Consider the following 57,671-nt stretch of genomic DNA (forward strand, 5'->3'; position numbering starts at 1 on the left):
GCCCGGCCCGCAACGATCCGTCGCGGGCCGGGCTTTTGCATGCGTCCTTGCTTCAGGCCGCCAGCGCCTGCTCCAGATACCGCATCCCTGTCGGGCTGTACGGCAGCGTCAGCGCCCACTGGTGACCCGCCGCGTCCATTTTCTGCAACGACTTCCTCAAGATCTCCACGATCTTCTCCCCATGCGCGGGATGGAACGCTTCGTACTGGTATTGCAAAAACACCAGGCACAAGGCATTTTCCATGGTCTGCACGTCGGCGTCCTGCTTGATGCCCTGCTTCATCACGATGGTTCTCACGCGGTCGATCACGTCGTCGGCGTAGCCCGCGTCGCGCAGTATGCCTTCCGCGATGGCGGCATGATGCCGCGCCAGCGCCTTGCGCCACGTCAGATAACCCACGCGCCCGTCGGGATAGCTCTTGCGCGTGATTTCCCAGCGCCCGATGTGCTGGCAGCGCGAGGCCAGCACCAGCGGTTCCGACGCATCCGGCGCCAGCTTCATCACCCATTCATGCAGCTTTTGCGCCAGGAATAGCTCCTGCGGACAGGTCTCGCCCTGCCAGGCGAACAGATTGGGGTCGGTGCCGTTGTACTGGTCAAACCGAAGCAGCGTCTGGTGTAGACGATCATTCATGCGGTGAGTTTCCTGCGTGCGTTGCATTGCCGAGAGAGCGCCGGAGCCGGCCAAAGACGCAACGATCATAGCGCCAAGCTGGCCGCCAGACGCATCCGGGTCGCGCAAACCGCATATCGAAACTCGAAAATCATCGTTCATGTGCGCGCGGTGACTGCTTAGGATCTGGGGTTCTTCCAACGCCGATGGCGCACCGTGCGCCCTGCTATCACCCCATGCCAGATATTTCCCTTCGGGAGCCCCAGGCCCCACCCGTGCGCGTCGCCGTCGACGTGGGCGGCACGTTTACCGACATCGTTCTGGAACGCGACGACCGCCGCTGGTCCGCCAAGCTGCTGACCACGCCCGCCACCCCGGAGACGGCCGTGCTGCAAGGCATTGAAGAACTGCTGGGCGTAGCGGGCCTGCGCTGGCCCGACGTCAGCTTGCTGATCCTGGGCACCACGCTGGCCACCAATGCGCTGATTGAACGCAAGGGCGCGCGCACCGCCCTGCTGACCACGGCCGGCTTTCGGGATCTGGTCGAGATCGGCCTGGAAGACCGCTTCGCGCAATACGACATTTTCCTGGACAAGCCCCAGCCGCTGGTGCCCCGCCCCTGGCGCCATGGCGTCACCGAACGGGTCGACGCGCGCGGGCAGGTGCTGACGCCGCTGGACGAGTCGCAGGTCATCGCGCTGGCGCATGAACTGATCGCCGCGCGTATTGAAAGCGTGGCGGTCTGCCTGCTGCACAGCTACGCCTACCCCGCCCACGAACGCCGCATCCGCGAGCTGTTGCAGGCCCACGCGCCGGGCCTGTGGGTGTCGCTGTCATCGGACATCTGCGCCGAGATCCGCGAATATCCGCGCCTGTCAACCGTCAGCGCCAACGCCTATGTGCAGCCGCAGGTATCGGGCTATCTACGTCGGCTGAACGACGCGGCCCGCGAACGCGGCTTGCGCGACGAACCGTTTCTGATGACCTCGGGCGGCGCCATCGCCACGCTGCAAACCGGGGTGGAAGAACCGGTGCGCCTGGTCGAATCCGGCCCGGCGGGTGGCGCCATCCTGGCGCAGCACATCGCCGAGCAGACCGGCTCCGCGCGCGCGCTATCGTTCGACATGGGCGGCACCACCGCGAAGATCTGCTACATCGACGACTTCGAACCCCAGGTCAGCCGCAGCTTTGAATTCGGCCGCGTGCACCGGCACCTGAAAGGCTCCGGCCTGCCTATCCGCATACCCGTCATCGAGATGGTGGAAATCGGCGCCGGTGGCGGGTCCATCGCTCGCGTCAACCACCTGGGCGTGGTGCAGGTGGGCCCCGACAGCGCGGGTTCCGCGCCCGGCCCCGCCGCCTACGGCAACGGCGGTGAACTGCCCACGGTGACCGATGCGCACGCCGTGATCGGCAACGTAACTCCCGAGCGTTTCGCGGTGGGCAAGGTCAAACTGCAACCCGAGTTGGCGCAGCGTGCCGTTCAGGCACACCTGGCCGCGCCCGCCGAGCTGGATGCGCCGCAGGCCGCGCAGGCCATCATCGATGTCGTCACCGAGAACATGGCCAACGCCGCGCGCGTCCATGCCTCGGAGCTGGGCAAGACGGCCGAAGAACACACCCTTATCGCCTTTGGCGGCGCGGCGCCGCTGCATGCGGCGGCGCTGGCGCGCAAGCTGGGCATCGCGCGCGTCATCATTCCGGAATCCGCTGGCGTGGGATCGGCGGTGGGCTTCCTGTGGGCGCCCATCGCCTATCAGGCCGTTCGCAGCTTTCACCAGCGCGTCGATGGCATCGACCACGCCGCCGTGCAGCGCCTGCTTGACGAACTGACCGCCGGCGTTGACGCCGTGGTGCGCCGGGCCGCCCCGGACACCCCCTTGACGCACAAACGGGTGGTATTCATGCGCTACAGCGGCCAGGGGCACGAAATTGCGGTCGACCTGCCGGACGGACCGTTCGACGAGGCGGCCAGCGCCCGGCTAGCCGCTGCCTTCGCCCAGCGGTACGCCGAACTGTATGGACGCAGCCTGCCGCACGTGGCGCCCGAAGCCGTGAGCTGGTCCGTGGCCGCGCAAGCCGGCCAGCGCCGCGCACGGCCGCACGACCCCATTGCTGCCGGCCAGGGCACGGCGGCGCGCGTGGCAGGCACGCGCCCGGTGTACGACGCCGCGCAGGGCCGCCGCATCGACCTCCCCGTCTACGAACGCCAATCGCTGGACCCCGAACAGACGCTGACCGGCCCCGCGCTGGTCGTGGAAGACGAGACCACCACCTTCGTGCCGCCCGGCTTCATCGCGCGCCGCAGCCGCCTGGGCTCGCTGGTGCTGGACGATACCCGTGCGGCCCAGCGTCGCCAGGCCGACGCCGCCGACAAGGACTACACATCATGAGCACCCAAGCCGACCGCTTGCACCCGGCCACCGCCGCCGCGCCCGTGGCACAAGAGCGCATCCGTTTTCAACTGGCATGGAACCGCCTGCTGTCCGTCGTGGAAGAGCAGGCGCAGGTATTGATCCGATCCGCCTTCGGCACCGCCACGCGGGAAGCCGGCGACCTGTCCGCCGGCGTGTTCCTGCCCGATGGCCGCATGATCGCGCAAGCCGTCACCGGCACGCCCGGGCACGTCAACGCCATGGCCGAATCCGTCAAACACTTTCTGCGCGTCTTTCCGCCCGAATCGCTAAAGGATGGCGACGTGCTGCTGACCAACGACCCCTGGAAAGGCACCGGCCACCTGTTCGACATGACCATGGTGACGCCGGTGTTTCACGATGGCGCGCTGGTGGCGCTGTTTGCCTCCACCTTGCACGTGATCGATATCGGCGGCATCGGCAGCAGTGCCGATGGTCTGGAGATCTATCACGAAGGCCTGTTCCTGCCCATCCTGCGCTTCTTCCATCAACACGAAGTGGACCCGGGCGTGCTGGCCATTATTCGCGCCAACGTGCGCGAGCCCGAACAGGTGGAAGGCGACCTGTACGCGCTGGTGGCCTGCAACGCGATCGGCGGGCGCCGCCTGAAATCGTTGTTGACGGAGTTTGAGCTGGGCGGGCTGGACGCCCTGGGCGGCTACATCATCGAGCAGTCCGAAAACGCCATGCGCCAGGCCATCGCCCAATGGCCGCAAGGCACCTGGCATAACACGCTTGTGATCGACGGCTACGACGCGCCGATCACCTTGCAAGCCAGCGTGAGCATCGCGCACGACAAGATCCGAATCGACTTCGCCGGCACCTCGCCCAGCGTGGCGCGCGGCATCAACGTGGTGAAGGCCTACACCGACGCCTATACCTCGTTTGGCGTGCGCTGCCTGATCGGCGCCGACGTGCCCAACAACGCGGGGTCGCTGTCGTGCGTCGAGGTTGCCGCGCCCGAGGGCTCGATCCTGAATGCGCGTTTTCCCGCCGCCGTCACGGCGCGCCACATCATTGGGCAGATGTTGCCCGACGTGGTCTTTGGCGCGCTGCGCCAGGCCCGCGCGGATCAGGTTCCCGCCGAGGGCGCGTCGTCGCTGTGGAACCTGCATCTGGTCGGCGGCGAGCCCCTGGCGGGCGCCACGCCCGAACAGCAGGAAGCGCTGCTGGCCGGCCCGCGCTTTAACGCCGTCAGCTTTTCCACCGGCGGCACGGGTGCGCGGCCCGGCAAGGACGGATTGTCCGTCACGTCCTACCCCAGCGGCGTGCGCAATGTCTCGCTGGAGATCCTGGAAAGCGCCAACCCGCTGGTCTTCGAACAAAAGGAATACCGGCCGGACTCGGGCGGCCCCGGCACGCAGCGCGGGGGGCTGGGCCAAACCATCGTGGTGCGCCACGCCGACCCACAAGCCGCCATGATCATTGCCGCCGCGTTCGACCGCGTCGTGCATCCGGCGCGCGGCGCGCTGGGCGGCCACGCCGGCGCGGGCGGCCAACTGGGCCTGGCCGGCGGCGCCACACTGCGCGCCAAGGGGCGACAGCTGGTTCCCCCCGGCGAAAGGCTGGTCGTGCAAACACCCGGCGGCGGCGGACTGGGCGACCCCGCCGGCCGCGACGCCGAGCGCATTGATCGCGATGTGCGCGACGGCCTGGTCAGCGCCGACCAGGCGCGCACGGCCTACCGGGAGCCGCAAGCGTGACACCGACGCCGCAACCGATCCGGAAACCGATCCCGATCCCGACCCCGACCCAGCACCTGACCTTGAACCAGCCCCCGAGCCCGATCTTGACCCCAACGTTGACCCCAAACTTCCCCCGGATCGCGACCCGGATCGCGACCCACATCACCCGCCGCATCGCCACCATGACTCGACGCGCCCGTCTCGGCCTGCTGCTGGCCGGCGCCTTGCTTGCCTTTGCGCCCGCCCTGCACGCCGAGCCCACCCGGGGCGGTACGCTGACCCTGCTATTGCCTTCCGAACCGACCGCGCTGGTGACGGTGGGCAACGTCGCCACGCCCATCCTCAGCGTCAGCGCCAAGGTCACCGAAGGCCTGCTCAAGTACGACTACGACTTGAATCCCCAGCCGCAACTAGCCACCGCCTGGCAGGTCAGCCCCGACGGCACGGTCTACACCTTCACGCTACGCCAAGGCGTGAAATGGCATGACGGCAAGCCGTTCACCGCCGCCGACGTCGCGTTTTCGATCGGGCTGCTCAAGAAGATCCACCCGCGCGGGCGCAACACGTTCGCCAACGTCACCGCCATCGAAACGCCGGACGACCACACCGTGGTGCTGCGCCTGGCCAAGCCAGCGCCCTACCTGATCCGCGCCTTCGTCGCCACCGAGACGCCCATCATCCCCAAGCACATCTTTGATGGCCCCGACCCGTTGACCAACCCGGCGATCTCCGCACCCATCGGCACCGGCCCGTACAAGTTCAAGGAATGGGTGCGCGGCAGCCACATCGTGTATGAACGCAACCCGGACTACTGGGACAAGCCCAAGCCCTATATCGACCGCCTGATCGTGCGCGTGGTGGCCGACCCCGCCGCCGCCGCCATCGCGTTTGAAACCGGCACCGTGGACCTGGGCTACCGCACGCCCGTGCCACTGGCCGACCTGGCGCGCCTGAAGGCCGTGCCGTCACTGCGGTTCGAAACGCGCGGCAATAGCTATTCGTACAACGTGACGCGGCTGGAATTCAACCTGGACGAGCCGCATTTCAAGAACGAGAAAGTGCGGCAGGCGGTGGCCCACGCCATCGACCGCAATGTCATCCTGAAAGTCGTGAACTATGGCGTGGGCCAGGTGGCGTATTCGCCGATTGCGCCCGGCCTGAAAGCCTATAACGACCCCACGCCGTCGCCTTACGCCTTCGACCTGAAGCGCGCCAACGCGCTGCTGGACGAAGCCGGTTACCCCAAGGGGCCGGACGGCGTGCGCTTTCGGGTGCCGCTGGACTACAACCCGATCGGCTCTGACGGCGCACGGCTGGCCGATTATCTGCGCACGACGCTGGCGCGCACCGGCATCGCCGTGACGGTGCGCTCGCAAGACGCCTCGGCCTTCATCAAGCGCGTCTATACCGATCGCGACTTCGCCTTCACCACCAATGGCGCCAGCAATCTTTTCGACCCCACGGTCGGCGTGCAGCGGCTGTACTGGTCCAGGAACTTCATCCGGGGCGTGCCTTTTTCCAACGGCACGCATTACCAGAACCCGCGGGTCGATGCCTTGCTGGAAGCCGCCGCCGTTGAAAATGACCCCGCCCGGCGCGTCCAGCTGTTCAAGGACTTTCAGCAGATCGTCGCGCGCGAGGTGCCCGACCTGAACCTGTATCAGCCCGAATTCATCACCATCGCCAACCAGCGTGTGCACGACCATTCGCTGACGGCCGACGGCGTGGAATCCAACCTGGCGGACGTCTACCTGCAATGAACCCGCGACGCGCCGCCCGCACGCTGGGCTTGTCCCTGGTCCAGGCGATCCCGACCGTCATCGGGGTCATCCTGCTAAGTTTTTTCCTGCTGCAAGCCGTGCCGGGCGATGCTGCCGACGTGATCGCGGCCGAGTCCGGGTCGGCCACCGAAGCCGGCATGGCGGCCATGCGCAGCCAGTTCGGGCTGGACCGCCCGGTGTTGCAGCAACTTGGCGCCTACCTGGGTAATCTGGCCAGCCTGAACCTGGGGATATCGCCGCGCTACAACGTGCCGGTGTCCGATCTGATCTTCAGCCGCTTGGGCAACACGGTGCTGCTGATGTTCAGCGCGTTGGGATGCGCGCTGGTCGCCGGTATCACGCTGGGCGCGGTCATGGCCACCTTTGTGGGCCGCTGGCCGGACCGCGTGCTGTCGCTGGCGGCGTTGCTGCTGTATTCCACACCGGGCTTCTGGCTGGGGCTGATGGCCATCATCCTGCTTTCCGTGCAGCTGGGTTGGCTGCCGCCGGGCGGGGTGTCGACGATCGGCTCGCCCGCCACCGGCCTGGCGCACCTGCTGGACGTGGCGCGCCACCTGGTACTGCCGACCTTGGCCTTGGCGGGCTTCTACGTGGCCATCTTCGCGCGGCTGACCCGCGCGGCCATGCTGGAGGTCAGCCGGCAGGACTTCGTGCGCACCGCGCACGCCAAGGGCGTCGCGCCCACGGCCGTGGCGTTGCGGCACGTGCTGCGCAATGCGCTGATTCCGGTCACCACCGTTGCCGGCTTGAACTTCGGCACGCTGCTGGGCGGCGCGGTGGTAGTCGAGACGGTCTTTAGCTGGCCAGGGCTGGGCCGCCTGGCCTACGAGTCGGTCATGGCGCGCGACTATGTCGTGCTGTTGGGCATCCTGGTGCTGTCTTCGCTGCTGGTGATCGTGGCCAATATTCTGGTCGATCTATTGCAGACGCTGCTGGATCCGCGCATTCGCGTCGGCTGATGACGTTCTCGCGTTCTGGCCGTCTGGCGGCTATGCATTGCTTGGCCTTGGGTCCTTGGCCGTGGGTCCTTGGCCGTGGGTCCTTGGTCCTTGGTCCTTGGTCCTTGGCCCTTGGTCCTTCGCCCACATTCCTTGTTCCCTCTTTCCTTCACTTCATTTCATGCCGCCTGATTTCTCGTCCCCGTCTTTGCCGCCGCCCGCGCCCCAGGTCGTGGCCATGAGCGCCCCACGCCGTGCGCGCACGCTGCGCCGGCTGCTGGCCAACCCTGGCGTGGTGGTCGGCGGCGTGCTGTTGCTGTTGATCCTGTGCGCCGCCATTACCGCGCCCTGGGTGTTTCCGCACGACCCGCTCGACATGGTCGGTCCGCCGATCCAGTGGCCCGGCCAGGACCCGGAGTTCTGGCTGGGCACCGACACGATGGGCCGCGACATCGCAGCCGGCTTGGCGCACGGCGCCCGCGTGTCGTTGACGGTCGGGGTGACGGCCGCGCTGCTCAGTTTGGCGATCGGCATTGCCGTAGGCGCGTCGGCCGGCTACTTCGGCGGCTGGGTGGACGTGGTGCTGATGCGCGTCACCGAACTGCTGCAAACAATTCCTTCGTTCTTGCTGGTGGTGGTGATCGTGGCCATCGGGCGCCCGTCGGTCGGCGTCATCGCGCTATCGATCGGCGCAGCCTCGTGGCCCGTGGTGGCGCGGCTGGTTCGCGCTGAATTTCGGACCCTGCGCGAAACCGAATTCGTGCTGGCCGCGCGCAGCAACGGCTTTGGCCACGCACGCATCGCCCTGCTGGAAATTTTGCCCAACGCGCTGCCGCCCGTCATCGTGACGACCTCGGTGCTGGTGGCCAACGCCATCCTCATGGAATCCGCCCTGTCGTTCATGCACATGGGCGATCCAAACGCCGTGTCCTGGGGCAGCATGATCGGCGACGCGCGCGAGATGCTGCGCACCGCGTGGTACCTGGCCGCCCTGCCCGGCCTGTCCATCGTGCTGACCGTGTTGTCGCTGAACCTGCTGGGCGACGCCTTGAACGATGCCTTTAACCCGAGGCTGTCCGCATGACGCGCACGTCCCACCCCCCCGACACCCGTGCGCTCTTAAGCGTGCAAGACCTGACCGTGTCGTTTCGCGCCGACAACGGGCGGCGCCGCGCCGTCGACGGTTTGAGCTTTGACGTAGCGGCGGGCGAAACGCTGGCGCTGGTCGGTGAATCCGGCTGCGGCAAGTCGACCACCGCACTGGCCGTGCTGCGCCTGCTTGCGCCCGGCAGCCGGGTGCAGGGCCGCATGCTGTTCAACGACGTGGATCTGGCCGCCCTGCCGGACCGGCAGCTGCGCCAGGTGCGCGGCCGAGACATCGCCATGATCTTCCAGGAGCCCATGACGTCACTGAACCCGGTGCTGACCATCGGCCGGCAAATCGCCGAAGCCATCCGTTGCCACGAGGACATCGAGCGTACCGCGTTGCGCCACCGCACGCTGGAGCTGCTGGCGCGCGTTCGCATCCCCGACCCCGAACGCCGCATCGACGACTACCCGATGCAGCTGTCGGGCGGCCAACGCCAGCGTGTAATGATCGCCATGGCTATCGCGTGCCGGCCGAAACTGCTGATTGCCGACGAGCCCACCACCGCGCTCGACGTCACCATCCAGGCGCAGATCCTGCAATTGCTGGACGAGCTGCGGCGCGACCTGGGCATGAGCGTGCTGCTGATCACGCACGATCTCGGCGTGGTGCGGCAATGGGCCGACCGTGTCCTCGTCATGCACGGCGGCAAAAAACTGGAAGAAGCGCCGGCCGTCCAACTGTTCTCCGCGCCGTCGCACCCCTATACGCAGGGGCTGCTGGGCGCATCGCTACACGCGCGCGGCGGGCTGCACTACCGTCAGGCACGTCTGCCGGAGATCGTGGTCAGTCATGGACATGGCGATGGCGATGGCGCACCGCATTTCACATTGCGCACGTCCACGGGCGCTGGCCAAGCGCACGGTGCGACCGGGCCGCACAGCGCCGCGCCGCTGCTCAGCGTGCGGGGCCTGACCACGCGCTATGCGGGACGCCGAGGCGTCGACGTGCTGGCGGTCGATGACGTGTCCTTCGATATCGCTCACGGCGAAACGTTGGGTTTGGTGGGCGAATCAGGTAGCGGCAAATCCAGCCTGTCGCGCACGCTGCTGCGCCTGACGCCCGCGCATGCCGGCCAGGCGCTGCTGCGTGGCACCGATCTGCTGGCCCTGTCCCAACGCGCGCTAAAAGCATCGCGGCGGCATATACAGATGGTGTTCCAGGACCCCTACGCCTCATTGAACCCGCGCCATACCGTGCACGACATCCTGGCCGCCGTGCTGAAGGTGCACGGCGTGCGCGACCGCGCCGAACGAGGCCGGCACGTGGCTCGGATGCTTGATAACGTCGGCTTGCCCGCCGACGCGGCCAGACGCTATCCCAACGAGTTCTCGGGCGGGCAGCGCCAACGCATCGGCATCGCCCGCGCGCTGATCACGCGCCCGTCCCTGGTAGTGCTGGACGAACCCGTGTCGGCGCTGGACGTGTCGGTGCAGGCGCAGATACTGAATCTGTTGGTCGACTTGAAGAAGGAGCTGGGCCTGTCCTACCTGTTCATCTCCCACGATCTGGCCGTGGTGCGTTATCTGTGCGACCGGGTCATGGTCATGAACCAGGGCCGCATCGTGGAACACGGAACGCCCGAGACGATCTGGCGCCAGCCGGCACACCCCTACACGCGCACGCTATTGGCCGCCGTGCCCGCCGCGCCTGCCCTGCCCGCCGCGACGGCCGCCCACGTCGCGCCGCCCGCCCCAGCTTCGGCCCCCGTTGGCCGCCAAACCGCGTCATACTCGCGGGTTCCGGGCATTGGTATCCTTCACGGGTAAGCGACACCGCCCCACCCCCGACTGGTAACTGCATGAGCTCATCCCCCATCCCCACCCTGGCGCCCGACGTGCTGGCGGCGCAAGCCCTGGCCAAGCAACACGGCGTCGGCACGCCGAACGTGCTGACAACGCCCATCGCCGAATGCCGCGAAAAAAGCCGCGCCTATCAACACTGGTTAAGCCAGCCCGCGCCGCCGGTCGGGCGCGTGGTGGAACATCGGCTGGATCATCTGCCGGTGCCGGCCACGCTGCGCCTGTACTACCCCGAAGGCGCCAGCGACAAGCCCCTGCCCTTGTACCTGCACCTGCACGGTGGCGGCTTCGCGCAAGGCGACCTGGACACGCTGGACCGCTGGAAGCGCGAAATCGCGGCCGACGCGGGCATCGTCACGGCCGGCCTGTCCTACGCCTTGTCCCCCGAAGCCCGCTACCCCGTGGCACTGGAACAGGTGCTGGGCGCCTTGCGCTGGTTGCGCGACGAAGCCCCGGCACTGGGCCTGGACGCGCAGCGCCTGGCCGTGGGCGGTGAATCGGCGGGCGGCAACCTGACGCTGGCCGCGCTGCAACGCCTGCGCGATGAGGGCGATGCGTTCATCAAGACCGGCGTGGTCATCTACGGCATGCTGTCGGCCCGCCGCGATACGCCGTCGCAGGAATCGTTTGGCGACGGACGCTTTGGGCTGTCCACGGAAAAGCTGGATTGGTTCTGGGACCAATACGTTGCCGACGCCGCCCAATTGACGGACCCCGGCGTGGCCCCGCTGCATGCCGACGTTGCCGGACTGCCGCCGTTGATCCTGCAAGCCGCCGCGCTGGACCCCCTGCTGGACGACACGCTCGACCTGGCCAACAAGCTGTTCGCCAGCGGCGCCGCGCCCATGCTGGTGGTCTATTCCGGCGTGCCCCACAGCTTTATCGGCATGACTCGCCTGCTTGCCCAGGCGCAAGAAGCGCGCGCGGACCTGGTCCACGCGCTCAAACGCAACTTGGCCGCCTAGCAGAGCGTTAGCTTAAGTTTCGTAGTCGTCTCATGGACAGCGCCTTTCGTGGCTGGGCAAGATGCTGGATTCGATCTTGCCTGACAGAAAAGGAGCACCGCCGTGCCACGGCTGTCCGACCCGCGCCCAACCCTCACATCCACGTCCACATCCACATTCAGATTCACGTTCACGACCGCCAGCGGCGCGGCGTTCGACGTTATTGAATTCACGCTGGACGAGGCCCTGTCCGAGCCCTATCGGCTATGCGTGGACTTGTCCAGTTTTGATCCTGCCGTCGATTTCGGCGCCTTGCTGGATCAGCCCGCGCTGTTCACGATATGGCGCGGTGCGCTGCCGGTGCGCTATGTGCACGGCATCATCACTGAATTGGTCCAGGGCGACACGGGCTTTCGGCGCACGCGCTATCGCGTGGTGCTCGAACCGTCACTGGCGCGCGCCGCGCTGTGTTCCGATTGGCGCATCTACCAGCATCTGTCCGCGCCCGAGATCCTGGCCGACGTCATCAAACGGCAGGGGATTACCGATTACGAACAGGTGACGACGCAGGAACACCTGCCGCGCGAATACTGTGTGCAGGCCGGCGACACCGACTTGGCGTTTCTGGACAGGCTGGCGGCAGAAGAAGGCTATTTCTATCGCTATGCGCATTCGGAGCATGGGCACCGTTTGATTCACGGTGACCGGGTTTATATCCACGGCGAGATCGCGGGCGGGCCGGTGGTTTACAACCCGATGCCGGGCGGCGATCAGGCTGAACCCGCGTTGCATCGGTTTTCTTATGCCGAGCGCGTGCGCACCGCCGTGCAGACGCAGCGCGACTACACGTACACGCATCCGCGCTACAGCCAGGAACATTCGCCGGTTGCATCGGATCTTTCTGATCAGGACGCCCGCTACGAACGCTACGACTATCCCGGCCGGTACAAACGCGACGAGGCGGGTCAGCCGTTTACCCAGACGCGCTTGCTGGGCCGCCGCCGCGATGCGCGCGTGGCACTTGTCGAAGGGGATGACGCGCGCCTGGTTCCTGGCGTGGCGTTCGATCTCGTGGGCCATCCTCGTGAAGACTGGAACCATGGTTGGCGACCCGTGCGGATGCAACATCGGGGCGTGCAGCCGTCGAGCCAGGAAGAAGACGGGTTCGGAGCCGAATACGGTCAGCAAGGCGGGCTGGATCATGGCCCGATGCACCGCTCGGAATATCGCCCGGAGCACGGCACACAATACCGCTACACCGCTGAACTGGTGCCCGACAAGGTCGATTGGAAGCCCGAGCCTTTACCCAAGCCGCGCATCGACGGCCACCAGATGGCGACGGTGGTCGGACCGCCCAATGAAGAAATCTATTGCGACGAGTGGGGCCGCGTCAAAGTCCAATTCCCGTGGGATCGCGTAGGCGAGCACAACGAACATAGCTCGTGCTGGATTCGCGTATCGCAGAACTGGGCCGGTGCGCAGTGGGGCCACATGGCGATACCTCGCATCGGACAAGAGGTCATCGTGCAATTCGCAAACGGCGACCCGGACCAGCCGCTGATAATCGGCAGAACTTTCCGAGCGACCAATCTGCCGCCCTATGAATTGCCACGGCACAACGTCCTGAACACCATCAAGAGCAAGGAATTCCGGGGCAATCGCGCCAACGAATTGCGCTTGGATGACACGTCCGCGCAGATCAGCGCGGCGTTGATGAGCGAACACGGCGACACGCAGCTGCATCTGGGGTATCTGACGCATCCTCGTCCGAGCGGTGGGCAAGCCCGCGGTGAAGGGTTCGAACTGCGCACGGATGAACACGGTGCCTTGCGCGCGGCCAAGGGATTGTTGCTAACGGCCAACGCCCAACTGCGGGCCAAGGGCGGGCAGCTGGACCGGTCCGATATCGTCGCGGCATTGCAAGCCGCGCTGGATCTAGCCCGAAACCTGGGCGACTACGCAGCGCAACACGAAGGCGTCGCCCACGACGCCCAGCCGCAGCAATCCCTATCGAACGCTGTGCGCGACCTGGGCCACGGCGCTAACGACCAGCCGGACGGCCCGGGCCAAGGCGACGCCGGGGCCATCGGCCTAAGCGCCCCAGCCGGCATCGCCGCCGCCACGCCGGCAAGCATCGTATTGTCGGCCGGTGGCAATGTGGACAGCGTCGCGCAGCAGCATCAGCAGGTCAGCGCGGGCGACAAGATCGTGCTGAACGCGGGCGGCGACCTGGGCTTGTTCTCGCAAGGCGGCGCCATGCGCCTCATCGCCCACCAAGGCCCGATGCTGCTACAGGCGCAGCACAACGCCATCCGCATCCAGGCCGATCAAAGCGCGGAAATCACTTCCAGCCAACAACACGTGCTGCTGGCCGCCGACAAGCACATCACGTTGCTGTGTGGCGGCGCGGCCATCAAGATCGCCGACGGGAATATCGAGTTCTCCATGCCCGGCAAGCTGACGGTAAAGGCCGCGGGGCACAACTTCGCCGGGCCAAGCAGCGCCTCGATGACGTTCAACACCTGGGACGCAACCCCCTTTAACGACCGCTTTCAAGCCACGCTGCAAGACGGTTCCCGCGCTTGCAACCTTGCCTACACCCTGATCCGCAACGACGGCTCGCGCATCACCGGCCGCACGGACAGCGAAGGCTACCTGACGCTGCAACGCGACATGCGCCGCGACGGCGTGCGTATCGAATGGACAAAGGCCGAAGAATGACCGAGACCAGACCCACCACCGACCCGCCAGAGGAACGCGTGGCGCCGTTTCATTACAACGCCAGGGGGCAGCAGTGCTTCACCTGGACTTTGACCGACTGCGACATTACCGACCCCGTGCAACTGCGTATCGGCCCGGATCTGATCCTGCCGGTGATTTTTATTCCGGGGGTGATGGGCAGTAATTTGAAGTCGGTGCCGAGTCGGGACAGCGACAAAACCAGATCTGTATGGCGGCTGGATTATGGTTTTGCCGGCATTCCCACTCCGTTGCTGGGCCAATGGGCCAGCCAGAAGGCGGGGATACGGCAGAGCCTTCTGCATCCCGACCGAGTGCAAGTGGATGACGCGGGCGGTGTACCCAACGTGCCACGCGGGATGGTGCAGGATGACCAACAGCTGCTACCCGCTCAGCGCAAGGCCGCCCTGATGAGGCGATATCGCGAGCGGGGCTGGGGCGAAGTCGGACAGACCAGCTACGAACGCTTTCTGATGTGGTTGGAACATGTGCTGAATTCCCCCACGGTTCCCCGCCACCTGAACTATGCGCTTGAACTCGAGGACAGGCACTGGGAAGACCCGACAGCCGCATATCGACGGCTTAAAGCTGGCATGGATGTGTTTATGCCGCGATTGAACGGGGCGGATCGCAACGGCGACGAAGACGACGGCACCAAGCCCTTGACGACGGACGATTTGCTGGCCGGAGTTCGATTCAATATGCCGGTGCACGCGTTTGGGTATAACTGGTTGGAGACAAACGCGGAGTCAGCCCAGAAACTAAAGCTCAGGATAGAAACGATCCGCGAGCAGTATGGAAAGCGCTGCCAACAAGTGGTTCTTGTGACCCATTCGATGGGCGGTCTGATAGCCCGCATGTGCGCGAAACTGCCTGGAATGGAGTCCGCCATTTGCGGCATCGTCCACGGCGTCATGCCGACAAACGGAGCCCCGGTGGCGTACCGCCGATGCAAGGTCGGTATGCGGGACGAGAGCTTCGGTACCTCGCTGGTTATTGGCAGCAACGGTCAGGAAGTAACAGCGGTTTTTGCCCAGTCGCCCGGAGCGTTGCAGTTACTGCCGACCACGCGATACGCACCGGGATGGTTGAAACTGCTGCGCGAGAACCAATCTCGCACCCTGTCCGCGATGCCCGCGCTCGATCAATGCCCGTATGACGCGATTTATCTTGAGAGGTATCGGTGGTGGGGCTTGGTAAAGGAAGAATGGCTGGCGCCCGAAGGTGGGACGGCGATTGAGTGGAAGGACTACCAGCATGCTATTGGAAACGCCCGTGATTTCCATAGCGCATTAAACACATATTTCCACCCCAAGACCTACGTTTTCTACGGTTCGGATACCAAGTTCGCAAGCTTCGAATCCATCCGATGGAGGATACGTCCGGGTTTGCGGCCAGCGGGTTCCACGATCCCGCCGGTACCCATCGAGTCTCTTTTCCAAGCGCGGAATTCGGACGTGCACCAAGGTGGCAGGACGCCCCTCTATGTACGCGGCCACAGGGACATGAGTCATCCCTCCGTGAAGTACACCGACGGTAGCTCGGCGTCGGATAAATCGCCGTACAGCGATTGGGAGCTGCACTGCGAAATGCAGGACGGCGTGGGAGACGGCACAGTACCTACAAGCTCTGGTCGCGCACCCATCGACCAAGCCGAACGCGGCCAGGTTCAAGAACAACTCAAAATGCGCGGGTTCGACCATGAAGGGCCATTTCGGAACGAGCAAGTTCAATTAATCACGCTTCAATGGATTCTAAAAATAGCCGCACACGCGAGAAAGCCGTCATGAAAAGGACCATTACCATCGCCGCGATTGCGATCGCCAGCCTTATAGGTGGCAGCCTCTTGCTGTTTCAGGACAAGGACTCGACAGTGACCACATTCTCTTCCAGCAAACGCACTTGGATGTTCGGGCGCCATCTCATCGACTTGCCCTCGGACTGGCTTTACGGCACCGGCAGCTTTGTCAAGCTGTACTACGGGTTGGGTACGGATTTCAATACCGTCGAAGTTCGTGTGCTGGGTATTGACGTTTCGCCCGGTCGCTACATCGAAGCGATAAACGACAGATCTTTGCAGATTCAGCAAGTCGCACATGACTCAGGCAGTTCAATGCTGCTCGCCAAACTCGACATAGACCCGACAGCAACTTTGCTGCGCTTTTTTCGAAACCGACAGCAGAAAAACTACCACACCCATGAACTGCATCTCTTGGTCGGCGACGTCTACGTCCTGATCAAAGCCCACTCCTACCAAAACGTCATGGCCCCCGTAGAGGCCCGCATCCAGGCGCTAGCCAAAACAATCACCAAAATCTCCGACCCACAAACCGCCGGCCCCGGCTTCGGGCTGGGGCCCGTCATCATCCGCGACCACCACGATCAGGAAATCGGGATGTTGAATTTTTACGCGCCCGGGACAAACCTCGAACTGGACGCCGCGACAAGCGCGATCCAGGAGCAAGAAAGAATCAACATGAAGGAACAGGAAAAGCAAACGCTTGCTGGCATCCGCTACAACTCCTTGCGTTCCGGCGCGCCGACCTTTGCCGGCATGGAGTCCGAGCAAAGCGGCTTCAGCTACCGGAACGGGGATCACCATGCCTTTCTGTTCGTCGTGCAAAGCTATCGCGACAATCCCGGGTTTGCCTGGCCGTCCATCAACATGCGATTCCAGGGTGGCGGTGCCATCGCGAAGGTCCAAAGCCCTGACTATCAACCCGACCTCGTCCGTTGGTCCCTGCCCCGCTTCGTACCGGACAAGCACGAGATTCCCCTTTGGAAGCGGCCGCCTTCCCCGCCCCGCGTGGATGCCACCTTAAGCGACAAAGAAGCCGGCAAGTTGTGGGACGCGATCGTGGCGTCGGTGCGGCTGCGCTACCTGGCCGTCGCGCCCAAGCCGCCTTCCGCTTTTGACCAGGGCAATCCGGAAAAAGCCGCTGCCGATCAAAAGGCGCTGGATGAATTTCTTAGCACTGACGAAGACGGCCGGCCCTGGACACCGCCTACCGATGACGACGTGCCCGCTCGGTGATCCTCTCGCGTGGTCAGCGTCTTGAAGCGACTGGGTAAAGCGACGCGGGCAAAGATGAAGGGCCATTTCGGAACGAGCAAGTTCAATTGATCACGCTTCAATGGATTCTAAAAATAGCCGCACAAGCGAGAAAGCCGTCATGAAAAGGATCATTACCATCGCCGCGATTGCGATCGCCAGCCTTATAGGTAGCAGCCTCTTGCTGTTTCAGGACAAGGACTCGACAGTGACCACATTCTCTTCCAGCAAACGCACTTGGATGTTCGGGCGCCATCTGATCGACTTGCCCTCGGACTGGTTTTACAGCACTGGCAGCTTTGTCACGCTGTACTACGGGTTGGGTACGGATTTCAATACCGTCGAAGTTCGTGTGCTGGGTATCGACGTTTCGCCGGGTCGCTACATCGAAGCGATAAACGACAGATCTTTGCAGATTCAGCAAGTTGCGCATGATTCGGGCGGATCAATGCTGCTTGCCCATCTTGCCCTGGATCCGACAAGAACGCTGCTGCGTTTTTTTCGCAACCCAGAGCAGAAAAACTACCACACCCATGAACTGCATCTCTTGGTCGGCGACGTCTACGTCCTGATCAAAGCCCACTCTTACCAAAACGTCATGGCCCCCGTAGAGGCCCGCATCCAGGCGCTGGCCAAAACGATCGCCAAAATCTCCGACCCACTCAGCGCCGGTCCTGGCTTTGGCCTTGGGCCCATCATCATCCGCGAGCACCACGATCAAGAGGTCGGAGTGATCGAATTTTTCATCGACGGTTCCAATGTCAGCTTGGAAACGCGCATTACGGCCTTGCAGCCCAGTCCATCTACCGGCCTTCAGGCACGCGCAAAACAACAGATGGCTGGTATGGCCTACAACACCTTGCGGGCGGGAAAGCTGACTCTTGCCTCTATGCAAGCAGAACAATTTGCCTTCGGCTTCACCGAAACCAATCACCACGCGTTTCTGTTCCTGGCCGAAACCTATCGCGACAAGCGCGCATTCACTCAACCGTCTATTCACATGCGGATGAGCGGCGGCGGCACCCTTACCCCGCCGGCCGCTCCGGATGACCAACCGGACCTTGTCCGTTGGTCCCTGCCCCGCTTCGTACCGAACAAGCACGAGATTCCCCTTTGGAAGCGGCCGCCTCCCCCGCCCCGCGTGGATGCCACCTTAAGCGACAAAGAAGCCGGCAAGTTGTGGGACGCGATCGTCGCGTCGGTTCGATTGCGCTACCTGGCCGTCGCGCCCAAGCCGCCTTCCGCTTTTGACCAGGGCAACCCGGAGAAAGCCGCTGCCGATCAAAAGGCGCTGGATGAATTTCTTAGCACCGACGAAGACGGCCGGCCCTGGACACCGCCGGACGACGATCCGCCGCCCGACGATCCGCCGTCGCCGTAAAACACCGGATGCGCAGGCGCAGGCCCGCGCCGCATCCTTGCCTCAGCTGCGTGCCGGCTTGTTGCCGTGCGAGACGCTGGGGGTGTCGCGGAACAAGGACATATGCGTGTGGGTGGCAACCCACGGGTCGCCGATGGCTACGCGCGCAAACGACACGGTTGCGCGGCCGACGCGGTCGAAGGGTTTGCCGTCGGGGTGGTAACCGGTGGAATCCCATACGGCCATGCCGACGGCGAACAGGCGGTCGGGCGACACGAACGTTTGCACGTCGTCCAGGCGCCAGAGGAAGTCGTCGATCGTGAACCAGACGTTGCGCCACTGCGTATTTTCGGCGTGGTCGCGGCCGGTGACGAAGTTGGTGTAGGTGCCGAAGGCGACGAAGTCTTCGGCGAACAGGTGGCGGGCGGCAGCGTAGTCCACCGCCTGCACGTGGTCGGACAGTTCCTTGAACCAGGCGCGCACGGCGGCGGCATCAGCAGCGTCAACGGGGGCCAGGGCTTGCACGGACATGAATATCGCTCCAACAAAGTAATGAATCAGGGTGTAGCAGGAATCTGGTCGGCGAACCAGCACGCCACGGCATGGGGGCGCGATCAGCACAAAGGACAAACGCAGTTCCTGTTGCAGTTCCTGCATGGGTATAGCCTTAACGGCCACACACCCCGCCCCTATGCCGCCTGAGAAATGGTGGGCAATTGCCAGGCGCCGTGCACCGTGGTTGCGTCGAGCGCCGAGCCCGGGTCCAGGTTCGGCCCCAGGTTCGGGTCCAGGTTCGGAGCAGCCTCAACCTGCACCAGCGCCGTCTGCGCACTGGACCCCTGCGTCAGTCGCGACGTGCCGATGTCGGCCGTCAGCGTATTCGGATTGCCGTGCCGGTCCAGATCGCCGTCCGGGTCGGACCACGCGCCGGTGGACATCTGCACCACGCCCGGCAGCATGCCGGCATCCAGCCGCACGCCCGCCAGGCAGGCGCCCCGCGCATTGAAGACACGCACGCGGTCGCCGTCGGCGATGCCCCGCGCGGCGGCGTCCTCCGGGTGCATCGAGATGGGCTCGCAGCCCTGAATCTTGCTTGACCGCGACAACGCGGCCGGGTCCAGCTGGCTGTGCAGGCGATGGCGCGGCTGGTTCGTCAGCAGATGCAGCGGCCACGTGTCGGCAACGGGCGCGCCCAGCCATTCCGATGGCGCCCGCCACACCGGATGCCCCGGGCAATCGGCGTAGCCAAAGCCCGCCACCACGTCGGAGGCCAATTCGATCTTGCCGCTGGGTGTGCGCAGCGGATGCGCTTGCGCATCGCGGCGAAAGTCCTCGAACAGCACGTACGGCGAGTCGGGCGCGGGCACCTCGGCGTAGCCGCGCGCCCAGAATTCATCGAAGGGCGGCAGCGACACGCCGCGCTCGGCGCAGCCCCCGCGCATGCCGTCGTACACGTGGCGGCACCAGCCCATTTCGTCGCGCCCGGCCGTGTAGGCCTCGTGAAAGCCCGCGCGCCGCGCCAGCGCCGCGAAGATGTCGAAGTCGTTACGCGCCTGCCCTTGCGGCGCCACCGCGCGGTGCATGGCGAACACGTAGGGGTCGCGCGACGAGCCGCCCACGTCGCAGCGTTCCAGTGATGTCGTGGCGGGCAGCACGATGTCGGCGCGGCGCGCCAAGGGTGTCCACCACGATTCATGCACGATTACGGTATCGGGCTTGGTCCACGCACGGCGCAAGCGGTTCTGGTCCTGATGGTGATGGAACGGGTTGCCGCCCGCCCAATAGATCAGCTTGATGTCCGGATACGTGTGCCGCGCCCCATTGAAGTCATACGGCTGGCCGGGCGACAGCAGCATGTCGGCGATGCGCGCGGCGGGGATGGCCAACTGTGCCGGGTTCTTCGGCACCGGCACTTCGGGGCCGGGCACCCGCCGGCGCGGCTGGCCTATGCCGTTCAAGGACGCGTGGCCGAACGCAAAGCCCCCGCCCGGCAAACCGATCTGACCGGCCAACGCGGCCAGCCCGATCAAGGCCCAGTACGGCTGTTCGCCATGTTGCGCGCGTTGCAACGACCACGCCGCCGTCAACAGGCTGCGTTGCGCCACGATGGCGCGCGCCAGTGCGGTGATGGTGGGCGCCGGCACACCGCAGATGCCCGCCGCCCATTGCGCGTCCTTGGGCTGGCCGTCGGCCGCGCCCGTCAGGTAGTCGGCCCAGGTATCGGCGCCCACGCAGTGGCTGGCCAGAAACGACGCGTCGTGCCGCCCTTCGGCCAGCAAGGTGTGCGCCATGGCCAGCATCAGCGCAGTGTCGGTGTTGGGCCGAATCGGGATCCACTCGGCGGCGATGCCGTCCGGCACATCGGCGCGCGTGGGGCTGAGCACCACCAGGCGGATGCCGGCCGCCTGCGCGCGGGCCAACCAGGCCGGCAAGTTGTGCAGCCCCGCGCCGCCCGATGTCACCTGGCTGTTCTTGGTGGGGATGCCGCCAAAGGCCACGATGACGCGCGTGTTGGCCAGCACGCTGTCCCAGTCGGTAACGTCGCCGCTGACCGGGCTGAAGGTGCCGATGACGTGCGGCAACAGGAATTGCGCCGCGCCCCAGCTGTAGTTGCCGACCTGATCGACGCAACCACCGCCTAGAAACAGGAACCGGCGGATCAAGCTGCGCGCGTGGTGGACGCGACCGGCCGACGACCAGCCATACGAGCCGCCAAAGATACCGCCGGGTCCGTGCTCCGCGCGGACGCGAGCCAGTTCCCCCGCCACCAGGTCCAGCGCGTGGTCCCATTCCACTTCCACGTAGTCGTCGCCTTCGCGCTCGCGGTTGCCCGCCAGCCAGCCCCGGCGCACCGCGGGCCGCTGCACGCGCAACGGCGAATGCTGCATTTCGGCGATGGAGTCCAGCATGGGCGACGGCGCGGCATCGGCATGAAAAGGCTCGCAGCCGACGACTCGCCCGTCTTTCACTACGGCGGTGAACGCGCCCCAGTGCGCAAGCGAGGGATAGCGGGAGTCAGTCATGGAAGGCGTGAGGGTCTGCGGTTCAAGGAGATTTTCGCGAAGCATAAACGATGAGCCCCGCTAGTGGTTTTCCCTGAAAACGGGCAAATACGCGGTCACCCGCATTCCCAAGCGCGTCTGGCTCCGGTACATTTCGTCCAGTGGCCTGACCACCGGACCATCAGGTAGCCGAACAAAGGCCAGCGCATTCCACGCGGCCCCTGAAGCTGAAACTGAAGCCGAAGCCAAACCCGAAGCCGCAGCCCGTCAAAACGTTATCCAAGACACATTCGCCCCAGACCTATTACGCTCTACCCCCCGGAACCCACTTTCACGCCACGATGAATTCCCTTCAGGCCGTTGCCCCCACCCGCCTTTACCGCATGATTGCCGACCAGATCGCCGCGCGCATCAAGGCGGGCCACTTTCCCGTTGGCGGCCGCCTGCCGGCCGAGCGGGAATTGGCCGAGCAGCTGCAAGTGAGCCGGGCGTCGGTGCGCGAGGCGCTGATCGCCCTGGAAATCGAGGGCTATGTGGATGTGCGCGTGGGCACGGGCGTGTTCGTCTGCGCCCCGCGCGAAGACGGCCAATATCACGACGCGCGTGACGCGGCCACGCCACCGGCGGCGGCCGCCGATAGCGCGGCGGGCAGCGCTGAAGCCACCGACATCGGTCCCTTCGACCTGTTGGAAACCCGCCTGCTGATCGAGCCGGAATGCGCGGCGCTGGCTGCACAGAAAGCGTCGCCCGCACAGATTGCCGCCATCCGCGCCGCGCACGACGGCATGTCGCTGACCGAATCGCCCAGCGTGCACGACCGCGCCTTCCATAGCGCCATCGGCGCGGCGTGCGGCAACGCCGCGCTGGCCGCCGCCATTTCGCACATCTGGCACCTGAGCACTCTTAGCCCGGTGTTCCACCGTCTGGAAGAGCACTTCGTGACCACCAAGGTGTGGATCGAAGCGCAGAAAGAACACGAACGCATCCTCGCGGCCATCGTCGACCGCGATCCCATCCGCGCGCGCCACGCCATGCATGACCACCTGGTCGGCATCCTGGCGCGCCTGCGGGAAGATTTCGGCAACGTTGGGATTCGATGAGCCCATGACCTCATAACCCGCTAACCCGCCATGGCCTGACGCCCGGGCTTCTCCCCTTACCGACCGTGCAAGCACCGCCGGCGCAGATAGCGCCGCCCGCGGCAAGGGGATCGGCTTGTCCGTTGAAACGTGAATTCGCAGTCCCCGCAGCACCCGTCGTCCACACACATAAAAACAGTTCAAGGTGAAAAACATGCAGCTGACCCGTACCGTGAAGGTAATAAGCGCGGCGCTATTGGCGCTAGGCGCTCATGCCGCCCAGGCCAACAAGGCCGACAATTCCCTCAACATCGCGTTCGACGCGGCGCCCGCCACGCTGGACGCCTACAAGGAATCAGACCGCCCCGGCCTGGCGCTCGCGCGCATGGTGTTCTCGGGTCTGCTGCAAAAAAACCAGGACACGGGTGAATTCGGCCCCTCCATCGCCACCGGCTACAAGTTCGTGGACGACACCACGATCGACCTGCCGATTCGCCGCGACGTGAAATTTCACGACGGTTCGCTGCTGACCATCGACGACGTGCTGTACACGCTGAACCTGGTGTCGTCCGACACCTACAAGGCGCGCTTTCAGAACCAGGTGGCCTGGATTGCCCGCGCCGAAAAAGTCGGCGACGACACCGTGCGCATCAAGATGAAGACGCCCTACCCGCTGGCGCTGGAAATGCTGTCGGAAAACCTGCCGATCTATCCGCGCAAGTACTACGAGGCCAACCAGTCCGACATGGGCGCCAAGCCCATCGGCACCGGCCCCTACCGCCTGACCGACAGCCAGCCCGGCAGCCGCTACGTGTACGAACGCTTTGACGATTACTTCGGCGCCAAGCCCGCCGTGCAGAAACTGGTGGTGCGCGTGCTGCCGGACGCCAACACGCAGTACGCCGAGCTGCTGTCCGGCGGCCTGGACTGGATCTGGCGCGTGCCGCCCGATGTGGCCAAGCGCATGGAGAAAACGCCGTCGGTTGCCGTGAAAAGCAGCAGCATCATGCGCATCAGCTATATCTCGCTGAACCCGCGCTTTGACGACGGCAAGTCGCCGCTGGCCAAGCAGGAAGTGCGCCAGGCCATCAACCACGCCATCGACCGCGAAGCCATCCGCAAGGCACTGGTCGGCGGCGCGTCCAAGGTCATCAACGCCGCCTGCAACCCGGCGCAGTTCGGCTGCTCGGCCGATGTGCAGACCTACAAGTTCGACCCCGCCCGTGCCAAGCAGCTGCTGGCCCAGGCCGGCTACCCCAACGGCATCACGCTGGACCTGGTGATCTCGGCCCCGCCGCGCAGCATCCTGGATGCGGCCGCCGCGCAAATGGCGCAGGCCGGCATCAAGGTGAACCTGGTGGAACAGCAATACGGCGCCGCCATGACCAACTGGCGCGACGGCAAGATCGCCATGCTGGCGTCCAACTGGGGTTCGTACGGCATTGCCGACGCGGCGCTGTCGACCAGCAACTTTTTCCGTGGCGGCCCGGACGACCAGGCGCGCAACGCCGACGTCATCAAGTACCTGGAAGCCGCCGACACGTCGGTCGACCGCGACCTGCGCGCGAAGAACTACGCCGCCGCGCAGAAGATCGTGGCCGACCAGGCGTACTGGGTGCCGCTGTGGAACCACTCGCTGAACGCCGTGCAGGCCAAGGACCTTAACTTCTCGGTGGATGGCGACGAGTTTCCGCGTTTCTACAAGGCCACCTGGAACTGATCCGGCGGCCATCGCGCCCAGGCGTTGTTCCAACCGTTGTGCCCGTCCGATCCAGGCGCTTGATGCGCCTGGGCGGAACGGCGCGCGCCGACGCAAGCCGCGGCATGTCGATGCTTGCCGATGCGCCGCCGCCAGCCGACGCTAGCTCTATAGGTTGACCCATGATTGCATTCCTGTTTCGCCGCTTGCTGGTCGCCGCCCTGCTGGTGGTGTTCGTATCGCTGATCAGCTTTTCGCTGGTGTTTGCGTCCGGCAACCCGGCCGCGCGCCTGGCCGGTGAAGGCAGCGCGGCCGACGCCGCCCGCCTGTCGCAACAGCACGGCTTTGGCGATCCCATCCTGGTGCAATACGGCCGCTGGCTGGCGGGCGTGGTGCGCGGTGATTTTGGCGACAGCCTGTACTTCAGCCGTCCCGTGGCCGAATTGCTGGGCCAGCATTTCCCCGCCACCGCCAAACTGGGCATGGCCGCGATGGCCTTTGCATTACTGCTGGCGATACCGCTGGGCGTGCTGGCCGGCTTGCGCAAAGGCTCGCTGGTGGACCGCGCCACCATGCTGCTGTCCGCCTGCGCACAGGCCATGCCGCCGTTCTGCCTGGCGTTTTTACTCATCATCGTGTTCAGCGTGCGCAACCAATGGCTGCCCGCCTCGGGCTTTGACACCTGGAAGCACTACGTGATGCCGGTGGTGGCGCTGGGCCTGTTCGCGATGCCGGCGATGTTGCGGCTGATGAAATCCGAAATGGAAACCGTGCTGGCCACCGACTACATCCGCACCGCGCGTGCGATGGGCCTGGGCGGCGCCAGCGTGGTGTTGAAGTACGCGCTGCGCAACGCGCTGCGGCCGCTGGTGTCCCTGGCGGCGGCGCAGATGGGCACCTTGCTGGCCGGCTCCGTCGTCATCGAAACCGTGTTCGCCATCAATGGCGCCGGGCTGCTGGCCTGGACGTCCATCCTGCGTGGCGACTTCCCCACGATGCAGGCACTGATCCTGATCTTTGCGCTGATCTACATCGTGCTGACCCTGCTTGCCGACCTGGTCAACGGTTGGCTGGACCCCCGCGTGCGAGCCGCCTGATGACTACCGCTATGACCGCTACCGCGACTTCCCTGCCCGCCGCAACGCGCGGCGACCGTCTGGCCCGCGCCGGCCGACTGCTTGGCCTGGCCGTGCTGGCCCTGCTGGTGCTGGCCGGACTGATCGGCCCGTACCTGATCCCGCACGACCCCTATTCGCAAGACCTGCTGGCGCGTCTGCAAGAGCCCGTGTGGGCTGAGGGCGGTGACTGGAACCACATCCTGGGCACCGACCAGCTGGGCCGCGACGTGTTGGCGCGCGCGCTGTACGGCGTGCGGGTGTCGGCGCTGATCGGCTTGTCGGTCGCGCTGATGGGCGGGCTGATCGGCACCACCCTGGGTGTGGTCGCCGGCTACTTCGGCGGCGCCGTGGACCGCGCCGTGTCCTTTCTGATTACCGCCCGCCTGGCGCTGCCCATCATCCTGGTGGCGCTGGCCGTGGTGTCGGTGGTGGGCGCATCGCTGACCGTGGTGGTGCTGGTGCTGGGCCTGCTGCTGTGGGAACGCTACGCACTGGTGGCGCGCACCATGGCCGCCGGCCTGCGCAACGCCGAATTCGTCACCGCGTCGCGGCTGCAAGGTTGCACGCCTCTGCAAATCATCTGGCGCGACATTCTGCCGAACCTGGTGGGCAACCTGCTCATCATCGGCACGGTGGACGCGGCCATGGCCATCACGCTGGAAGCGTCGTTGTCGTTCCTGGGGCTGGGCGTGCCCGCGCCGATGCCGTCGCTGGGCCTGATGATTGCCGAGGGCAAGGAAAACATGTTGTTCCAGCCATCGCTGGTGGTCATCCCCAGCATCGTGCTGTTCGTGCTGGTGCTGTGCGTGAACCGCGCGGGCGAAACGCTGCGCGCCATCCAGATGAAAAAGGGCTGAGGCCATGACCGCGACGTCCCACCCCCTGCTGCGGGTTGAAAACCTGCATATCGACATCCACACCGCCACGCACACCAAGCACGTCGTACGCGCGGTGGACTTCACGCTGGAACGCGGCAAGACGCTGTGCATCGTCGGCGAATCGGGCTGCGGCAAATCGTTGACGGCGTTGGCGCTGCTGGACCTGCTGCCCGCCGCCGCGCGCCGCCGCATGACGCGCTTGGAGTTCGCCGGGCAAGACCTGTCCGCGCTGACGCCGCGCCAGCTGGCCGAACTGCGCGGCGCGCGCATCGCCATGATCTTCCAGGATCCGATGACGTCGCTGAACCCGGTGTTTCAGATTGGCACGCAACTGATCGACGTGATGCGCCGGCACAAGCGCGTCAGCCGCCGCCAGGCCGCCGAGCGCGCGCAATACCTGCTGCGCCGGGTCGGCATCACCAACCCGGAAGAACGCATGCGCCAGTATCCGTTTGAGCTGTCGGGCGGGCTGCGCCAGCGCGTGATGATCGCCATGGCGCTGATGTGCGGCCCGGAATTGCTGATTGCCGACGAGCCCACGACCGCGCTGGACGTTACCGTGCAGGCCGAATTGCTGGACCTGCTGGGCGACATCCAGGCCGAGTTCGGCCTGGGCATGGTGTTCATCTCGCATGACATGGGCTTGGTGGCGCGCATCGCCGACCACGTCATCGTCATGTACGCGGGCGACATCGTCGAAGGCGGCAGCGTGGCCGAGGTGCTGGCGGACCCGCGCCATCCTTACACCACCATGCTGTTGAATTGCATCCCCCAACCCGGACGCACCGCGCCGCATACCGACCTGCCCACCATCGCCGGGGCCGTGCCGTCGCTGGACACCGCCATCCGGGGCTGCGCGTTTCGGGATCGTTGCCCGGTGGCCGAACCGCGTTGCGCGCAGCCGATCGCCCCGCGCGTGCAGGGCGAACACCGCTGCCTGTGCGTCAAACCCGGCGCGCTGCGCGCAGGAGCCCTGGCATGAATACTCCCATGAACAAGGCCACCGCCATGCCGTCGGCCACCCCGCCCGCCACCGCGCCAAGCACCGCGCCCGGCAGCATCCGCCTGGACGCGCTGTCGTTCCACTACGGCCGCGCCAGCCTGTTCTCGCGCCGCCCCGCGCCGCGCATCCTGCATGACATCGACCTGCATGTGCCCGCCGGCCAGACCATCGGCCTGGTCGGTGAATCCGGCAGCGGCAAGTCGACCATCGCCAAACTGATGCTGGGCCTGTTGGCGCCCACCCAAGGGCAGGCGTTGCTGGACGGAAAACCGCTGACCGCCATGCCCGCCCGCGCCCGCGCACGCCGCATCCAGATGGTGTTCCAGGACCCCTATTCGTCGCTGAACCCGCGCCGCACCATCAACGAAATCCTGACCGCGCCGTTGCGCGTGCATGGCATCGGCAACGCCGCCTCGCAGGCGGCGGCCGTGCGCCGCATGATGGACGCCGTGGGGCTGGTGCCCGCGTTTGCCGGCCGCTACCCGCGTGAACTGTCGGGCGGCCAGCGCCAGCGCGTGGCGATTGCCCGCGCGCTGATGCTGGAACCGCAGCTGCTGATTTGCGATGAGCCCACTTCCGCGCTGGACGTTTCCGTGCAGGCGCAGATCCTGAACCTGCTGATGGAACTGCAACGCGAACGCGGCCTGGGCTATCTGTTCATCAGCCACAACCTGGCGGTGGTGCAGCACATTGCGGATGAGATCGTCGTGCTGCAAGGCGGCCGCGTGGTCGAGCGCGGCGCGGCGGACCAGGTTTACTTTGCACCCAAGCACCCGTACACCCGGCAACTGATCGGCGCGACGCTGGCCGTGCCCGAAGCGCGGGAGCTGGCGGCATGAACGCACACCCGACCGCAGTGACGACCAGCCCGGTGACGACCATCCCCCCGACAACGCCCCTGGCCGCCACACCCGGCAGCGCACCGATGCCAGCGGCGCAACCGCCTGCCCCCGCCCCGCATTACCTGCTGGTCGGCAACGACGAGAAAGTCACCTGGGACGACGGCCGGATCCGCTTCCTGGCGCCCGGCCGCGACTCGCTCAGCATCTTCGACGCCGCCGCCAACCCCGCCGCGCCCGCCTTGGTGGCCACCCTGCCGCTACCCAATTCGCTGTTCGGTCCGCCCGTCAATCTGGCCGTCACGCCGGACCAGCGCCTGGCCTTGATCGCCGATTCCATGGCGTGGCCCGAACGCGCCGACAGCAAGGGCTGGCAGCCCACCCCGGGCCGTGACCTGTATGTGGTGGACCTGACCGCCACGCCGCCGGCCATCGTGCAGACGCTGCAAGCGGGCTTGCAACCGTCCGGCCTGTCGATCAACCGCGCGGGCACGATGGCCCTCGTCGCCAACAAGGCCGGCCGCTCGGTGTCCGTGCTGACCATCCGCGATGGCCACGTGGCCGTCTGCGGGGAAATCGACCTGGGCACGCCCGTGGTCGCCGTGTCGTTCTCGGCCGATGGCCGCCGCGCCTACGTCGTCAAAACCGATACGCACCGGCTGGCCGTGCTACACGTCGACGACACCGGCCCCACGCCCCGCGTCACGCACGATCCGTCCGAAGACCTGACCACCGGGCTGGTGCCGTTCAACCTGGTCGTGTCGCCCGATGGCGCGCTGGCCTTGGTGGTGGACATGGGCAGCCCCACGGCGTCCGACGGCCACGCCGATTCCATCAGCGTGGTGGATTTGCAAAGCGATCCGCCACGCGTCGTCGACCGCATCATGGTGGAAGACGGCCCCGAAGGCATCGCCATCAGCCCCGATGGCCGCCACGCCGCCGTGGCCATTGTGCAGGGCTCCAACAACCCGTCGTCCGACTGGTTCCACCATCCACACGGCCAGATCGTGCTGTTGCACATCGACGGCCTGCGCGTCACCCGCGCGGGCGCGATCGATGTGGGCGCCTTGCCCGAAGGCATCGCCTTCAGCCCCGACAGCCGCTACCTGTATGTCGGCAATTTTCTGGACGCAACCTTGCAGGTGCTGGCCGTGGGAGACAACGGCCTGACCGATACCGGTACGCGTATCCCCCTGCCCGGCCACCCCGCATCCATGCGGGCGCAATCCTACTGAGCGGGGCCGCACCCCGCCGCCTGTTGAACCCACCACCCCTACTTCTCTCTTGCATCTGGAGTTACTTCATGACCCACGCTCCCCAAACGTTTCGCGCCCTGATCGGCGGCGCTCTGCTTGCCGTGGCCGGCTTTGCGCCGCTGTCCGCCCACGCCCTGGACATCAAGCTGGGCCACGTGCTGGCTCCCAGCCACAGCTGGAACAAGGCGGCCGAGGGTTTTGCCGCCGAGGTCAAGGAAAAGACCGCCGGCCGCGTCAACTTCGTGTTGTTCCCCAGCGGCCAGCTGGGCAACGAAAAGACCATGCTGGAAGGCTTGCAGATCGGTAGCCAGGGCGCCGCCATCATCGGCTCGGGTTCGTTGCAGCCGATTGAACCGAAGTTCGGCGTGGTGGAACTGCCCTACACGTGGTCGTCGTCGCAGCAAGCCTACAAGGCCTATGACGGCGAGCTGGGCGAGGCGCTGGCCAAGCTGGCCGACAAGAAAAACCTGACCATCATCTCGTGGTGGGAAAACGGCTTTCGCCACGTGACCAACAATCGCGGCCCCGTGAACAAGCCCGCCGACCTGACTGGCCTGAAAACCCGCGTCACGCCCGACAAGATGCGCCTGGACACCTTTACCGCGCTGGGCGCCAACCCGGCCCCGCTGGCCTTTGGCGAGCTGTACTCGGCGTTGCAGCAAAAGGTGTTCGACGCGCAAGAGAACCCCTTGTCCATCATCTACACGTCGTCGTTCTTTGAAGTGCAGAAGTACCTGTCGCTGACGGGTCACGTGTGGGGCCCGGCCAACCTGATCATTTCCAAGCCGGTCTGGAACCGCATTTCCGCCGATGACAAGAAGGTGGTGCAGGCCGCCGCCGACAAGTGGCGCGACGCCCAGCGCAAGATGATCACCGACGGCGACCAGCAGTTCGTGGCCCAGCTCAAAGAAAAAGGCATGCAGGTCAACGAGGTCGACAAGGCCGCCTTTGCCGCCGCCGTGCTGCCCGTGTGGAAGACCTACTCGGTCACCTACGGCCCCGAACTGATGGCGATTGTGCAGAAGTACCGCGAGGCCCAGTAATGCTTAACCGACTGTCCGCCATCCTGTCGGGCATCAGCAAGGCCTTTGCCGCCCTGGCGGTGGCCTTGCTGGCGATCCTGATCTCTTACGTGGTGTTCTCGCGCTTTGTCACGCACACCACGCCGCACTGGGCCGAGGAATTGCCGCGCCTGGTGCTGGTGTGGTCGGCCTTCATCGGCGGCGTGGCGTGCAGCTACGAACGCTCTCACCTGATGGCCGGCCTGCTGCCTTTCGTGGTGCGCAGCCCGCGCGTGCTCAATGCCTTCGAGCGGCTGAACCAGCTGCTGGTCATCGTGGGCCTGGCGGCGCTGGGCTACGCGGGCTGGCAACTGGCCGAGCTCACGGGCGACCAGACGCTGCCCGCGCTGGACGTGTCCGCCGGCACGGTCTACCTGGCGTTGCCGTTTGCGTGCGCGGTCACCATCGTCGTCCATCTGGCGCAGCTGTTCGCGCCCACCCCCGCCACGGCAAAGGAATAACAAGATGTCTTCGGGTGCTCTCTTCCTGATGGGCGTGTTTACGATCACCGTGTTGATCGACATGCCCATTGCATTCGGCCTGGTGCTGTCGTGCCTGGCCTATCTGGCCGTGTATGACTCGGCGCCCATGATGGTGGCGGCGCAGCAGTACGTGGTGGGGCTGGACAGCTTCACCCTGCTGGCGATTCCGCTGTTCATCCTGGCCGCGCAGCTGATGAACGGCGCCGGCCTGACGCAGCGCATCGTGCGCCTGTGCGCCGCCATCGTCGGCGACATCAAGGGCGGCCTGGCGGTCGTGGCCGTGCTGGCCTGCCTGATGTTCGGCGCGCTGTCCGGCTCGGGCGTGGCCGACGTGGTCGCCATCGGCAGCCTGTTGTTGCCCGCCATGGCGCGTAGCGGTTACGACAAGGGCTTTTCCTGCGCGCTGGTGGGCAGCGCGGGCGCCACGTCCACCATCATCCCGCCCAGCATCGTGCTGATCGTCTACGGCACCATCACCGATACGTCGGTGGGCAAGCTGTTCGTGGCCGGCATCATCCCGGGCATCCTGCTGGGCCTGTCCTTGATCGGCGTGGCCATCTGGCAGTCGCGCAAGCACAACTGGGCGGGCGGCCAGCCTTTTTCCTGGGGCGAACTGCGCGCCGCGGCCATCGATGCGCTGCCCGCGCTGATGGTGCCGGTGCTGATCATCGGCGGCATCCGCTTCGGCATCTTCACCGCCACCGAAGCCGCCTCCAGCGCGATTGTCTACGCCCTGTTGATCGGCTTTTTCTGGTACCGCACGCTAAGCGTGAAATCGTTGTGGGACAACCTGAAATCCACCGGCGAAAGCAGCGCGTCCATCCTGCTTATCATCGGCGCGTCCGGCTTGTTTGCCTGGGTGCTGGTGGCCGAACAGGTGCCGCAAGCCTTATCCACCCTGCTGGTGGAATGGACCGACAGCAAGACGGCCGTGCTGCTGGTGCTGACGGTGGTATTGCTGCTGCTGGGCACCTTCATGGAGGCCATCCCCGTCATCATCATCGTGGCCCCCGTGGTGATGCCGGTGCTGGCACACTACAACATCGACCCGGTGCATTTCGGCATTCTGCTGTCCATCAACATGGCCATCGGCGCCAACACGCCCCCGGTCGGGGTAGACCTGATGGCCGCCTGCAAGATCGGCGGCATCAACATGATGCAAACGCTGCGCCCGCTGTCCTGGATGATGCTGGCCATGACCAGCGTGATGTTGCTGCTGACGTTTGTTCCTGAACTGGTGCTGTTCCTGCCGAGGCACGTGCAATGACCACCCACACCTATCTACGCCGCCCCGCCGCGCTGCGCCGCAGCTGGATGTTCGTACCCGGCATGGACGCCGCCGCGCAGGCCGCGGGCCTGGCCAGCGGCACGGACGCGCTGGTGGCCGACCTGGAAGAATTCACCGCGGCGGTGGAACGGCCCGCCGCCCGGCCACGCATTGCGGCCTTGTTCGCCACGTGCCGCGCGCAGGGCGTCGTGGCGGCCGTGCGCATCAACAAGCTGGAAGACGACGGGCTGGCCGACCTGCGCGGCGTGATGCCGGGCGCACCCGATGCGGTGTTCCTGCCGCACGCCGAAAGCGCCGCGCAGATCGTTGCGCTGGATCAGGCCATCACGGCGCTGGAAGCCGAACTGGGCTTGCCCGCCGGCAGTACCGAGATCGCGCCCACGCTGGAATCGGCGCTGGGGCTGGTGCGGGCCTACGACATCCTGACCGCCAGCCCGCGCGTGTCCGCCTGCCTGCTGGCCGCCGAAGACCTGACGGCCAGCCTGGGCGCCGAGCGCGGCAAGGACGGCATCGAACTGCACGCCGTGCGCGCCCGCTTTCTGGTGGACTGCACCGCCGCCGGCTGCGTGCCGATCGACTGCCCGTTCAATTACCGCGACCTGCCCGCGCTGGAAGCGGACCTGCGCTGGGCGCGCCGCCTGGGCCTGAAATCCAAATGTGCCACGGTGGCCGAACAGGTGCCCCTGATCCACCAGGTGTTCACTCCGGCCCCGCCAGACGTGGACGCCGCGCGCGACTGCGTGGCGCGCTTCGAGGCGCAACGCGCCGGCCGCCACGACGCCGAACGCATCGACCCGCCCACCTACAACACCGCGCGCCGCCTGTTGGCGCGCCATGACCAATTCGAACGATGGGCCGCCGAGCGCCGCGCGCAGGCCGTGCCACAACAAGGAGACCTTGCATGACGTCATCCGCACTTCCCGAACGCAACGGCGGCCAGATCCTGATGCAGCAGCTGCGCATCCATGGCGCGCGCCGCGTGTTCATGATTCCCGGCGAAAGCTACCTGCCGTGCATCGACGCGCTGAACGAACACACCGACGCCATCGAACCCGTGGTCTGCCGCCAGGAAAGCGGCGCGGCCTACATGGCCGAGGCCTATGGCAAGCTGACGGGCGAACCCGGCATCTGCTTCGTCACGCGCGGCCCGGGCGCCACCAACGCCAGCATCGGCGTGCACACCGCCTACCAGGACTCCACGCCGATGATCCTGTTCGTGGGCCAGGTCGGCAACGACTTCATGGAACGCGAAGCCTTTCAGGAAATCGATTACCGCCGCATGTTCGGGCAAATGGCCAAGTGGGTGGCGCAGATCGATCGCACCGACCGGATCCCCGAGTTCATTTCGCGCGCCTTCGCCGTTGCCACCAGCGGCCGGCCCGGCCCCGTGGTGCTGGCGCTGCCCGAAGACACGTTGTGGGGCACGGCCCGCGTGGCGGACCTGCCGCGCTACCCGCGCGTGCACAGCCACCCGGGCGCCGCCGATCTGGCGCGCATGACCGAATTGCTGAACGCCGCCGAACGCCCCTTCCTGCTGCTGGGCGGCAATGGCTGGCACCAGACCGCCATCGACCAGGTTGCCGGTTTTGCCGAACGCTTCGAGCTGCCCGTGGGCACCGCGTGGCGCCGCCTGGAGTGTTTTGACCAGCGCCATCCCAACGCCGCCGGCCACGTCGGCTGGGCGATGACGCCGGAACTGCGCCAGCGCGTCAAGGACGCCGACCTGGTGCTGGCCGTGGGCACGCGCCTGGGCGAAGCCACGACCGAAGGCTATACCGTCATCGAAAGCCCGCTGCCGCGCCAGAAGCTGATCCACGTCTACCCGGACGCCGCCGAGCTGGGTCGGGTGTTTTCGCCCACGCAGGCCATCGTGGCGGATGTGGCCAGCTTTGCCGCCAGCCTGGCGGACCTGGCGCCCGGTCATGCCAAGCCGCGTGGCGAGGCCGTGCGCATCGCGCATCAGCAACTGGTGGACAGCCTGACCCCGCTGCCCGCGCCCGGCCCGATGAGCCTGGACGCGGCGGCCGCCTACGTGGACGCGCACGTGCCGGCCAACGCCTGCATCACCGTGGGCGCGGGCAACTACGCGCTGTATCCGCACCGCTATCGCCGCTACACCGGCCCGGGCACCAGCCTGACGCCTACCGTGGGGTCGATGGGCTACGGCCTGCCCGCCGCCATTTCGGCCAAGCTGCAAGACCGTGCCCGCACCGTGGTGTGCTATGCGGGCGACGGCTGCTTTCAGATGAACATGCAGGAACTGGGCGTGGCCTTGCAGTACAAGCTGGGCGTGGTCGTGCTGGTGTTCAACAACAGTATCTGGGGCACCATCCGCGCCCACCAGGAACGCGAATTCCCCGCCCGCACGATTGCGCTGGGCTTTGAAAACCCCGACTTTACGCAGATCATCCGGGGCTACGGCGGTTATGGTGAAGCCGTGGAAACCACGGAAGATTTCGGACCCGCGTTTGAACGCGCGCTGGCCTTTGCCGATAAGGAAAGCCTGCCCGCGCTGCTGGAAATCCGCTACGACGCCAACGGCATCGCCCCGGGCGAAACGCTGATGGGCATCCGCCAAGCCGCGCAAGCCCGCATCGCGCGCGGCAACGGCAACCCGAACTCCGCCAACAATGGCCATTGACAGGACGTGAACCCATGACAAGCACGATTTCGATCAACGGACAGCGGCTGTGGCAGTCGCTGATGGACCTGGCGCGGATCGGCGCCACCCCCAAGGGCGGCAACTGCCGGCTGGCGCTGACCGCGCTGGACGGCCAGGGCCGCGACCTGGTCACCGGCTGGATGCGCGAGGCCGGCATGACGCTGCGCGTGGACCAGGTGGGCAACATCTTTGCGCGCCGCGCCGGCCGCAACAACGACCTGCCGCCCGTCATGACCGGCAGCCACATCGACACGCAGCCCACCGGTGGCAAGTTCGACGGCTGCTACGGCGTGCTGGCCGGGCTGGAAGTCATGCGCAGCCTGAACGACCACGGCGTCGTCACCGAGGCGCCGCTGGAAGTGGCCATCTGGACCAACGAAGAAGGCTCGCGCTTTTTGCCCGTGATGATGGGCTCCGGCGTATTCGCCGGCAAATTCCCGCTGGAAGTGGCGCTGGCCGCGCGCGACCACGACGGCAAGTCGGTGGCCGACGAACTGGCCGCCATCGGCTACGCGGGCGCGGACCCCGTGGGTGGGCGGCCGGTGGGCGCGTACTTCGAGGCGCACATCGAACAAGGCCCCATCCTGGAACATGAAGACAAAGTGGTCGGCGTGGTGACCGGGTCGCTGGGCGTGCGCTGGTACGACGTGGTGATCACCGGCATGGAAATGCATGCCGGCCCGACCCCCATGCCCATCCGCCGCGACGCGCTGTACGCCGCCACGTTCCTGTTGCAGGCGGTGATCGGCATCGCCAACGACAACCAACCGCATGGGCGCGGCACGGTGGGCGAAATCCATGCGCATCCGGGCTCGCGCAATGTCATCCCCGGTCAGGTCCGCTTCACCGTGGACCTGCGCCATGAAGACGAAGCCACGCTGACGCAGATGGACGCGCGCTGGCTGGCCGCGTGCACCGACGTAGCCGAACGCCACGGCGTCGCCGTTGACGTCAAGCAGGTGCAGTACTTCCCGCCCACCCCGTTCGACCCGGACCTGGTGGCAAAGGTGCGCGACGGCGCCACGCGCCGGGGCCTGGCCGCCATGGACATCGTGACGGGCGCCGGCCACGACGCCGTCTACATGGCCAGCGTCACGCCCACCGCCATGATCTTCGTGCCCTGCAAGGATGGCGTGAGCCACAACGAGATCGAAGACGCCAAGCCCGCCGACCTGGAAGCGGGCTGCAACGTGCTGCTGGACGCGATGGTTGCGCGCGCCAACGCGCACAGCGATACGCCCCCCGGCTCCACCCCCCCATCCCGCCTTCATTCCGGAGAACCCGCATGAGCCAACACGACCGCGCCTATTGGCATGACCGCGCCGCCACGCTGCGCATCGACGGCCGCGCCTACATCGACGGCGCCTACTGCGACGCCGCCGACGGCGCTACGTTCGCCGCCTCCAGCCCCATCGACGGCCGGCGGCTGGCCGACGTAGCCGCTTGCGGCCAGGCCGATGTAGACCGCGCCGTGGCCGCCGCGCGCCGCGCGTTCGAAGCCGGCGTCTGGAGCCAGCTGGCCCCGCGCCAACGCAAGGAACGCCTGCTGCGCCTGGCCCGCCTGATCGACGAACACACCGAAGAACTCGCGCTGCTGGAAACGCTGGACATGGGCAAGCCCATCCGCGACGCGCTGGCTTTCGACGTGCCGGAGACCGCGCGCTGCTACGCCTGGTACGCCGAAGCCATCGACAAGATCTACGACCAGATCGCCCCGACCGGCCCGGACGCGCTGGCCACCATCACGCGCGAAGCGCTGGGCGTGGTCGCCGCCGTGGTGCCGTGGAACTACCCGCTGATGATGGCCGCCTGGAAAGTGGCGCCCGCGTTGGCGGCGGGCAACAGCGTCATCCTGAAGCCGGCCGAACAGGCCTCGCTGTCGGCCATCCGGCTGGCGGCGCTGGCGGAACAAGCCGGCATTCCCGCCGGCGTCTTCAACGTGGTGCCGGGCCTGGGCGCCGTGGCCGGGCAGGCGCTGGGCCGCCACCCCGACGTGGACTGCGTGGCGTTCACCGGGTCCACCGCCACGGGCAAGCGCTTCATGAGCTATGCGGGCGAATCGAACTTGAAGCGGGTGTGGCTAGAATGTGGCGGCAAGTCGCCGCACATCGTGTTTGACGACTGCCCCGACCTGGACCGCGCCGCGCAAGCCGCCGCGCTGGCCATCTTCTCGAACCAGGGCGAAGTGTGCATCGCCGGCTCGCGCCTGTACGTGCAGGACGGCATTTACGACGCCTTCATGGAAAAAGTCGCGGCGGTGGCGGCCACGTTGCAGCCGGGCGACCCGCTGGACCCGGCCACCGCCATGGGCGCGATGGTGGACGAACGGCAGATGCAGGGCGTGCTGGACCGCATTGCCGCCGGCCAGTCCGAAGGCGCAACGTTGCGCATCGGCGGCAAGCAGGCGCGCAGCGACACGGGCGGCTACTACATCGAACCCACCATTTTCGATTGCGCGCACCAGGATTCCGCCTTGGTCCGCGAAGAAATTTTCGGCCCGGTGCTGGCCGCGCAACGTTTCGGCTCCGAAGACGAAGCCATTGCGCTGGCCAACGACTCGGTCTACGGGCTGGGCGCGGGCCTGTGGACGGCCAACCTGTCGCGCGCGCATCGCCTGTCGCGCCGCCTGCGCGCCGGCCTGGTCTGGGTCAACTGCTACGCCGATGGCGACATCACGGTGCCGTTCGGCGGCGTCAAGCAATCGGGGTCGGGCCGGGATAAGTCCCTGCACGCGCTCGACAAATATTCGGACTTGAAGACGACCTGGATCAGCCTGACGGTGTGACTGGCGTGGCGGGGCCGGCAGAATGGAGCCGCGGGCGCTCAGCCGCCCGCTCCGGCCCCACCCGCCGCCGTCCTACCCGCCGCCACGCAGCAGGCCGTCAGCACCCCTTCGGCCACCCACGCGTAGCGTACGCTTAACGCCTGCCCGGCCCGCCAAGCGACGTCATCCCAATCGCGGGTCAGGGTCAGCGTCACTTCGGCCCTGCTTGCGCTTATTGCCGTCAATTCGGCGGCATCGAAATCCTGGAATCTGCGCAGGCGCGGATACAGCGCCTTGTACAGCGCTTCCTTGGCGGAAAACAATAAGGTCAGCGCATGGGGGCGATCCCACTGCGCCGCCATGCGGGCAAGTTCGCGCTCGGTCGCCACCAGCGGCTGCACGTCGGCCACGGTTTGCGGGGCGATCAGATCCTGCAAGTCCAGCCCCAGCGCCTGGCACCGCGCTTCCGAAGCCACCGCCGCAACGGCCCACGCCCCGCTATGGCTGATGCTGCCCAACCACCCCGCCGGCCACACCGGCAGCCGCTCGTGCACGGGCAACACCGGCCCGCGAACCGTCGCCGCTGTGCCCTTCGCCCCCGCGTCCTTCGCCCCCGCGTCCTTGTCCCCTGCGTCCTTGTCGCCTGCCTCCTTGTCCCCCGCCTCCTTCGCCCTCGCCTCAAGTAATGCCCGCCACGCACACACCCGACCCGCCACGAACTCGGCGCGCCGCCCGGGGCTCATCGCCCCGGTTGCCTGGCGCCACGCCAAGGCCTCATCGCCCACGGCGGCAAGCAGGTGCGCCGCGGCCTGGGCAACGGGCATGGACGCCATGCACACCCAGTCGGGCAGGCGTAGCGCTTGGTGCAGTCCGGTCACGGAGCGTCATCCACCCCGCCATACAGGGCGGGCAGCAAGATCGGCAAGGCGGCTTCTTTCCGCAAACGGCCATGCGAGGTTTCCACCTGCACGACCGCGCTTATCTTGGCCTTCATGGAGTCCAGAGCCAGCAGGCGGGCCATGTTTTTTGCCGGTTGAGTTGCCGCTTCATTTGCCTCTTATTTTCCGCGCCCACCGCCTCTCTCACCCCGCCGAAGCTCCTTTCACTACCCGGTGCACGAACTGAAGCTTGCCGATCACGTCTGCGGGCAGGACGAAGGGGTAGAAGTCGCGTTGGCCCATGCTGCGGGCCAGCTCGTTCAGGACGCCGGTCAGGGCGACCCAGGCGTTGACCAGGTCCAGGAACGCTTGGCCGTCGGGGTCTTCCGGGTCGTACAGGGCTTCTTTGGTGAAGGGCTCGTAGGATTGTTCGACGGCGGTGCGCGTGACGCCGAAGCTGATGGCGGTATCCAGCGTGTCCATCATGTGCAGGTAATGCGCCCAGGTTTCGGCCCAGTCTTCCCATGGGTGGCACGACGCGTAAGTGCTGATGTAGTGCAGTTCCCAATCGGCGGGCGGGCCTTGTTCGTAGTTGCGTTGCAGGGCCTCGCCGTAGTCGGCGCGTTCGTCGCCGAAAACCTGCCGGAACGGTTCCAGCCAGGGGCCGGGTGCAATCAGCTGGTCCCAGTAGTAATGGCCGATCTCGTGGCGAAAATGGCCCAGCAGCGTGCGGTACGGCTCGTGCATGTCTTCACGCACCTTCACCCGGTAGGCGTCGTCGGCCTCGCGGATGTTGATGGTGATGAGCCCCTGCGCGTGGCCGGTCAGCAAGGGGGTGCCGTCATCGACGGGCGCCAGCAGGTCGAACGCCAGGCCGCCGTCGTCAGGCGCCACCGAGCGCCGGATGGGCAAACCCAGCGTCATCACCTGGGCGATCATCTGGCGCTTGGCGGCTTCCACCTTGAACCACAGCGGGCCGTTCTCCGGTACGGAAAGATCCGGGATGGTGCGGTTCAGGTTACAGGCCAGGCATAGCGTGTCGGGCGACTGCGCGGGCACCAGCCAGTTGCACAGCGCCGGCAGGCTGAAGTTGCCGCAGCGTTTGTACGTCTTGCCGCGCACCTTGCCCGATTCGCGCAGGATGCCGCCGGGGGCATCGTCCAGCGCGATCACGTGGCCGCGCTTCGGGTCAAAACCCAATTGCCGGTGGCAGTTCAGGCATTCGGTATTGCTAAAGAAAACGGGCTGTCCGCACACGCACTGAAAAGCCTTCGCGCGCGCATGCCGCACGCGCTGGCGTTTCGGGGCGCGCAGTTGGCGGTTGATCGCGTCGAAGAAATAGCTCATGCATCAGTCCCTGTCGGAAACTCGTCTATGGGCGCGACGGTTACGCGCACATTCAATTCATGGCCGCCGCCCCGGATCACGCCACGCAACGGCGTAACGTCGCCGTAGTCGCGGCCATACGCCAGCACCACGTGCGCCGTGCCCGGCACCACGTCGTTGGTGGGGTCCAGATCGATCCAGCCCCCATTGATGTCCACCCCCGCGCAGTGCACCGACACCCAGGCGTGCGAGGCGTCGGCGCCGATCAGACGCGGTTTGCCGGGCGGCGGTTGCGACATCAGATAGCCACTGACGTAACGCGCCGGCAAGCCCAGGGCGCGCAGGCAGCCGATCATCACGTGCGCAAAATCCTGGCAGACGCCGATACGTTCCTGGAACGCGTCAAGTACCGGCGTGGACACCTGGGTGTGCGCGGGCCGGTAGGTGAAATCCGCGTGGATACGGTGCATTAGCTCCATCGCCGCCTCGGCCACCGGGCGGCCCGGGGTGAACGACAGCAAGCCGTATGCCCGAAGCTCGGCATGCAGCGGAACATAGGGAGAAGCGAAGGTGAATTCGACTTCGGGCGCGTAGGGCAAGGCCGGGTCGTAGCGAAGGCGCTGCGCCGCGGCTTCCCACGGCAAACCCTGTGTTGCGTCCAGCGCGTCAAAGCGCGGATGGACGGTGACGCGGCTGGTGGCGCGCACCGTCAGTGCCTCGTGCGGCGCGTACAGCGCAAAGGTGCAGCGCGTGTTGCCAAAGCCGTCCACGGCCTCGGAGATGCCGGGCGGCACGGGAGTCACCTCCAGCGCGTAGGCCTCAAGCACCTGCCACGCGTCGTGTAACGGGCGCAGATAACCCAGATGGTGGGCCAGTTCCACCGGCGAATCGTAGCGATACGCGGTTTCGTGATCGACGATCAGCGTCACCCCATTCATGTCGGCATGCCTCGGAAGTTACGCGGTAAGCGTTTGGTCATGGCCGGCCGCATGGCTGAAATATCGCAGGCTGATCTCGTTGGACAAGCTGCTGGCGGCCAGTTCCAGCTGCCCGCACAAGGTCAGCACGCCCGCGTACAGGCCCTGGGTCTGTAGGCAAAGGTCCGCCAACGATACGCCCACCCCTTCCGACGGCAGCAGGTTCACCAGGTCCTTGCCCGGCCCCGCGACGGTATCGGGCAGCCGCGCCAGTTCTTTGCGCAGCACGCTCAGCACACAGGCCAGTGAACGCGGGTTGGCGGGCTCTTGCACCAGCAGGTTCAGCAGCGCGGGCACTTCCTGGCGCCCCGGGTAATAGGCGCGATACGTGATCTTGCTGTCAAACAGGTCCAGCAGCATGTTGAAGCCGCTATCGCCCAGCACCGCGTTGCGGCGGAACAGCTCGCCCAGCAAACCGGCCATGGCGGCCAGACGTTCGATCTGCCGGCCGATGGTCAACAGGCGCCAGCCGTCGTCGCGCGTCATGCGGTCGGTTTGCGAGCCGGTGATGGCCGACAGCTGCATGCCCAGGCTGCGCAAGCCGCGCAGGACGTCCGGCGCGGAAATGGACGCAGAGATGGACGGAGAAACGGGGGCAGAAACGGCGGCAGAAACGGGGGCAGAAAGCGGCGCGGCGGTATCGCGCCCCCTGCCTGCCGAGGCCATGCGCATGAACCATTCATGCGCCGTCACCACCAGCCGCCAATGCTCGGGCGACAGGCGGTCACGGATCTGGCCGGCGGCAAACGCCAGCGCGCCCAAGTTGCGCGCCACCCCGCCCTGCGCCTCGTCGCTGACCAGTTGGGCCACCAGCGTCGACTCGAACATGCGTGCCGACAAGGTGGGCGCGGCAGGCACCAGCCCGCTGCGCCGGCACAGCGTGTCGACGGCGGCAAACAGTTCGCCGGCATTGTCTTCATCGCTGTTCAGCCAGGTCAGCGCCACCGTGGCCAGGCGCACATCGTTTTCCGCGCGTTCGGTGTAGCGCCCCATCCAGAACAGGTTTTCGGCGGCGCGGCTGGACACGGGACGATGCGCGGGGGCGATGTCTTCCAGCCGCAGCTGAACGGGCAGCATTGAAAACGTGTCCACCGCGCCGCGCGTGGTGACCCACGTGTCCATGCTGCTGCCGCCGCGCTGCATCGACACAATCTGCTGTTCGCGGCTGGCGATGCGCGTCAGGCCGCCGGGCAGGACGTTCCAGCCGCCCTCGCCATCGGCGATGACGAAGACGCGCAGCATCGCCGCGCGCGGCACGATGTGGCCCGAACTCCAGCTGGGCGCCTGCGACAGGGGCAGATATTCCTGGACGGTGTAGGCGTCGGGGTTGTCGGCGATGCGCGCATGCAGCGCGGCGGTGTCGGACGGCGGCACGGCGCGCCCGATGACCGGCTCGAAGCCGCCCCGCATATTGCTGGGGTAGGTTGATTTGATGACCATGCCCGGCAGGTTCGCCAACGCCTGTTCGCGCGCGGCGGCCTCGCCGCACCACCACGAGGGCAGCGACGGCAACAGCAGATCGGCATCGAACAGGCGGCGGCTGATGGCGGGCAGAAAGCCGTTGATCGCGGGCGACTCCAGGAAGCTCGCGCCCAGCGAATTGGCCACCAGCACGTTGCCGGCGCGCATCACCTGCAACAGCCCCGGCACGCCCAGCGTGGAATCGGAACGCAGCTCAAGCGGGTCGCAAAAATCGTCGTCCAGGCGGCGCAGCACCGCGTGCACGCGTTCCAGCCCGTGCAGCGTTTTCAGGTAAAGCATCTTGTCGCGCACGACAAGGTCGCCGCCTTCGACCAGCGTCACGCCCAGATAGCGCGCCAGGTAGGTCTGTTCGAAATAGGTTTCGTTGTACGGCCCCGGGGTCAGCAGCACGATGCGCGGCGGCGTGTGCGCGGGCAGCCCGCCCGGGCTCAGCTTGTACAGCATGTCCATCAGCCGCCGGTAGCTGGTGGCCAGATGCTGCACGCGCAACTGCTTGAACGCCTCGGGGAACATGCCCGAAATGGTCAGCCGGTTTTCCAGCAGATAGCCCAGCCCGGATGGCGCTTGTGTGCGTTGCGACACCACCCACCAGCCGCCATCGCTGGCGCGCGCCAGGTCGAACGCGGCAATGTGCAGATAAGTGCCGCCCGGCGGCTGGTAGCCGCGCAAGGGCCGCAGATAACCGGGATGGCCGAACACCAGCGCGGGCGGAATCAGCTTGTCGGCCAGCAGGGTTTGCGGGCCGTAGACATCGGCCAGCACGCGGTTCAACAGGCTGGCGCGCTGGCACACCCCCTGTTCGATGGCCGCCCAGTCGGTGTCGTTGATGACAAAGGGCAGCAGGTCCAGCGACCACGGCCGCGCCGACCCATTGGCTTCGGCGTAGATGTTGTAGGTGATGCCGTTTTCGCGGATTTGCCGCGCCACCCCGTCCACGCGCCGGTCCAGGTCGGCAAAGCCGCTGGTGCCCAGGAGCTCGAAGAATTGGGGCCACGGTTCGCGCAGCTGCGTCGCGCCCGACGCATCGGGCGGCGCGCGCAGTTCGTCATAGTGCCCAGGCCGCGCGGGCAGCGCCGCATGAACCGCCAGGGATGCGACATCCTGCGACGGATCGGTCTGAAAAAGAAATTGCGGCATGGGGCTTCAAGAGGCGACGGGGGCGCCGGGGTTCAAATTCCAACAAGGGGTCAATCGTGCCTTAAATCCAGCGAGAACGGAAATTCACGGCCCACTTGCGCCGGCGCCACGTCCATGCGGCCCGGCGTGTGCCCGATTTTCTCGAACCGGGCCAGGCGCCGGCTCTCGGCCTCGTAGGAATTGACCGGGAACGATTCCGGATTCAACCCGCCCGGATGCGCGACATGATATTTGCAGCCCCCCAATGAGCGTTGATTCCAGGTGTCGACAATGTCCACCGTCAAGGGCACATGCACCGGTATCGTCGGATGCAGCGCCGACGGCGGCGACCAGGCCTTGTAGCGCACCCCCGCCACGTACTCGCCTACCCGGCCGGTCGGCTGCAAGGGCAGCGCGCGGCCATTGACCGTGACAACATAGCGGTTGTCGTTCAAGCCCGATACCCGGATTTCCACCCGTTCCAACGACGAATCCACGTAGCGCACCGTGCCCGCGGACGAGCCCTCTTCGCCCATCACGTGCCAGGGCTCCAGCGCGCCGCGCAGTTCCAGATGGATGCCGCGCGCCGCCACGTCCCCGAACAGCGGGAAGCGGAACTCGAAATGCGGCGCGAACCAGGCAGGGTCAAAGCCGTAACCCGCCTCGTTAAGATCCGCCAGCACGTCTTCGAAATCCATCTTCACAAAGGTGGGCAGCAGGAAGCGGTCATGCAGCTCGGTGCCCCAGCGCGTCAGGCGCGCGGTATAGGGCGTTTTCCAGAAATGCGCCACCAGGCCGCGCAGCAGCAGCTGCTGCGCCAGGCTCATGCGCGCATGCGGCGGCATTTCAAAGGCGCGCAGTTCCAGCAGGCCCAGGCGGCCGGTGGCGCTGTCGGGCGAATACAGCTTGTCGATGCAGAATTCCGAGCGGTGCGTATTGCCGGTCACGTCGACCAGGATATTGCGCAGCGCGCGGTCGATCATCCAGGGCGGCACCTGCTCGCCCTGTTCGGCGCAGCGCCGGTGGATTTCCTGAAACGCCAGTTCCAGCTCGTAAACCTGGTCGTTGCGCGCCTCGTCGATGCGCGGCGCCTGGCTGGTGGGGCCGATGAACAGCCCGGAAAACAAGTACGACAAAGACGGATGGTTGACCCAATACGCCAACAGGCTGGCCAGCACGTCGGGGCGGCGCAGAAAGGGGCTATCGGCCGGCGTGGCGCCGCCCAGCACGAAGTGGTTGCCGCCGCCGGTGCCGGTGTGGCGGCCGTCGGCCATGAATTTTTCGGTGGACAGCCGGGTCTCGAAGGCGGTTTCGTACAGGAATTCCGTGTGGTCGACCAGTTCGGCCCAATTGGCGGCCGGGTGGATGTTGACTTCGATAACGCCGGGGTCGGGCGTCACCGCCAGCACCTTCAGACGGGGATCGCGCGGCGGCGGGTAGCCTTCCAGCACAATCTTCACGCCCAGATCGCGCGCCGTGCCTTCCACCTGCGCCACCAGCGCCAGGTAATCTTCCAGGCGCGGCAAGGGCGGCATGAACACATACAGGATGCCGTTGCGCGTTTCCACGCACATCGCGGTGCGGGTCAGGTTGGCGGCGGACTCGAACTTGGCGGGCGGGTGGGCTTCCGGCGTTGCGGATGCCCCCATACGCCGGCTCTGCGCCAGCAGCTGCGACGGCCCCGGCAGCGAACGACGCGCATCGAAGGGGTCGCGCTCCGTCAGCACCGGCGCATCGGCCTCGGCCGCCCAGGGCAGCGAGTCCAGCGGCAGGCGCAGGCCCATCGGCGAATCGCCGGGAAACAGGTACATGCGTTCGTCGCGCAAGAACCAGGGGCCGGACACCCATGGCCCGCCCTCGCCCGCCTGGATCGGCAACGCATAGCCGACGATACTGTCCAGCTTCTGCTCGAACACGCGGCGCAGGCGCGCGCGTTCCATTTCATCGTCCAGCCGGGAATCGAACGGGTCCACGTTGGCAGGCAGCCGGCGTTCGCGCCACAGGTAATAGAAGACGTCTTCATACCCCGGCACGACGTGGCGCGCGTCCACCTCAAGCCGCTCGCACAGCCGCATGACGAAGCGCTTGGCGTCCGCCACCGTGTACGCGCTGCGTTGGCGTTCGTCGGCAAACAGCGTGGGGTCATCCCAGCATGGCTGGCCATCGGCGCGCCAATAGATCGATAGCGCCCAGCGCGGCAATTGTTCGCCCGGATACCACTTGCCCTGCCCCAGGTGCACAAAGCCGTTGCCGCCGTAGCGCGTGCGCAGGCGGTTCAAGAGTTCCAGCGCATAGCCGCGCTTGGTGGGGCCCAGCGCGGCGGTATTCCATTCCGCGCCTTCGCGGTCGGACACCGAGACGAAGGTGGGCTCGCCCCCCATCGTCAGGCGCACGTCCATGTGGTCCAGCCGGTCATCGATCTTGTCGCCCAGGTCCAGGATGGCGCGCCACTGCTCGTCGCTATACGGCTTGGTGACGCGCGGCGATTCAAACACCCGCGTGACCGACATGGTGTGCGTGAATTCCACCTCGGCCTCGTCGACCGCGCCCGTCACCGGCGCGGCGCTGCCGGGTTCAGGCGTGGCGGCCAGCGGGATATGGCCTTCGCCCGCCAGCAGGCCGGACGTGGGGTCCAGCCCGATCCAGCCGGCGCCCGGCAGATAGACTTCGCACCACGCGTGCAGATCCGTAAAGTCGGTTTGCGCACCGCTGGGGCCGTCCAGCGAGCGCACGTCGGGCTTGAGCTGGATCAGGTAGCCCGACACGAAACGCGCCGCCAACCCCAGGTGGCGCAGCGCCTGCACCAGCAGCCAACCCGAATCGCGGCACGATCCGGCCGCCCGCGCCAGCGTTTCTTCCGGCGTCTGCACGCCGGGCTCCATGCGGATCAGGTAGCTGATTTCTTTGTGCACCTGCTGGTTCAACCCCACCAGGAAATCCACGGTGCGCTGCGGCCGCTTGTCCACGCGCGACAAGAATTCCGCGAACCGGGGCGTGGCCTCGTCGCGGATCAGGTACGGCGCCAGTTCGCGCGCCAGCCCGTCGTCGTAGGTAAAGGGGAATTCCTCGGCGTCGGGTTCCAGAAAGAAGTCAAAGGGGTTGTAGACCGCCATCTCGGCGACCAGGTCCACCGTGATCTTGAATTCGCGCGTTTTGTTCGGAAAATTCAGCCGCGCCAGGTAGTTGGCGAACGGGTCCTGCTGCCAGTTCAGGAAGTGCTCGGCCGGCTCCACCGTCAGCGAGTACGACAGGATGGGCGTGCGGCTGTGCGGCGCGGGCCGCAGGCGCAGCACCTGGGCGGAAAGGCTGACCAGACGGTCATAGTTGTATTGCGTGACGTGCTTGAGCGCTACGTGGATCGTCAAAGCCTTCTCCGGGTCGGCGGTGGCCGTCTTGGATTATGGGGGCGCGGGGAGCAAACGCGGGGGCGCAAAGGGAAGATCAAAGGAATCAGTGGCTGGATTGCACCTGCACCTGCACCGATACGTCCATCGACAGCGTGGCCGCCGCGCCGTGCAGCCAGCGCACGGGCGAGGCAGATTCGTAGTCGCGGCCAACGGCCAGGCGGCAATGGCCGTCGGAAGCAAACGCGGCGTGGCTCACGTCCACGCTGACCCAACCGTGCCCGGCCAGCCAGACATCGGCCCACCCGTGGCTGGCGGCGTCGTCGCCGGCTTCGTGCCAATAGCCGCTGACAAAGCGGCCCGGCGTGCCCAGGGCACGCACGCACGCCAACAGCAGATGGGTCTGGTCCTGGCTGCCGCCGCGCCGCGCGGCCAGCACTTGCGGGGCGGTCATGGCGGGGCCGCCCAGCCCGGGTTGAACCGCCACGTGTTCGCGGATGGCGGCGCTAAGCATCAGCACGTCGTCCGCGCTCTGCACGCCGCGCGGCACCACACGCCGGCAGAACGCGCGGATGGAATCGTCGCATTGGGTCAGCGCGGTGGGCACGCCATAGATGTAGACGGGCAGGCGTTCGTCTTCATCGCCCACGCGGCCCTGCGCCAGCGGATGGATGTCGACCTGCCCCACGGCATGGATCTCGATTTCGCTATGGGTGCGGTGCAGCGTCAGCGTGTGGGTGACGTTGCCATACGCGTCCACCTGCGGCTGAATTTCGCCCGGGGTCTGGATCTGCCATCGCAAGGCATGTTGATGGTCGTCGCGCCGGGGCGTCAGCCGCAGCGTCTGGATGGTGTAGTTGACCGGGGCGGCATAGCGGTAGCGGGTCACGTGCTTGATGAGATGCTTCATGAAAATCTCCACACTGCGGTCACGCTGGTCACGTCCGGGCGGCGCACCCTGCCCGTTCGCTATTTACCGGCGGGGCACGACGGTCGATAGTAGCAACAAGCCGATGAAATAAATCAGCAATACGCAAGCTTTGGACAGCTCATGCGCATGCCCTGTGCGTGCGACGAAAAAGCAATGCAAAAACAATGAAAAAGCCATAACCATGCAATGACCAAGCAACATGTGTGCCAGCGGGAAAGCCGCGTTCCGCGCGCCCGCGCAGCGCCCCGACGCCCTTGAAACGCGCCCCGCACGCGGCGCCGGCGCACGCTTTGACGCGCGGCCATGCCCGATATCCGGCGCCAGGCACCAAACCGGTGCGATGGGCGCAGCGCCATCGCGGGTCTTTTTTACAAGCCATTGCAAAATTGTTCCGCACACAACAGGGCTCCCGCACCGGGGCGCGGGGAAGTCGGGAAGTCGGGAAGTCGGGACGCCGGAACGCCGGAACGCAGGGCCGTGGGCAGCCACAATCTTCAAAGCGCCGGACAATCGTTCAATACATCGCTACGGAACGCAGGCACATTGCGGGGGTTTTCAAACGGCATCCCAAGGAGCCACACCATGTCCGTTACCGCCTTCGCCAAACCCGGCGCCAAGCTGTTGTCCCCGCAGGACCACACGCTGATCATGATCGACTTCCAGTCGCAGATGGCGTTCGCCACCCATTCCATCGACGCCATCACGCTGCGCAACAACGCCGCACTGGTCGCGCACGCCGCCGCCGGTTTCAAGGCGTCCACCATCCTGACCACCGTTGCGGAAAAAAGCTTTTCGGGCCCGATGTTCGACGAAGTCACCGCGCCGTTCCCCGGCCAGGCCCTGCTGGACCGCACGTCCATGAACACGTGGGAAGACGCCGCCGTCATCAAGCAGGTCAACGAAATCGGCAAGAAGCGCATCGTGCTGGCCGGCTTGTGGACCAGCGTGTGCATCGTCGGTCCGGCCCTGTCGGCGCTGGACCAGGGCTTTGAAGTCTATGTCATCACCGACGCTTGCGGCGACGTGTCCGTGGAAGCGCACAACCGCGCTATCGAACGCATCGTGCAAGCCGGCGGCCAGCCGATCACCGCGCTGCAATACCTCTTGGAAATGCAGCGTGACTGGGCGCGCACCGACAGCTACGAAATGACCACCGGCATCGCCAAGAAGTTTGGCGGCGCCTACGGCCTGGGCATCATCTACGCCAAGTCCATGTTCAACGCGCACGAAGCCTGATAGGAGCTGCCCATGAAGGTCTACCTTGTTTCGCTGGCGCTTGGCCTGTTGGTCGGCGTGATCTATGCGCTGTTCAACGTGCGCTCGCCCGCGCCACCGGTCATTGCATTGGTAGGCCTTCTGGGCATCCTGGCGGGCGAACAGATTCCCCCGCTGGTCAAGCGCATGATGGCTGAACCGGCCACGCGCACGTCCTGGCTGCACGAGCAGGTCAAGCCGCATATGTTCGGCGAGCTGCCCAGTTGCCCCAAGGCGTCCGCCCCTTCTGAAACAACCGCCGATGCATGTGGAGACAAGCGCCATGGTTGACACCCAAGCCCCCGATTTGATCCTGCACCAGGGCCGCTTCACCACGCTGGACCCGGCCAACCCCGTGGCCGACGCCGTCGCCATCCGCGAAGGCCGCTTCACGCGCGTGGGCGCCGCCGCCGACATCCTGCCGCTGGCCGGTCCCGCGACGAAGGTCATCGCGCTGAACGGGCGCGGCGTGCTGCCGGGCCTGATCGACAACCACCTGCACATCATCCGCGGTGGCCTGAACTACAACATGGAATTGCGCTGGGACGGCGTGCGCAGCCTGTCCGACGCCATGGCCATGCTGCGCCGCCAGGTCGCCATTACCCCCGCCCCGCAGTGGGTGCGCGTGGTGGGCGGCTTCACCGAGCACCAGTTTGCCGAAAAACGCCTGCCCACCATCGAGGAACTGAACGCCGTGGCGCCCGATACGCCCGTGTTCATCCTGCACCTGTATGACCGCGCACTGCTGAACGCAGCCGCCTTGCGCGCGGTGGGCTACGACAAGACCACACCCGCCCCGCCGGGCGGCGAAATCGTGCGCGATGCCGCCGGCAACCCCACCGGCCTGCTGCTGGCCAAGCCCAACGCGTCGATCCTGTACGCCACCTTGGCCAAGGGCCCCAAGCTGCCGCTGGAATACCAGGTCAACTCCACGCGCCACTTCATGCGCGAACTGAACCGCCTGGGCGTCACCGGCGCCATCGACGCGGGCGGCGGTTTTCAGAATTACCCCGAGGACTATCAGGTGATTCAGCAATTGGCCGACGCCAACCAGCTGACGATCCGCCTGGCCTACAACCTGTTCACGCAAAAGCCCAAGCAGGAAAAAGAAGACTTCCTGAACTGGACGGCCACGTCGCAATACAAGCAAGGCACCGACTACTTCCGCCACAACGGCGCGGGTGAAATGCTGGTGTTCTCGGCCGCCGACTTCGAAGACTTCCGCCAGCCGCGTCCCGAGATGGGGCCCGAGATGGAAGGCGAACTGGAAGAAGTGGTGCGCATCCTGGCGCAGAACCGCTGGCCGTGGCGCATGCACGCGACCTATGACGAAACCATCAGCCGATCGCTGGATGTGTTTGAACGCGTCAACCGCGACGTGCCGCTGGCCGGGCTGAACTGGTTCTTTGACCACGCGGAAACCATTTCCGAAAAGTCCATCGACCGCATCGCGGCGCTGGGCGGCGGCGTGGCCGTGCAGCATCGCATGGCCTACCAGGGCGAGTATTTTGTTGAACGCTACGGCGCCGGCGCGGCCGAGGCCACCCCGCCCGTCAAGCGCATGCTGGAGAAAGGCGTCAACGTGTCGGCCGGCACCGACGCCACGCGCGTCGCGTCCTACAACCCGTGGGTGTCGCTGTCCTGGCTGATCACCGGCAAGACCGTGGGCGGCATGCGCCTGACGCCGCAACGCAACTGCCTGGACCGCGACGCCGCGCTGCGCATGTGGACGGAGAACGTCACCTGGTTCTCGAACGAACAAGGCAAGAAAGGCCGCATCGCCGTGGGCCAATTGGCTGACCTGGTGGTGCCCGATCGCGACTTCTTCGCGTGCCCGGAATCCGATATCGCCGACACCAGCAGCCTGCTCACCGTGGTGGGCGGCAAGGTGGTGTGGGGCGCGGGCGAATTCTCGGCCCATGACGACGCGGCCCCCCCGCCCGCCATGCCCGACTGGTCGCCCACGCGTCTGTTCGGCGGCTACGGCGCCTGGGCAGACACCGAAGGCAAGCCCTTGCAGACCTCGCTGCGCGAAGCGGCCGCCGGCTGCGCCTGCGCGAACGACTGCAATGTGCACGGCCACCAGCATGCGGGCGCCTGGGCCAGCAAGCTGCCGGTGTCGGATCTGAAAGGCTTCTGGGGCGCGCTGGGTTGCGCGTGCTGGGCGGTATGACCGTGCCCCGTCCGCTGACCTCGAAGGCGGTGCGCTGGCTGGCCCTGCTGGCGCTTTGCGGCGCCTATATCCAGGGCGGGCTGGTCAAGCTGCTGGACTTTGCGGGCGCGCAGGCCGAGATGACGCATTTTGGCCTGCAACCCGCCGCGCCGGCCGCCGTCGCCGTTATCGTGCTGGAACTGGGCGCCAGCGCCCTGATCCTGTCCGGGCGGCTGCGCTGGCTGGGCGCGCTGGCGTTGGCGCTGTTCACCGCCGTGGCGGCGCTGATGGCCAACCGCTACTGGCAAACGCCCGCCGACGCGCGCTTCATGACAATGAACGCGTTCTATGAACACTTGGGGCTGGCCGGGGCATTCGTCCTGGTCGCCTGGCATGACCTGACGGAGCGCCTGCATGGCCGGACCTGATCGCACCCCCCCGCCCGCCGCCGCCGTGAGCGGCATGGCGCCCTTGAAGCACACGCTGTTCGCCGTGCTGTGGGGCGCCACCATCCTGGGCAATATCGGCAGTTTCATGCGCGACGTGGCCAGCGCGTGGCTGGTTACCGACCTGTCCACCAACCCCGCCGCCGTCGCCATGATGCAGACGGCGGCCACCTTGCCGGTGTTCCTGCTGGCCATTCCGGCCGGCGTGCTGTCCGACATCCTGGACCGGCGGCGCTTTCTGATCATCATCCAGGTGCTGCTGGCCTGCGTCAGCTTCACCCTGCTGATGATGGCCAAGACCAACACGCTGACCGTCGAAACCTTGATCGCCCTGACCTTCCTGGGCGGCGTGGGCACGGCGCTGATGGGCCCCACCTGGCAAGCCATCGTGCCTGAACTGGTGCCCAAGGCCGAACTGAAAACCGCCGTGGGCTTGAACTCGCTGGGCATCAACATTGCCCGCGCGTTGGGCCCGGCCGTGGGCGGATTGCTGCTGGCCGCGTTCGGTGCGGCCGCCGCCTATGGCGCGGACGTGATCAGCTACGTGTTCGTGATCGGCGCGCTGATCTGGTGGAAGCGGCCCAAGAAAGTGGACGACGGCTTGTCGGAACAGTTCTTCGGCGCCTTCCGCGCGGGCGTGCGGTTTGCGCGCGCCAGCCGCGAGCTGCACGTGGTGTTGCTGCGCGCGGCCGTGTTCTTCATCTTTGCCAGCTCGGTCTGGGCGTTGCTGCCGCTGGTGGCGCGCCGCATGTTGGGCGGCAGCGCCGGCTTCTATGGCGTGCTGCTGGGCGCGGTGGGCGTGGGCGCGATCCTGGGCGCGGTGGTGTTGCCGCGTCTGCGCGCACGCCTGAACACCGATGGCCTGGTGCTGGCCGCCGCCGTCGTGGCCGCCGCCGTGATGGCCGCGCTGTCGTTCGCTCCGCCGCAATGGGCCGCCGTGCTGCTGCTGTTGCTGCTGGGCGTGGGCTGGATCGTGGCGCTGACAACGTTCAACGGCGTCGCGCAGGCCATCCTGCCGAACTGGGTGCGCGGCCGTGGGTTGGCCATCTACCTGATGGTTTTCAACGGCGCCATGGCGGCGGGCAGCCTGGGTTGGGGCCTGCTGGCGCAAGAGATCGGCGTGCCGGCCACCTTGCTGGCCGGCGCGGCGGGCCTGCTGGTGGCGGGGGTGCTGCTGCACCGCATGCGCTTGCCGCAGGGCGAAGCGAATCTGGACCCGTCCAACCATTGGCCTGAACCGCTGTTGGACACACCGGTGGAACACGATCGCGGACCGGTCATGGTGCAGATCGAATACCGCATCCGCGTGCAGGACCGCCCCGCGTTCCTGGCCGCGCTCAAGTCAGTGGCCGAAGAACGACGGCGCGATGGCGCCTATGCCTGGGGCGTGGCCGAGCACACCGGCGAACCCGAGCGCGTGCAGGAATGGTTCCTGGTGGAATCGTGGGCGGAGCATTTGCGCCAGCATCAGCGCGTCTCGCAGGCCGATGCCGACTTGCAGGGCGAAGCCCAGCGCTTTCATATCGGGCCGGAAAAGCCGGTGGTGCATCACTTCCTGGCGCTGGACTTGCGGCAGGGGAAGCCTGGGGCCACATCGGAGGCCGGGGGCAGCCAGGCCGGTTGAATGGCACGGTCGGGAGACCCGCCGGTGTGAGGGGCGGGCCGCCGGCTTAGTGGTGGAACCGCCGGCCTAGTGGTGGAACCGCCGGCCTAATGACCGAGCCGCGTGCTCAGTGGTGGAACCGCCGGCGTAGTGACCGAGCCGCCGGCTTAGTGCGCCGAGGCGTCCAGGAAACGGTGCACGACGCGCACCGCGGCCGCGCCTTCGGCGATGCCCGCCAGCACTTGCGGCACGCAGCCGGCGCGCACCGAGCCGGCTGCGAACACGCCGGGCTGCGAGCTTTCATAGGCGCGTGCCTGCATGGACCCGGCGGCGGCGCGACCGGTGTGGATGCGGCCCCGGTCATCGGTGTCCAGGCAGCCCTCCAGCCAGTCGGTATTGCCCTGGCCCGATCCGTCTTCGGCCAGGCCGGTCGCCACGATCAGGCTGCGCGCCTCGATCACCTGGCCATCATCCAGCCACACCTGGTAGGGATAGCTGGCGCTGTCGAACGCGGTCGCCAGCCGTTGCGGCATGACGTGCGATCCAAAATGGCGGCTTTGCGTTTCGGCGCGGCGCAGCAGTCCGCCATCGCACAAGCCCGTGAGGGTGCCCGGGAAGGCGGGCAAGGCGTAGGCGCCCGGCGCTTGCGCCCCGCACAGCGAACCGCCCACCAGCAAGGTATGCAGGCCCTCGGACGCGGCATAGGCGGCGGCCGCCAACCCGGCCGGACCGCCGCCGATAACGGCCAGATCCAACACCGGGTCCACCCGCCCTACCCCCATGGCCGACCGCAGGATCGCGCCGCCATATGGGCGCTGGCGCAAATAGCTGATCCGGCGCAGCATGAACGCCCGCAGCACGATGTCCGCCAGCGTGGGTTCGGCCAGCAACAGCCGCGCCAGGGCCTCGCGCGACAGGCGCAGCAGCCGGCTGTCCGACGCGGCGCGGGCCGTGACGGCATTAGGGCGGTCGGTGAACAGGTCCAGGCTGCCGGTAAATTCGCCATCGCGATGCACCAGCAGGCTTTGCATGGCGCCGTCGGCCTCGCATTCCAGCACTTCAACCGTGCCTTGCAGCAGGATGTGAAAGGCGGCCTCCTGGCCGCCGCTTTGCAGCAGCACGCTGCCGGCCGGCGCCAGCATGGGTTCACCGTAAGGCGTGGCCCGCGCGATCTGGGCGGCGGTCAGCATGGGAAACGCCTGCGCATGCAAGGCCGGCAAGTCCGGCGGACGGCAGGCAAGGTCGATGGCTGGGCGATTCATGAGATTCACGTCCGGGTAGTCCGAAGAAAGCGGCAAGATACGCTATCAAGATAGCTTCGGGCTGCCGGTGGGTCTTGCGTACTTGGGTGTTGCTTTGTACGAAAGAGCAATGATCGCACAACGGGCAGGCGCCCTAGGCGTGCACCTTGCGCCAAGCGCCCGGCGACACGCCCACCACGCTGGTGAACACGCGTGTCAAATGGGCCTGGTCCGCAAAACCGCACAGCAGCGCGATGTCGGTAATCGACTGTCCCGGCACCCGCAGCAATTCCTGTGCCTTTTGCACGCGCTGCTCAAGCAGCCATCGGTGTGGCGTGGTGCCTACCGTCTGGCGGAAGGCCTTGATGAAATAGCTGCGCGACAGGTTGCAGGCTTCGGCGATATCCGTCATCGACAAATCTTCGCGCAGGGTCGACAGCAACATGTCCTTGGCGCGCGCTTCCAGCTTGCGCGACAGCACGCGCGTGCCGCCCGCGGGCTCCCAGCCGGTCGTGGCGCCAGCGCCGTAATGCGCCAGCAGGTGCGCACCGATCGTCAGGCTCAGGTGTTCCACAAACAAGCTGTTGGCCGGCGCGGGCTGCGCCAGCACCGTCGTCAATACTTGCGATAGATTTGCCAGCACGGGGTCGCCCTTGCCCGTGCGCGGCAGCAGGCTGCTGACCCGGGACCCGCCTTTTTCATCGTTGACGCGTTCGATGAAGGCGCGCGGCAATTCAATCAGCACAAAGTCAAAACCGCCGGTCAGGTCGGCGCGGTAATCATCGTTGAAGTCGCGGATGTAGACCGACCCGATATCAAAATCGTGGGCCGTTGCATGCTGGCCTTGCAGGATGCGGCGGCGGTGGCCCCCCTGCATCGCCACGCCCACCAGAAAACCCCGGTCGGACGCGGGCGTCTCCACGGTGCCGAAGCGTTCGTTGTCGGTGCGCTTGCGATAAAACGTCAGCCCGCCGCCTTCGAAATGCTGGTTGATGACCAGCTTGCTGGCCGAACACCCCAGGGCGTCGGTGGACGGCGCGGGCTTGGGCGCGGCGGCAGCCAGCAGGAAGGGTTCAGGCCCTGGGGCGGGCTCGGACATAAGGCGTTGGCGGACAGGCATGGATGGGTTCCCCAGAGTCGCGACCGGTGCAAAGAAACGCAACAATCTTGTTATCGGCGGGAAGATAACAGGCCGTGTTGCCCTGCAACAAGTATCGTCACGCATTTTTTCAACATGGTGTCACGGCGGGCGTCGCCGACACTAACGCGGTAACACTGGGCCGGGCGTCAATGGCCCAACGGGCGGCCCCGAGCGCGAGGGCATCGGCGGCAGTTTCGGTTGTGCCGAACCACTCCACGGCGGGTTGGCGGGCATGGTGCGGGAGCTGGGTGGCGGGTAGCCGGTGCCGCCACAAGAGGTGCCCAGGCAGGGTTGCCCGCTGCGGTTCGGGTCAACCGTCTTCGGGCAAGACGTGCCCAGGCACGTGTCAGGCAAGGTGCGCGCGGAGGCGGGGGGTTGCGGGACGCTGGGCACGCCGTCCCGCGCTGGCGCGGGGCCAGCCGCCAGCGCCAGGGACGCGGCCAGGATCAGGGCTTTCATCGTGGCTCCAGAGGATGACGAATGCGGGGCAAGCCTGGCACGAGTGTGCGCCCATCCGCCCCGCCTTCGCAACCCGTGGGATCGGTGCGGTCCGTGCGGTGCGCGCAGTTCGCACCGCCCGCGCCAGCCCACAGCCAACCCGCGGCCAGCAAGCCAGCCAACAACCCGGCCAGCACCCGCGCCCGCGCGGATCAATCCAGCCGGATATCCGCGCTTTTCACGACCTTGGCCCAACGCGCGCGTTCGCTGTTGAAGAACTGCGTCAGCTCGGCCGGGTTGCGTGTCACGATCTCGGCGCCCTGCTCGTTCAATTGCGCCTTCACGTCGGGCTGGTTGACGATCTGGGCCAGCAGCACGGCCAGGCGTTCGGCTACCGGGTCCGTGGTGGTGACCGGGGCCATCACGCCTTGCCACGTGCCCGATTCAAAGCCCTTGACGCCCTGTTCGGAAATGGTCGGGATATCGGGCACCAGCTGCATGCGTTCGCCCTTGGAAATGGCGATGGGGCGCAGCTTGCCGGCCTTGATGTGCGGCAATGTGGCCAGCAGGCCGTTCATGATGATCTGCGTCTGGCCCCCGATGGTGTCGGTGACCGCCTGCGAGCCGCCCTTGTACGGCACGTATTCCCACTGCGCGCCGGTGGCCTGCTGCACGGCCACGGCCGCCAGGTGCGGCGCGCTGCCAATCGCCGTCACGGCAAAATTCAGCCGCTGCTTCTTCGACAGGTCCACCAGTTCTTGAACCGTCTTGGCCGGCACGTCGGGATGCACGGCCAGCACGTGCGGCGAATACGCCAGCATGCTGACGGCGCGCAGGTCCTTGGACGGGTCAAACGACAGCTTCGTGTATACGGACGGGCTGATTGCCAGCGCGCCCACATCGCACAACAACACGGTGTGGCCTTCGGCCGCCGATTGCACCACCAGGCCCGCGCCCAGGTTGCCGTTGGCGCCGGGCTTGTTTTCCACGACCACCGTCTGCTTGAGCGCGTCGGACAGGCGCGGCGCCAGGATGCGCGCGATGATGTCCGACGAGCCCCCGGGCGGGTAAGGCACGATGATGCGCACCGGCCGCGTGGGCCAGTTCGCCGCATTGCCACCGGCGGATGCGCCGGCTTGCTGCGCCCATGCCGGCACCAGCGGCGACAGGCATAGCGCCGCGGCGCCGCCCAGGAAATGTCTCTTGCTTACGTCCATGCTGTCTCCACACTGTTTGAGGTGTTCTGGGGTAATACCGGCGCGGCGCCCCGCCTGCGTCGCCGCGCACGAAAATCAAAGTGGCCTGCGTTCAGTGGCCTGCGTTCAGTGGCCTGCGTTCAGCCCATCTGCACTCAGGCCGCCCCGCGCGTTTCCACGTAAAGCGCGTACAACGAATGGCTGCTGGCCATGAACAGGCGGTTGCGCTTGGCGCCGCCAAAGCACAGGTTGGCGCAGCGTTCCGGCAGCCGGATGTGGCCGATAGGCTTGCCGGCGGGGTTGAACACCATCACGCCGTCCAGCTCTTCGGACTTGGCATTGGGCGCGCCATTGCTGCCCCAGCCGCACCACAGGTTGCCGTCTTCGTCGCACTTGATGCCGTCGATGGCGCCGGGGCCTTGCGCGTCGATATGCACGCGCTTGCCCGACAAGGCGCCGTCCGCGCCCACGTCATACGCCCACACCACGCGGTTCGGTTGATGGCGCGACTCGACCACATAAAGGATTTTTTCGTCGGGT

44 protein-coding genes (1 of these 44 running past the window's edge) are annotated in these 57,671 nt (G+C 66.4%); 30 read left to right on the plus strand and 14 right to left on the minus strand.

Going from position 1 to position 57,671, the window contains the following annotated elements; all coding sequences use genetic code 11:
* Nucleotides 1–52: 52 nt before the first annotated feature.
* Nucleotides 53–634, minus strand: coding sequence for a DUF4202 domain-containing protein (locus tag AC6LJY_RS17795; protein WP_046807778.1), 582 nt, complete (start codon nucleotides 632–634; stop codon nucleotides 53–55).
* A 254-nt stretch (nucleotides 635–888) separates the two neighbouring features.
* Between AC6LJY_RS17795 and AC6LJY_RS17800 the strand changes: the two genes are divergently transcribed.
* The 11 genes from AC6LJY_RS17800 (at nucleotide 889) to AC6LJY_RS17850 (ending at nucleotide 18,496) form a co-directional block, all read left to right on the plus strand.
* Complete coding sequence (locus AC6LJY_RS17800; protein WP_498136454.1) at nucleotides 889–3,006, plus strand: hydantoinase/oxoprolinase family protein; 2,118 nt, start codon at nucleotides 889–891, stop codon at nucleotides 3,004–3,006.
* Nucleotides 3,003–4,730, plus strand: coding sequence for a hydantoinase B/oxoprolinase family protein (locus AC6LJY_RS17805; protein ID WP_498136455.1), 1,728 nt, complete (start codon nucleotides 3,003–3,005; stop codon nucleotides 4,728–4,730). The genes AC6LJY_RS17800 and AC6LJY_RS17805 overlap by 4 nt, the downstream gene beginning before the upstream one ends.
* Before the next feature lie 164 nt (nucleotides 4,731–4,894).
* A complete protein-coding gene (locus AC6LJY_RS17810) occupies nucleotides 4,895–6,472 on the plus strand; it encodes an ABC transporter substrate-binding protein (RefSeq protein WP_046807776.1) in 1,578 nt (525 codons plus the stop codon).
* Nucleotides 6,469–7,452 (plus strand): ABC transporter permease, encoded by a 984-nt coding sequence (locus tag AC6LJY_RS17815; protein WP_498136456.1) that lies wholly within the window; start codon nucleotides 6,469–6,471, stop codon nucleotides 7,450–7,452. Before AC6LJY_RS17810 ends, AC6LJY_RS17815 begins: the two co-directional genes overlap by 4 nt.
* A gap of 217 nt (nucleotides 7,453–7,669) precedes the next feature.
* Nucleotides 7,670–8,515: an ABC transporter permease gene (locus tag AC6LJY_RS17820; RefSeq protein ID WP_498136457.1), complete on the plus strand. Its 846-nt coding sequence runs from the start codon at nucleotides 7,670–7,672 to the stop codon at nucleotides 8,513–8,515.
* On the plus strand, nucleotides 8,512–10,347 hold the full coding sequence (locus tag AC6LJY_RS17825; RefSeq protein ID WP_498136458.1) for an ABC transporter ATP-binding protein: 1,836 nt from the start codon (nucleotides 8,512–8,514) through the stop codon (nucleotides 10,345–10,347). The genes AC6LJY_RS17820 and AC6LJY_RS17825 overlap by 4 nt, the downstream gene beginning before the upstream one ends.
* Before the next feature lie 32 nt (nucleotides 10,348–10,379).
* Entirely contained in the window at nucleotides 10,380–11,345 is a 966-nt protein-coding gene (locus tag AC6LJY_RS17830) for an alpha/beta hydrolase (RefSeq protein ID WP_104145436.1), read from the plus strand.
* Nucleotides 11,346–11,447: 102 nt separating this feature from the next.
* Nucleotides 11,448–14,045, plus strand: coding sequence for a type VI secretion system Vgr family protein (locus tag AC6LJY_RS17835; RefSeq protein ID WP_498136459.1), 2,598 nt, complete (start codon nucleotides 11,448–11,450; stop codon nucleotides 14,043–14,045).
* Complete coding sequence (locus tag AC6LJY_RS17840) at nucleotides 14,042–15,853, plus strand: esterase/lipase family protein (RefSeq protein ID WP_498136460.1); 1,812 nt, start codon at nucleotides 14,042–14,044, stop codon at nucleotides 15,851–15,853. The genes AC6LJY_RS17835 and AC6LJY_RS17840 overlap by 4 nt, the downstream gene beginning before the upstream one ends.
* The gene (locus AC6LJY_RS17845; protein WP_498136461.1) at nucleotides 15,850–17,097 is read left to right on the plus strand and encodes a hypothetical protein; all 1,248 of its coding nucleotides are present in this window, start codon (nucleotides 15,850–15,852) and stop codon (nucleotides 17,095–17,097) included. The genes AC6LJY_RS17840 and AC6LJY_RS17845 overlap by 4 nt, the downstream gene beginning before the upstream one ends.
* Nucleotides 17,098–17,236: 139 nt before the next feature.
* Entirely contained in the window at nucleotides 17,237–18,496 is a 1,260-nt protein-coding gene (locus tag AC6LJY_RS17850; protein WP_498136462.1) for a T6SS immunity protein Tli4 family protein, read from the plus strand.
* Nucleotides 18,497–18,538: 42 nt separating this feature from the next.
* Here AC6LJY_RS17850 and AC6LJY_RS17855 read toward each other — a convergent pair whose 3' ends face one another.
* Both AC6LJY_RS17855 and AC6LJY_RS17860 read right to left on the minus strand, forming a co-directional pair.
* Entirely contained in the window at nucleotides 18,539–19,132 is a 594-nt protein-coding gene (locus tag AC6LJY_RS17855; protein ID WP_498136463.1) for a YybH family protein, read from the minus strand.
* Nucleotides 19,133–19,164: 32 nt separating this feature from the next.
* The gene (locus tag AC6LJY_RS17860) at nucleotides 19,165–21,498 is read right to left on the minus strand and encodes a molybdopterin-dependent oxidoreductase (protein WP_498136464.1); all 2,334 of its coding nucleotides are present in this window, start codon (nucleotides 21,496–21,498) and stop codon (nucleotides 19,165–19,167) included.
* A gap of 320 nt (nucleotides 21,499–21,818) precedes the next feature.
* Between AC6LJY_RS17860 and AC6LJY_RS17865 the strand changes: the two genes are divergently transcribed.
* The 14 genes from AC6LJY_RS17865 to AC6LJY_RS17930 all read left to right on the plus strand — a co-directional run bounded on the left by AC6LJY_RS17865 (nucleotide 21,819) and on the right by AC6LJY_RS17930 (nucleotide 37,627).
* A complete protein-coding gene (locus tag AC6LJY_RS17865; RefSeq protein WP_046807321.1) occupies nucleotides 21,819–22,577 on the plus strand; it encodes a FadR/GntR family transcriptional regulator in 759 nt (252 codons plus the stop codon).
* 193 nt (nucleotides 22,578–22,770) lie between these two features.
* Complete coding sequence (locus AC6LJY_RS17870; RefSeq protein ID WP_498136465.1) at nucleotides 22,771–24,276, plus strand: ABC transporter substrate-binding protein; 1,506 nt, start codon at nucleotides 22,771–22,773, stop codon at nucleotides 24,274–24,276.
* Between the two features lie 161 nt (nucleotides 24,277–24,437).
* Nucleotides 24,438–25,352 carry an ABC transporter permease gene (locus tag AC6LJY_RS17875; RefSeq protein ID WP_498136466.1) on the plus strand — a complete coding sequence of 305 codons (915 nt, stop codon included), beginning with the start codon at nucleotides 24,438–24,440 and terminating at the stop codon, nucleotides 25,350–25,352.
* On the plus strand, nucleotides 25,352–26,230 hold the full coding sequence (locus AC6LJY_RS17880) for an ABC transporter permease (protein WP_498136467.1): 879 nt from the start codon (nucleotides 25,352–25,354) through the stop codon (nucleotides 26,228–26,230). Before AC6LJY_RS17875 ends, AC6LJY_RS17880 begins: the two co-directional genes overlap by 1 nt.
* A 4-nt stretch (nucleotides 26,231–26,234) precedes the next feature.
* Entirely contained in the window at nucleotides 26,235–27,233 is a 999-nt protein-coding gene (locus AC6LJY_RS17885; protein WP_498136468.1) for an ABC transporter ATP-binding protein, read from the plus strand.
* Nucleotides 27,234–27,259: 26 nt separating this feature from the next.
* Nucleotides 27,260–28,093: an ATP-binding cassette domain-containing protein gene (locus tag AC6LJY_RS17890; RefSeq protein ID WP_498136496.1), complete on the plus strand. Its 834-nt coding sequence runs from the start codon at nucleotides 27,260–27,262 to the stop codon at nucleotides 28,091–28,093.
* Entirely contained in the window at nucleotides 28,090–29,328 is a 1,239-nt protein-coding gene (locus tag AC6LJY_RS17895; protein WP_498136469.1) for a lactonase family protein, read from the plus strand. The genes AC6LJY_RS17890 and AC6LJY_RS17895 overlap by 4 nt, the downstream gene beginning before the upstream one ends.
* Nucleotides 29,329–29,396: 68 nt before the next feature.
* A complete protein-coding gene (locus AC6LJY_RS17900) occupies nucleotides 29,397–30,392 on the plus strand; it encodes a TRAP transporter substrate-binding protein (RefSeq protein ID WP_498136470.1) in 996 nt (331 codons plus the stop codon).
* Complete coding sequence (locus AC6LJY_RS17905; RefSeq protein WP_046807327.1) at nucleotides 30,392–30,871, plus strand: TRAP transporter small permease; 480 nt, start codon at nucleotides 30,392–30,394, stop codon at nucleotides 30,869–30,871. Before AC6LJY_RS17900 ends, AC6LJY_RS17905 begins: the two co-directional genes overlap by 1 nt.
* A gap of 4 nt (nucleotides 30,872–30,875) precedes the next feature.
* Nucleotides 30,876–32,159: a TRAP transporter large permease gene (locus tag AC6LJY_RS17910; RefSeq protein ID WP_046807328.1), complete on the plus strand. Its 1,284-nt coding sequence runs from the start codon at nucleotides 30,876–30,878 to the stop codon at nucleotides 32,157–32,159.
* Nucleotides 32,156–33,085 carry an HpcH/HpaI aldolase/citrate lyase family protein gene (locus AC6LJY_RS17915; RefSeq protein ID WP_498136471.1) on the plus strand — a complete coding sequence of 310 codons (930 nt, stop codon included), beginning with the start codon at nucleotides 32,156–32,158 and terminating at the stop codon, nucleotides 33,083–33,085. Before AC6LJY_RS17910 ends, AC6LJY_RS17915 begins: the two co-directional genes overlap by 4 nt.
* Nucleotides 33,082–34,821, plus strand: a complete 1,740-nt coding sequence (locus AC6LJY_RS17920; protein WP_314360507.1) for a thiamine pyrophosphate-dependent enzyme — start codon at nucleotides 33,082–33,084, stop codon at nucleotides 34,819–34,821. Before AC6LJY_RS17915 ends, AC6LJY_RS17920 begins: the two co-directional genes overlap by 4 nt.
* Before the next feature lie 14 nt (nucleotides 34,822–34,835).
* Nucleotides 34,836–36,131 (plus strand): Zn-dependent hydrolase, encoded by a 1,296-nt coding sequence (locus AC6LJY_RS17925; protein WP_498136472.1) that lies wholly within the window; start codon nucleotides 34,836–34,838, stop codon nucleotides 36,129–36,131.
* Nucleotides 36,128–37,627, plus strand: coding sequence for an aldehyde dehydrogenase (locus AC6LJY_RS17930; protein WP_498136473.1), 1,500 nt, complete (start codon nucleotides 36,128–36,130; stop codon nucleotides 37,625–37,627). The genes AC6LJY_RS17925 and AC6LJY_RS17930 overlap by 4 nt, the downstream gene beginning before the upstream one ends.
* Before the next feature lie 38 nt (nucleotides 37,628–37,665).
* Here AC6LJY_RS17930 and AC6LJY_RS17935 read toward each other — a convergent pair whose 3' ends face one another.
* The 7 genes from AC6LJY_RS17935 to AC6LJY_RS17965 all read right to left on the minus strand — a co-directional run bounded on the left by AC6LJY_RS17935 (nucleotide 37,666) and on the right by AC6LJY_RS17965 (nucleotide 47,639).
* Nucleotides 37,666–38,484 carry a 4'-phosphopantetheinyl transferase family protein gene (locus tag AC6LJY_RS17935; RefSeq protein WP_498136474.1) on the minus strand — a complete coding sequence of 273 codons (819 nt, stop codon included), beginning with the start codon at nucleotides 38,482–38,484 and terminating at the stop codon, nucleotides 37,666–37,668.
* Nucleotides 38,481–38,627 (minus strand): hypothetical protein, encoded by a 147-nt coding sequence (locus AC6LJY_RS17940; protein ID WP_498136475.1) that lies wholly within the window; start codon nucleotides 38,625–38,627, stop codon nucleotides 38,481–38,483. Before AC6LJY_RS17940 ends, AC6LJY_RS17935 begins: the two co-directional genes overlap by 4 nt.
* 61 nt (nucleotides 38,628–38,688) lie before the next feature.
* Nucleotides 38,689–39,831, minus strand: coding sequence for a zinc-binding metallopeptidase family protein (locus AC6LJY_RS17945; RefSeq protein WP_046807077.1), 1,143 nt, complete (start codon nucleotides 39,829–39,831; stop codon nucleotides 38,689–38,691).
* Nucleotides 39,828–40,748, minus strand: coding sequence for a transglutaminase family protein (locus AC6LJY_RS17950; protein ID WP_498136476.1), 921 nt, complete (start codon nucleotides 40,746–40,748; stop codon nucleotides 39,828–39,830). The genes AC6LJY_RS17945 and AC6LJY_RS17950 overlap by 4 nt, the downstream gene beginning before the upstream one ends.
* 18 nt (nucleotides 40,749–40,766) lie before the next feature.
* Nucleotides 40,767–43,406 (minus strand): circularly permuted type 2 ATP-grasp protein, encoded by a 2,640-nt coding sequence (locus AC6LJY_RS17955; protein WP_498136477.1) that lies wholly within the window; start codon nucleotides 43,404–43,406, stop codon nucleotides 40,767–40,769.
* A gap of 50 nt (nucleotides 43,407–43,456) precedes the next feature.
* Complete coding sequence (locus AC6LJY_RS17960) at nucleotides 43,457–46,750, minus strand: transglutaminase family protein (protein WP_498136478.1); 3,294 nt, start codon at nucleotides 46,748–46,750, stop codon at nucleotides 43,457–43,459.
* Between the two features lie 85 nt (nucleotides 46,751–46,835).
* A complete protein-coding gene (locus AC6LJY_RS17965) occupies nucleotides 46,836–47,639 on the minus strand; it encodes a transglutaminase family protein (protein ID WP_498136479.1) in 804 nt (267 codons plus the stop codon).
* 603 nt (nucleotides 47,640–48,242) lie between these two features.
* Between AC6LJY_RS17965 and AC6LJY_RS17970 the strand changes: the two genes are divergently transcribed.
* Genes AC6LJY_RS17970 through AC6LJY_RS17990 form a run of 5 tightly spaced genes read left to right on the plus strand, consistent with a single transcriptional unit; the run spans nucleotide 48,243 to nucleotide 53,136 of the window.
* Complete coding sequence (locus tag AC6LJY_RS17970; RefSeq protein ID WP_046807072.1) at nucleotides 48,243–48,896, plus strand: hydrolase; 654 nt, start codon at nucleotides 48,243–48,245, stop codon at nucleotides 48,894–48,896.
* Between the two features lie 12 nt (nucleotides 48,897–48,908).
* On the plus strand, nucleotides 48,909–49,205 hold the full coding sequence (locus tag AC6LJY_RS17975) for a XapX domain-containing protein (RefSeq protein ID WP_046807071.1): 297 nt from the start codon (nucleotides 48,909–48,911) through the stop codon (nucleotides 49,203–49,205).
* Nucleotides 49,198–51,087 (plus strand): amidohydrolase family protein, encoded by a 1,890-nt coding sequence (locus tag AC6LJY_RS17980; protein WP_314360522.1) that lies wholly within the window; start codon nucleotides 49,198–49,200, stop codon nucleotides 51,085–51,087. Before AC6LJY_RS17975 ends, AC6LJY_RS17980 begins: the two co-directional genes overlap by 8 nt.
* The gene (locus AC6LJY_RS17985; protein WP_498136480.1) at nucleotides 51,084–51,494 is read left to right on the plus strand and encodes a DoxX family protein; all 411 of its coding nucleotides are present in this window, start codon (nucleotides 51,084–51,086) and stop codon (nucleotides 51,492–51,494) included. Before AC6LJY_RS17980 ends, AC6LJY_RS17985 begins: the two co-directional genes overlap by 4 nt.
* Entirely contained in the window at nucleotides 51,481–53,136 is a 1,656-nt protein-coding gene (locus AC6LJY_RS17990) for an MFS transporter (protein ID WP_498136481.1), read from the plus strand. The genes AC6LJY_RS17985 and AC6LJY_RS17990 overlap by 14 nt, the downstream gene beginning before the upstream one ends.
* A gap of 146 nt (nucleotides 53,137–53,282) precedes the next feature.
* On the opposite strand, the gene AC6LJY_RS17995 is transcribed toward AC6LJY_RS17990, so the two are convergent.
* The 4 genes from AC6LJY_RS17995 to AC6LJY_RS18010 form a co-directional block, all read right to left on the minus strand.
* Nucleotides 53,283–54,377 carry a Crp/Fnr family transcriptional regulator gene (locus AC6LJY_RS17995; RefSeq protein WP_104145794.1) on the minus strand — a complete coding sequence of 365 codons (1,095 nt, stop codon included), beginning with the start codon at nucleotides 54,375–54,377 and terminating at the stop codon, nucleotides 53,283–53,285.
* A 133-nt stretch (nucleotides 54,378–54,510) separates the two neighbouring features.
* Entirely contained in the window at nucleotides 54,511–55,476 is a 966-nt protein-coding gene (locus tag AC6LJY_RS18000) for a helix-turn-helix domain-containing protein (protein WP_314360527.1), read from the minus strand.
* Nucleotides 55,477–56,147: 671 nt separating this feature from the next.
* A complete protein-coding gene (locus tag AC6LJY_RS18005) occupies nucleotides 56,148–57,152 on the minus strand; it encodes a Bug family tripartite tricarboxylate transporter substrate binding protein (RefSeq protein WP_046807067.1) in 1,005 nt (334 codons plus the stop codon).
* A gap of 134 nt (nucleotides 57,153–57,286) precedes the next feature.
* On the minus strand, nucleotides 57,287–57,671 hold the end of the coding sequence (locus AC6LJY_RS18010; protein ID WP_104145778.1) for an SMP-30/gluconolactonase/LRE family protein. It continues 665 nt past the right edge of the window; only the last 385 of its 1,050 coding nucleotides appear in the window; its start codon lies off the right edge, out of view; it ends in the stop codon at nucleotides 57,287–57,289.

Source organism: Achromobacter sp. RT286_PF (assembly GCF_059760425.1).

Coding starts and splice junctions, on each gene's coding strand:
- AC6LJY_RS17825 (WP_498136458.1), top strand. CDS start 8,512: ATGACGCGCACGTCCCACCCCCCCGACACCCGTGCGCTCTTAAGCGTG.
- AC6LJY_RS17875 (WP_498136466.1), top strand. CDS start 24,438: ATGATTGCATTCCTGTTTCGCCGCTTGCTGGTCGCCGCCCTGCTGGTG.
- AC6LJY_RS17810 (WP_046807776.1), top strand. CDS start 4,895: ATGACTCGACGCGCCCGTCTCGGCCTGCTGCTGGCCGGCGCCTTGCTT.
- AC6LJY_RS17890 (WP_498136496.1), top strand. CDS start 27,260: ATGCCGTCGGCCACCCCGCCCGCCACCGCGCCAAGCACCGCGCCCGGC.
- AC6LJY_RS17950 (WP_498136476.1), bottom strand. CDS start 40,748: ATGAATGGGGTGACGCTGATCGTCGATCACGAAACCGCGTATCGCTAC.
- AC6LJY_RS17840 (WP_498136460.1), top strand. CDS start 14,042: ATGACCGAGACCAGACCCACCACCGACCCGCCAGAGGAACGCGTGGCG.
- AC6LJY_RS17980 (WP_314360522.1), top strand. CDS start 49,198: ATGGTTGACACCCAAGCCCCCGATTTGATCCTGCACCAGGGCCGCTTC.
- AC6LJY_RS17865 (WP_046807321.1), top strand. CDS start 21,819: ATGAATTCCCTTCAGGCCGTTGCCCCCACCCGCCTTTACCGCATGATT.
- AC6LJY_RS17910 (WP_046807328.1), top strand. CDS start 30,876: ATGTCTTCGGGTGCTCTCTTCCTGATGGGCGTGTTTACGATCACCGTG.
- AC6LJY_RS17940 (WP_498136475.1), bottom strand. CDS start 38,627: ATGGCCCGCCTGCTGGCTCTGGACTCCATGAAGGCCAAGATAAGCGCG.
- AC6LJY_RS17850 (WP_498136462.1), top strand. CDS start 17,237: ATGAAAAGGATCATTACCATCGCCGCGATTGCGATCGCCAGCCTTATA.
- AC6LJY_RS18000 (WP_314360527.1), bottom strand. CDS start 55,476: ATGCCTGTCCGCCAACGCCTTATGTCCGAGCCCGCCCCAGGGCCTGAA.
- AC6LJY_RS17925 (WP_498136472.1), top strand. CDS start 34,836: ATGACAAGCACGATTTCGATCAACGGACAGCGGCTGTGGCAGTCGCTG.
- AC6LJY_RS17930 (WP_498136473.1), top strand. CDS start 36,128: ATGAGCCAACACGACCGCGCCTATTGGCATGACCGCGCCGCCACGCTG.
- AC6LJY_RS17915 (WP_498136471.1), top strand. CDS start 32,156: ATGACCACCCACACCTATCTACGCCGCCCCGCCGCGCTGCGCCGCAGC.
- AC6LJY_RS17855 (WP_498136463.1), bottom strand. CDS start 19,132: ATGCAGGAACTGCAACAGGAACTGCGTTTGTCCTTTGTGCTGATCGCG.
- AC6LJY_RS17945 (WP_046807077.1), bottom strand. CDS start 39,831: ATGAGCTATTTCTTCGACGCGATCAACCGCCAACTGCGCGCCCCGAAA.
- AC6LJY_RS17900 (WP_498136470.1), top strand. CDS start 29,397: ATGACCCACGCTCCCCAAACGTTTCGCGCCCTGATCGGCGGCGCTCTG.
- AC6LJY_RS17965 (WP_498136479.1), bottom strand. CDS start 47,639: ATGAAGCATCTCATCAAGCACGTGACCCGCTACCGCTATGCCGCCCCG.
- AC6LJY_RS17970 (WP_046807072.1), top strand. CDS start 48,243: ATGTCCGTTACCGCCTTCGCCAAACCCGGCGCCAAGCTGTTGTCCCCG.
- AC6LJY_RS17985 (WP_498136480.1), top strand. CDS start 51,084: ATGACCGTGCCCCGTCCGCTGACCTCGAAGGCGGTGCGCTGGCTGGCC.
- AC6LJY_RS17975 (WP_046807071.1), top strand. CDS start 48,909: ATGAAGGTCTACCTTGTTTCGCTGGCGCTTGGCCTGTTGGTCGGCGTG.
- AC6LJY_RS17870 (WP_498136465.1), top strand. CDS start 22,771: ATGCAGCTGACCCGTACCGTGAAGGTAATAAGCGCGGCGCTATTGGCG.
- AC6LJY_RS17820 (WP_498136457.1), top strand. CDS start 7,670: ATGAGCGCCCCACGCCGTGCGCGCACGCTGCGCCGGCTGCTGGCCAAC.
- AC6LJY_RS17795 (WP_046807778.1), bottom strand. CDS start 634: ATGAATGATCGTCTACACCAGACGCTGCTTCGGTTTGACCAGTACAAC.
- AC6LJY_RS17885 (WP_498136468.1), top strand. CDS start 26,235: ATGACCGCGACGTCCCACCCCCTGCTGCGGGTTGAAAACCTGCATATC.
- AC6LJY_RS17955 (WP_498136477.1), bottom strand. CDS start 43,406: ATGCCGCAATTTCTTTTTCAGACCGATCCGTCGCAGGATGTCGCATCC.
- AC6LJY_RS17845 (WP_498136461.1), top strand. CDS start 15,850: ATGAAAAGGACCATTACCATCGCCGCGATTGCGATCGCCAGCCTTATA.
- AC6LJY_RS17990 (WP_498136481.1), top strand. CDS start 51,481: ATGGCCGGACCTGATCGCACCCCCCCGCCCGCCGCCGCCGTGAGCGGC.
- AC6LJY_RS17805 (WP_498136455.1), top strand. CDS start 3,003: ATGAGCACCCAAGCCGACCGCTTGCACCCGGCCACCGCCGCCGCGCCC.
- AC6LJY_RS17995 (WP_104145794.1), bottom strand. CDS start 54,377: ATGAATCGCCCAGCCATCGACCTTGCCTGCCGTCCGCCGGACTTGCCG.
- AC6LJY_RS17830 (WP_104145436.1), top strand. CDS start 10,380: ATGAGCTCATCCCCCATCCCCACCCTGGCGCCCGACGTGCTGGCGGCG.
- AC6LJY_RS17815 (WP_498136456.1), top strand. CDS start 6,469: ATGAACCCGCGACGCGCCGCCCGCACGCTGGGCTTGTCCCTGGTCCAG.
- AC6LJY_RS17880 (WP_498136467.1), top strand. CDS start 25,352: ATGACTACCGCTATGACCGCTACCGCGACTTCCCTGCCCGCCGCAACG.
- AC6LJY_RS18005 (WP_046807067.1), bottom strand. CDS start 57,152: ATGGACGTAAGCAAGAGACATTTCCTGGGCGGCGCCGCGGCGCTATGC.
- AC6LJY_RS17905 (WP_046807327.1), top strand. CDS start 30,392: ATGCTTAACCGACTGTCCGCCATCCTGTCGGGCATCAGCAAGGCCTTT.
- AC6LJY_RS17920 (WP_314360507.1), top strand. CDS start 33,082: ATGACGTCATCCGCACTTCCCGAACGCAACGGCGGCCAGATCCTGATG.
- AC6LJY_RS17860 (WP_498136464.1), bottom strand. CDS start 21,498: ATGACTGACTCCCGCTATCCCTCGCTTGCGCACTGGGGCGCGTTCACC.
- AC6LJY_RS17895 (WP_498136469.1), top strand. CDS start 28,090: ATGAACGCACACCCGACCGCAGTGACGACCAGCCCGGTGACGACCATC.